Below are 57,671 nucleotides of genomic sequence, written 5' to 3'. Positions count from 1 at the left end.
CAAATTAATTATATATAAAATATAAATAGTTAAATATATTTTTATTAAAACTTTGAATTTAAAAAAGCAGAGAAAATAAAAAATCCCTGCTTTTTTATAATTTATTTTTTATATATTATTTTAATGCTTTTAAAGGTTCAACATATTCTAAACCAAATGCATCTGCTACACCCTTGAAAGTACATTTTCCATCATAAGTGTTTAGTCCTGTAAGTAGTGTATTATTAGTTTTACAAATTCCTTCTAATCCTTTTTCTGCCAACATTATACCATAATGAGTTGTAGAATTAGTAAGAGCTATAGTTGAAGTTCTAGCTACAGCACCAGGCATATTGGCAACACAATAATGTACAATATCATCAATAATAAAAATAGGGTCATCATGGGTGGTAGGATGAGAGGTTTCAAAACATCCTCCTTGATCTATTGCTACATCCACTATAACAGCACCTTTCTTCATAATTTTTAAATGTTCTTTTCTTAAAAGCTTAGGAGCTTTTGCACCGGGTATTAATACACTTCCTATAACAACATCAGCATTTTTAAATAATTCTTCTAATGTAGAAGGAGCACTAAAATATGTATTTATTCTCATATTAAATATTTGATCTATATAAGAAAGCCTTGATATGTTAATATCAGTAATTGAAACATTTGCACCAATTCCCATAGCTATTTGTGCGGCATTAAGCCCAACGACCCCAGCACCAAGTATAACAACATTTGCCTTTTGTACGCCGGGAACTCCTCCTAATAATACGCCTTCACCTCCAAATTTTTTCTCCAAATATTTAGCTGCTTCTTGAATTGATAATCTTCCAGCAATACAACTCATAGGTGCCAAACAAGGTAATTGATTAAATTCATCTTTCATGGTCTCATAAGCAATTGCCTTAATTTTCTTTTTTAATAACATTTCTGTAAGAGGCTTATCTGCTGCCAAATGAAGATAAGTATATAATATTTGATTTTCTCTGAAATAATCATATTCTTCTTCTATAGGCTCTTTTACTTTTATTATCATATCCGCTTCAAATACTCTTTTTTTATCAGCTACCTCCGCTCCAACTTTTTTATATTCCTCATCTGTAAATCCAGAACCAACTCCTGCACCAGATTCTATAATTACTTTGTTTCCATGTAATATATAGTCAGCAGCATTCGATGGTGTTAAACCAACTCTGTATTCTTGATTTTTTATTTCTTTTGGACATCCAATAAGCATAAAAAGCTCCTTTAATAATAATAAAATAATTTGGCTTTAAAAAAGCACATAAATAATATAGTTTTTTTTATATTCGTTGTCAAGGAGTTTAATAAAAAAATATTAAATGCTTATTTGTATGTTTTATTATATGTTTTAATGTTCTTATAAGATAATAAATAATTTTTATTTTGTGATATATTTGTTATTTGTAATTATTTTTTCATTATTTGTTCTTTTTTATACTTATTTTGTACTATTAATTTAGTTTTAACTTGAAAAAATACTTGTTTAAGTATATAATTGTGCAAAAATATATAATTGGAGTGTATATGAATATTAATAATAATGCTGCTCAATTAAAAAAAGATATTTTAGTGAGAATAGCTACGCTTTTTATAGAAGATAGATTGATAGAAGAAATTGATAGGATGCCTATAGAAATAATACCGAGAGATAGCAAATCAATAAGATGCTGTATTCATCACGATAGAGAGATAATAAAAAACAGGATTATGGCAAGATTAGGTATAAGTGTTGAAGGTAAAGAAGATAGCGGCATACCTTTATCAGAATATGCTAAATTGGCATTAGAGAGAGAAAAACCAACTTGGCCTATGCTTACTGTACTTGATGAGGCTTGCAATGCTTGTGTTAGAGCTAACTTTTTGGTTACAGATGCTTGTCAGGCTTGTTTGGCTAGACCTTGTATGGTGAACTGTCCTAAGAATGCTATTACTATATTAGATGAAAAGAGAGCTTATATAGATAGCAGTAAATGTATCAACTGCGGATTATGTTTAAAAAACTGTCCTTATCATGCAATCATATATATACCTGTGCCATGTGAAGAATCTTGCCCTGTTGGTGCTATTAATAAAAATGAGCAGGGAAAAGAGGTAATAGATTATCATAAATGTATATTCTGCGGCAACTGTATGAGAGAATGTCCTTTTAGTGCTATGATGGATAAGGGACAGCTTTTGGATGTACTTAAACATTTAAAAGAAGATAAAAAAGTTAATGTAATGTATGCACCTGCTATAGCTTCACAGTTTAATGCTAAGCCGGGTCAATTAAAAAGTGCTTTATTAAATATAGGATTTAATAAAGTTTGGGAGGTAGCTTTGGGAGCTGATGTTACTTCTGACAGAGAGGCAGCTGAGTTTGAGGAGAGAATGGAGAGGGGAGATAAATTAATGACTACTTCTTGCTGTCCTGCTTATGTTAAGGCTGTTAGAAAACATGTTCCAGAATTAATTCCTTGTGTATCTGAGACAAAAACTCCTATGCATTACACTGCTGAAATGATGCATGCTGAGGATCCTGATGCTATTAATGTATTTATAGGACCTTGCCTTGCTAAAAGAAGAGAGAGTATTGATGATGATTTGGTAGATTATTGTTTATCTATGGAAGAGCTTGATGCTTTATTTATAGCTACGGGTACTGATGTTACCAAAGAGCCTGATTTAGATATAGGGGTTATTCCTACTGCTTCTGGAAGAAAATATGCTATGAGCGGCGGAGTTGCTGAGGCTGTTAAAATAAGATTAAAACATCCTGAAAATTTAAAAGCTGCTGTTATTAATGGGCTTGATAAAGAGGGGATGAAGCAGTTAAGAGCTTACGGTAAAGTACAGTCTGGAGAGACTCCTGTTAGTGATGATACTCCAAATTTGGTTGAGGTTATGGCTTGTAATGGCGGTTGTGTGGGAGGTCCTTGTGTTGTGAAAAATCCTAAGGCTGCTACTGTACAATTACAAAGATATGCTTCCACTGGTAAAGAATTAAATAAAGAATAAATATATAATTAATCATTCAATAATTTAAGCACATATTATTTTTTATAATATGTGCTTTTTTATATATTAAAAAATTAGAATATACTATGCATATATTCTTTTACAGCGTTGCCATTAATATTTAATTGCTCATTGTCAATAGTAATATAGCCATTCAAAACTCCTAAAGATATAGTGCTATCTACTTTGCTAATACTTCCAAATGAATCTTTGTTTTCTTTTCCTGTAAGATTAAATACCAAACTAAAGCCTAATTCTTTAGAATAAAAATCTATGCTGTCTTTATATTGATGAGATATAAAAGTATTATATATATACCATTTGTTTCTGTATAATATTTTTATTATTTTAGAGTTTTGAGATTCTGGTTTACTGTCATATATTAGTATAGGTATTGGTTTTGTGCTATATGAAGAATATACTAATGCCATTATAACATTATGTGTATATCTTGATGGGATACGCCCTACAGTATTAAAAATTAAAATAGAACTTCTTTCATCTATAGTATTATCACTACCTGGTACAGTTAAATATCCTCTAGGAATACCAAAATAAAATGCATTATATAACGCTCTGTTTCCTTTCCAATTTATCATAGAGGCATGAAAGTTTGTAAATTTAAAACTTAATTCACTATTAATTAAATTGTTTATTGAGGTTTCCAAATTAATTTTTGTATTTTCAAAATTAGGTATTTCTAAATTAAAAGAGCCTTCTGTTTTTCTAAATTGGCTTCTTATAAAGTTATCATAAAAATCTAAAAAGTTCTTTTTATCTTCTTTTATTATAAACTCTTGAGAATCTCCGTCCAATATATTAAATGCATTATATAAAAAATATCTTCTTACATCATATTTATATAGTTTCCAAAATATTATATTGTTGTCATGAAATAAACACATATAAAGAGATTCTTTCATGTTGTCATTAATAGTTATAGATTTTGGAATATTAGTAAAAGTTCCAGTATAATATATTCCTTTATTATTCATAATATTATTATTTTCAATAATCGGAATATTATTTCTTGCAAAAGATTTATTAGGAATAGTATGATAATTAATGTATATAAATAAGCATACAGATAATATTATAAAAACTATAATAGAAGCTATTAAAATATACTTTTTTATATAGCTTGCAGAATATTCATAATAATCATCATTTGCTATTAAACGTTTTTTTATACGCATAACTGAGCTTCATTTTCCTTTTCAATATCTGCTTTTACTTCCTCTTCGCTTCTTTCTCCTACAGAATCATCTAATAATTTATTTAAAGCAAATAAAGCAACTTCTAATTCATCATCTTTTGGCCTTTTAGTTGTTATTTTTTGAAGCAGTAAACCGGGAAGTATTGCAAGTCTCATTAACGGAAAATTATAAAATATAAAACCTAATTTTAATAATTCATAAGATATTCCAGACACTATAGGAAGCAAAATTATATTCATAGCCAATACTGTGAGATTTCCTAAAATTTTGGGAGGGATATATGAAGCATAAATATAAGAATATACAAAATAACTTGTAAACATATAAAGAAGTATTGAAACAGTTAATACCAAAAACATAAAAGTAGTACCGCATCTTGGGTGTATAGTTGTATAATCTCTTATATTGTTTAGATCAGGATTAAGCCCATGTTCATAAGCATTAACAACCATATGTTCAGCACCATGATATTCAAACACTCTTCTCACATCACTAAACAAAGAAATAACAAGTAAATACCCCACAAATATAGCTAATTTTATAACACCTCTTGTAAGATTAAATAATATAACATGTTCTTTCTCGTTTATACCTATTAGAGTTGTAATGAAATATGGTAATGCTATAAAAAGTCCAACTGCAAAGAATAAAGAAACTAGCATACTTAAAGTCATAGCAACACTTTCTTTTTTGCTGCTTTCTTCTTTAGATAGTTCCTTTTTTTCTTTTTCTTCTTCAAGTCCTGCAGTATTAGCAGAAAAAACTAAAGTCTTATAACCCAATTTCATCATATCTACAAAGTTTACAATTCCTCTAAAGAAGAACATCTTGCTTAATTTATTTTTATTAGCTTCTATTTTGTGTTTTATAAAATCTATTTTTTTGTTTGGCTTTCTAACGGCTACTACATAATGAGTTTTATTCCTAAGCATGATGCCTTCTATTACAGCCTGCCCGCCAACTCCTTGTTTTATTCTATTTTCATCTAATTTATTGTTCATTAATTATTATCCTAAAGTAAATATTTTCGTATATGATATAACAAATATATTATTTTTCAAGTATATAATATAGTTTTAGCTATATGTAATTTATATTGAAAATATGTATTTTATATATTAAAAAAAGCATGCCAATTTTATAAATTTAAGAATATAATAAACATATATCAAAAATTAAAATTGAATCTTTTTGCTTTTATAAATATAGTCTGTACCTTTGCCATGATAATTCTTACATAAAAATATATAATAATTATCTAAATATTTGATTTCACCATTTAATTTTTTTCTATAAGATTGAAAATTTGTAATATATTCAACATTATCAAAATATTGTGATATTAAATTAGTATCTGATGAAGTAGTTATATGATAAAAGTCATTTCCTATAAAATCATTATCTTTATACCAAAAATCAAATACTGTAGGGTGATATGTATTCCAATTTAAACATACAGCTTCTTTTTCTGTATCTATATAGAAATCAATCATTGAAGGTATTTGATAATTTAAGCCAAACATTCTTATGTTTTTATCCATATTAGAATTATAATAGTCTTTTAAATCATACCTTATTGCATTATATTTATAGTATCTATCTGTAGGGTCTCCATTTATAGGTATAATAGGCATAAAGTATTGAAGTATTACTATAAATATAGCTATGTTACAAAATAAAACATTAGCAAGAAAAAGATTTCTAATATATTTTTTATTCCAGTTTTTAGATATATAGTATGATACTAAAAATAATCCGCCTCCATACATAAATAAAGCCCAATTTGCTTCTAATTTATTTTTAAATGATTTTTGCAATATATAAATAAATGGCAATAATGATATAAAAGCAAAATAAAAATTATTTTCTATTTCTTTTTTCTTTAAAAAATCTATAAATATTTTTATAATTAGATAACAAAATAATATAAAAAATAAAGGGCTGTATAATCCTATTTGTGCTCCCCAAAAATCTAAAGTTCTATTAATACTTCCAGGTTTTTGAAGCTGTCTATCTAATGCGTATTTTATAAATGTAAAATCAGTTTGAAAATTATATATTATAAATGGCATGTATACTAAAGCAGCAATTATAAATGATAAATAAAATTCTTTAGATAAAAATATCTCTTTTCTTTTATTTGAAATTAGTGTGAAAAAACAAATTGAAGCACCTACAAATATAGCACCTTCTTTAGAAAGTAAACTAAAACCAAATAAAAAACCAGCTAAATAGAAATATTTTTTATTTGAATATATTGCTTTATAATATGCCATTATTGAAAAAATTAAAAAATAAAACATAGGGGTATCTATTGTTACAATGAGAGAAAGACCAGCAAAAAAAGGTATGGTATTAAAAAGTATAACAAATATTATAGCAGTGTTTTCATCTTTTTCTTTTTTTAGGAATATATAAATAAAAATAGATACTAATATACTAAATAAAATACTTCCAAATCTAACTCCAAATCCAGTATTTCCAAATATAATCATACTTAATTTCATAAAAAATGCTATTCCAGGACCATGGTCAAAAAAACCAAATGGAAGATGTTTAGTCCATAGGGCATAATGTGCTTCATCATCTATCAATGTAGTAAACGAAATTAAAATAATTTTAGCTATATATGATAATATAATAAATATAAATGAAATTAAAAAAATTTTATTATTAATTATTGTTTTAAAAAATTTATTAATATTATCTTTCATATTAATATCCTTGTTATTCTTTATTAGAAAAAGCAGCAATCTTTATATAAAAAACATTTACAATAAAAATATTATAAAAGAATTTATAAGTGAAAAGTTTGTAAAAAATATTGATAATTTTCAATTAATGTAAGATTATTTATGCTTATATTAAGTTGCTCCTAAAATAAAGTTGTCAAATTATAAAATATATATAAAAAAAATCAATGTTTTTTACAAAAATAATTTACATATTATTCACTATTATAAAAAAATCTATGTTTATTTAAAAGAGATATGAATAATATTAATAAATAAAAAAGGAAGCTCAAAAATTGAACCTCCTTTTTTTATATTATATAAAATATAATATTATTTATTTTTTAATACAATAGTCATTAATGAAGAAAGAGCAATAGCTTTCACACAATCACCAAGAATAAATGGAACACTTCCTTTCATTATAACTTCTGTTAAAGTGTATGGAGTACCAACATTTGCAGACCATATGTATAAACCTATCATACCGCAAATATGCACTATAGCGATTTGTGATACGAATAATATTACAGAAGTTTTTACAAAGTTTACAGCATTATTTTTTTCAGTATATTTACCTAATACCAAAGCACATAAAGCATAACCTACTAAATAACCAGTAGTAGCACCTAAAGCATTTGGAGCTATTGTAGAAGGAAGTCCCATAGAACCAGCTAATATAAATAAAGCAACAGAAACAAAAGCCCAAAAACCGCCAAGTGTTAAAGCACTAGCACATACAGCAAAAGTAGCAAAGTTAATAGGCACAGGTGTGAATGGTAAATATATTTTTATTTGTGAAGCAATAGCTAAAGCAACAGCAAAAACTAAAGCAAGTGATAATTTTTTTACAGCAGAAGCATCATTAATTAAATAAGCTCTAGCACTATTATATCTTTTTAATATTGTAGTCATAATTTTTTTACTCCTTTATATTTTAATTATTTTTATTAACCTAATATAGCAAGCAGTACACCAGCAGCAACAGCAGAACCAATTACTCCTGATACATTAGGACCCATAGCGTGCATTAATAAGAAGTTGTGAGGGTTAGATTCCTGTCCAACTTTGTTAGCAACCCTAGCAGCCATAGGAACAGCAGATACTCCAGCAGCTCCTATTAAAGGATTAATTTTATCTTTACTAACAGCATTCATTAATTTAGCAAGTAAAACACCGCCTGCAGTACCCATAGAGAATGCTACTAAACCTAATACCAATATACCAAGTGTCTCAAAACGTAAGAATTTATCAGCAGCCAATTTACTACCTACAGATAAACCTAACATTATAGTAACAATGTTAATTAATTCATTTTGAGCAGTTTTTGATAATCTTTCAGTAACGCCAGATTCTTTAATTAAATTACCAAACATCAAAGCACCAATTAGAGGGGCAGCATCTGGTAAAAGTAAAGCAACAAGTATGATAACTACAAGAGGGAATATAATTTTCTCTCTTTTACTAACAGGGCGTAACTGTTTCATTTCAATTTTTCTTTCATTTTCAGTAGTAAGCCATTTCATGATAGGAGGCTGAATAATAGGAACTAAAGCCATATAAGAATAAGCAGCAACAGCAATAGCACCCAATAAACTAGGTGAAAGTCTTGAAGCTGTAAATATAGCAGTAGGACCATCAGCACCGCCAATAATACCTATAGAAGCAGCATCTTTAAGTGAGAAATTGATAACAGGTACATAAGTTGATAAAACCATAGCACCAAGTAAAGTACCAAATATACCTATCTGAGCAGCAGCACCAAGTAAAGCAGTTTTAGGGTTAGCAATAAGCGGTCCAAAATCTGTCATAGCACCAACACCAATGAAGATGAATAGAGGGAATAATCCAGATTCAATACCAAAAGTATATATTTGACCCAAAAATCCGCCGCTGCTTAAAGTAACAGGAATCCCATTAATAATCTCTACAACAGGCAAAGCTGCAATATTAGCAACAGGTATATTAGCGAGTATTCCGCCCATACCTATAGGGATAAGTAAAAGCGGCTCAAAACCTTTAGCTATAGCAAGATATACTAAAAGTAAACCTACACAAATCATAATAATGTTCTGCCATAGTGGAGCAGTTTTTACTTTAATATCATTAAGTTTTGTTTGATATTTTTCTTGTTTACTTTTTTCAGCTTTTGCCTGAGCTTCAGCTATTTCTTTTTCACTTCTAGGGAAAAATCCGCCAAAAGCAGTGTTTCTAGCTAAAGATATAAGTGATTCTTTTATATCAATAGGTTTATATTCTTCATTCTCTTGTGCTAAAACCACAGATGCTGTCATCAAGACAAGTGTAAATACTAAAAATATTTTCTTCATTCTTTTCACTCCTTCAAACAAGCATCTATTATCCAACAATAGCTAATTCCTGACCAGCAACTACAGCATCACCCGGTTTAACTTTTACCTCTTTTACAACACCGCTTGCAGAAGATTTAATTTCTACTTCCATTTTCATAGCTTCTACAATCAATATAGTAGTTCCATCTTGAACTTGTGTTCCAACAGGAGCAAGTATTTTTAATACTGTACCAGGTAAACCAGCAGTAACAGGAGTAGCAGAACCGCTTGAAGCAGGAGCAGCAGATTGAGCAGCACCAGCAACTATACCATCTTTAATAGTATAATCATAGCTTACACCATCAACTATAGCCTTACCATTTTCTATTTTTACTCCATAACTAGAACCACCAACTGTAACAGTAACTTCATTGCTTGTAGCTTTAACACCATCAGCAGAAGCACCTCCAGCATTCTTTCTAATACCAAGTTTAGCTTCACCTTTAAGGAATTGTATACCTTTTTCTTTACAAGCAGCAGCTATAAATACGTTTTCATCAGAAAGATCAGTGATACCAGCATCTTTTAATGCTTGTTCAGCTGCTTTTCTTCCTTTCTTAGGGTTTCTATCATCTATATCCATAGCAAGCTCTGTAGTAGGCTCTAAACCTAATTGTTCGCTAGCTATTTTTACTATTTCTGGGTCTGGAGTAGAAGGAGTTCTACCAAAATAACCTAATACCATTTTTCCATAACCATCAGCAATCTTTTTCCAATCGCCTTGCATTACATTGTTAAATGCTTGTTGGAAATAGAATTGTGATACAGGAGTTACAGAAGTACCGAATCCGCCTTTTTTAACTACTTCAGTCATAGCTTTAATAACTTCAGGGAAACGGTTCATTACATTAATATCTCTCATCATTTGAGTATTAGCTGTTAATGCACCGCCAGGCATTGGAGCAAATGGAATCATAGGCTCAACGGTTCTACTTTCAGGCGGAAGGAAGTAATCTTTCATACATTCTTTGAATACTTCTTCAGCTTCTCTAATTTTATCTATATCAATATCAAAATAGAAATCAGTACCTCTCAAAGCATGCCACATAACTATTAAATCTGTAGAACAAGTACCGCCAGATACAGGAGCTAAAGAAACGTCTATACAATCAGCACCAGCATCTAAAGCAGCTCTATATTGTAAAGCACCAATACCAGCAGTTTCATGGCTATGCATTTGTATATGTACATCTTTACCTAAAATCTTTCTAGCTTCTTTAATTGTATCATAAACCACTTGAGGAGTAGTAGTACCGGAAGCATCTTTAAAACATACAGAGTCAAAATCTACATTGTCTTTTATTTGAGTTAATACTTTACCATAGAAAGCAGCATCATGAGCACCTTCACATCCAGGAGGAAGAGCCATCATAGTAACGCATACTTGGTGTTTTAAGCCTGCTTCTTTAATGCATTGTCCGCTATAAATTAGGTTATTTACATCGTTTAATGCATCAAAGTTTCTAATGGTGGTGATACCATGTTTTTTGAAAAGCTGAGCATGAAGTTTAATCATATCTCTAGGCTGAGATTCCAAACCAACAACATTAACTCCTCTTGCCAAAGTTTGTAAATTAACATCTGGTCCAACAGTTTTTCTAAAAGTATCCATTACATCAAAAGCATTTTCATTGTTGTAGAAAAATGCACTTTGGAATGTTGCACCGCCGCCAGATTCAAAATATTTAACACCAGCGTTTACAAATGCTTCTACAGCTGGCATAAAGTCTTTGGATAATACTCTAGCACCGTAAACAGATTGAAATCCGTCCCTGAATGCTGTTACCATAAATTTTACTTCTTTTTTTGCCATATTATTTTCTCCTTATACTTGTCCATTACTTTTTATTACTATGAACATGTGCTAAAGCTATAGCAATAGCAACCATCTTGTCATTACTCACAGATTGAACGGGTAATGCAGTTTGTTCTTCTTCTTTCTGAGGCATAATTTTATCTACTTGTGCTATAATAACACTTACTAGCTTCATTACATAAACTAATATTATCAAGAACAATACTACTACGCCCATACCTATAAGCATTATTTGTAAGGCTTCTATGATACTTCCGTTCATGAAATCCTCCTAACTTTTATTTTGGAACTATTATACAATATTTTACACATATATACAAGTATCTTTATACAAAATAAAAACTACATATCACAATATATTTGACTTTTATAACATAGTATATATAATATTAAAAAGATTATTTGGATTTATGTTAAATGAATACATCTTCTAAACCTATAGCTGTTTTTGATTCTGGATTTGGCGGTATAAGTGTTTTAAAAAAATTATTGAATATGCTTCCCAATGAAAATTATATATATCTTGGAGATAATCATAATATACCTTATGGTGATAAATCTAAAGAAGAAATAACTCAATTATCTATAAAGATATTAGACTTTCTTATAAAACAAGATTGCAAAATGGCAGTTATTGCTTGTAACACTATTACTGCTTCTTCTTATGATATATTAAAAGAAAAATATAATATCCCTATAATAGAGACTATATCTAATGGGGTAGAGGATATAATTGATAATACAAAAAATAATAATATATCTATAATGGCAACAGAGTTTACAGTTCACTCTAATATGTATCATGATAAAATACTTAATTACAATAAAAAAATAAAAGTTACTCAGATAGCTTGTCAGAAATTATGTCCTATGATAGAACATAATTGGAATAGCTATGATGATAGATTTGAAGTTTTAGAAAATTATATAACAAAAATAGATGATAATTCCGATACTTTGCTTCTTGCTTGTACGCATTATCCTCTTATAATAGATGATATAAAGACAGTTGTAAAGAGCAAAAAAACTAATATAAAAAATATAATAGACCCTAGCACAAAAATAGTATTATCTATAAAAAAATATCTTATTGATAATAATTTGGTTAATACTTCTGGAGGAAATTTAAAATTTTTTACAACAGGTGAAAAAAAAGATTTTAATGATTTTATTTCTCAATATATAAAAATTAATTATGAATTAGAAAGAATAGTTTTATAAGAATTATTTATTTTTTTCTAATTTGTTTTTAACAAAACTGCTTAAGATATTTAATTGTTCTGGATTTGCTTTAGAAGCTTCTAAGTTTTGACTTTCTATCTCTTCATAAACCTCTTTTCTAAATATTTTTACATCTCTTGGAGCATTGATGCCTAATTTTATTTGATCGCCTCGTATATCAACAAGCATGATTTCTATGTTATCGCCTATAACAATGCTTTGATTGATTTTTCTAGATAGTACAAGCATATATCAACTTTTCTCCTCTTTTTTATTATTTTCAGCATTGTTCTCTGACAATATTGGGTGTCTTGTATTATATTTATCACCAATAACAGTACATTGTCTTGCTTTATGATTTTTAATATTAAAAACTATTGGAGCTATTAAATTTGCACTCATAGCTTTGAAATTGTCATTCGGTATTGTTACTATTGTTAATAAATGTATATCTTCTTCTTTTTCAATTTCTAATAGTTTTATATCATTATCATGAACATCGGGTTTATAATCTTTAAATACCAGAAATGGATCTATCAATATAAAGCATATATTTTTATCATCTTTAGATTGAAGTATTTTAAAAGTACCTTCTTCGTCCATATTGAGCAAATAAAACTCATCATAGTCCTCAAATGCTAATATGCTTCCGTTAAGGTGATATAAATTGTTATCAGAAACTTCTACTTTTCCTAATATTCTAGATTCTATTTCTGGCATCAAATAATTTCCTTTAAGTTTTTATTGTTAAATTAGTTTATATTATCTCATATAATCTAATAATGTTCTTCCTAATAATCTTCCTGTAGTTTGTAATGTTGCATTATGAGCATATTGCCACATATTGAAATTAACAATCTCTTCAGCATAATCAATATTTTCATTTTTAGCCAAAGCCTCATCTATTGCAAGTTTTTGGTCTTCAAAACTATTGTATCCCATATCGAGTCTTGTTACTTTTGAAGAAGCATTAGCCTGAACAGTTGTAACATTATCTATGGCACTGTCTATATATCCTAAAGCTTCACTGCCTATAGCTCTAACATCATCATTAAGCATAGCATCTCTTAAATATATTAAGCTCTCAAATATAGATTTACCAGAAACAACCGCACTAGGTTCATAATTGTTTTCTGGAATGTTTCCTGCTCCTTGTCTTACTAAACCTATATCTTGTAATACAGTGCCTCCTTTTAAATCTTGTAAAAGTATTTTATGAGGAGTAGATGTTTTTAATTGTATAACTTTAGCACCTCCTCTTAAATCTCCTATAGAAGCACTAACATTTCCATTAGCATCGTTTATTCTCTGAACTATAGCTTCAATATTGTCGCCTTGTTTTATGTTTATAACCATATCATCTATCATAATATCTTGGTTTTCTGAAGCAACATAATTGCCGGCATCAACTGTTGATATTATTTCCATATTTGTACCCCAAAAAGTATAGTTTCCCGGTGTACCAACATTTATATATTGACCATTTTCTATTTCTCTATTTTGAGCATTAGCATCGCCTTCATACATTACTGTTTGAATTATTGAACGTCCTGCCTTTTCATCATGTCCGTATAATGCTCTAAATGGTGCAGTTTTTACACTTGTGCCAGAGAATATAAACTCTCCTTTGCTTTGAGTTTTAGATATGTCATATATTCTTTCTATCATTTCTTCTATTTCCATAGCCATTGTAGCTCTGTCTTCTGCAGAGTATGTGCTGTTTGCACCTTGCACTGCTAAGTCTCTTGCTCTTGCTAAAGCTTGTGTAATAGAACTCATAGAATCATGTGCTACACTTAATCTTTCTTTACCGTCTACTATATTATTTTGATATCTATCTAATGATGATTTTCTTGTTCTGTAGTAAATAGAATTGATTGTGGATGTAACATTTTCATGAGGTCTTTGTACTCTTTGACCTGTAGATAGCCTTGTTTGAGATGCTTCCATTTCACTATAATTTTTCTTAATACTGCTTATAGCTCTATTATATTGGGCTTGCTCTGTAACTCTCATATTTTTAACTCCTAATTAAAAAATATATATCATCCCAGTTTGTTTTATCGTCATAATGAAAAATTGTTTTATTATTTTTTTATCTTATTGAAGAAATTTTTATTATTATATTTTTCTAAATACATAAACAAATATATTTTGTTATATAAGTTTTTGTTTTATTCAACTTTTTCCCGCCGCAAAAAGTTGCAAAAAGTGCAAGTATTTTAGCTTTATATGTTTGAAATATAAATAAAATATAATATCTATATTTTAGACTAAAAAATGCAGTCTTTTTGCTTCTTTGGGTCACCAAAAGAAGTGGGGTGCGGGGCAAAGCCCTGCAAATAATAAAAAAGATAAAAATTTTATTGTTCTTTTTCCCGCCGCAAAAAGAACCAAAAAGTGCAAATATTTCACTCTTATTATATAATAAGATAATGTGGGGATACGGTGGCTAACCCATGCAAATAAAAAACTTAAAATTTTTAGTATGTTTTCAAAAATATACTAAAAATGAGGATAGTACATGCATATAATTGATAAGAAAGCTAAAAAAATATTATTTAATTATTTTTGGAAAAATGGCTGGATTGATGATAATAAAATGATAATAAATGATGATGATTTTTTATATGCAAAAGAAAAAGGACTTATGTTTGATTTTACAGATGAAATTATTAAACATGATGAACTTATAATAAGAATAAATGATTTGGTAAAAGAAATTAATTTTGAAAATACAGTCAGAGCATTTTTGTGCAGTTTATCAACTAGACAATTAAATTTAAGAAGTTTTATATCAAGTTTATATTTAGGCAAAAAAATCAATATTCATAATTTTATAAATAATAAGTCATATCCATCATATTGTAATGAATGCAATGATAATTACTTTATCATTGGCGATGACTTTAATTTACAAGATAGAAATGTATATAATTTTGAAAAATATAAATGGGGCGGAGTGAGGCTTGAACATTTATCATATATTTATTTTGATTTAGAAGAATTTAAAAAAATTAATGATTTTGAATTTTACCCAACTCCAGATGATATAAAAATTTTTAATGATATTCTAAAACAAATAGATTCATACAACAATGAAAAAGACTCAGCAAATAAATTAGAAAAAACTTTAAAAGATATTTTTCCATCTTCAAAAGCTGAAAGGATTATACTTTTAGAAATATTATCCTATTTGGATATTTTGGAAGCTAAAGAAGAAAGAGAATACAGAGATACTGAACTATCCGAGAAATTAATGCATTGGAGAGGCGGAGATTCATACAATAAAATTAATGCTTTGAATATTTTTAATGAATATATATTTACATAAGATATAGAGTAAATACTAGATATAAAAAGGTTAGGACTTAGCATTTTTGAATATATTTGAGTATTAGTTTATAAAAAATGCAGTTCTTCGCAAAGCGTATCCGAAGGATATAAGGTTCTTTTATGCCAATACCTAAGTAAGTACATTCGGTCGCTCTGCGGACTTCGTCAAAGTTTTTACTTCATAAAATAAGATTTTACTGTTCCATATATTGATGAAGTAAATCTCTTATTAATTTCTAAAGGATTTATATATTCTTCTTCATTGCAGCTGCCATTTTCATCTAGTCTGTGGAAAGCAATATTTTTAAATGTTACTTTTTCACCCGCATCCATTCCAAACCACATATATTCAAAATCTATACGGCATGCAATATTTAACATAGAGTCTTTTAATTCATAATAAGTATAACTTCCTCCATCTTCAATATCTCTGCTTCTTTCAAATGACATTTTATTTGCCATTGACATAATCTCGCCTGCTGTTATTTCTCTATCTTCAAATGAAATGATTTTGTTATTTTTTATATGCTCTTCTTTCACTTCTTCAAATAATAAATCAAGCTGATTTATAGGCTGTAATATTTCGTAGTCGCTTAATTGATTTCTCCATTTTGATAATTTTTCTTCGTCTAATTCTATTGGGTGAACTAAAGTAATATTTTTTTTATTTTTTAGACTATCTTCAAATATGTATTCTTCTTCATCAAAAGTATTAAAACTTCCATCTTCCATATATCTAAAGCTTTCTATTAAATTATTTTTTTCATCATAAACGCCCCATATAAGTTTTAAAGCAAATATATTCATTATTGGGTTGTCAACAAAAAGCTCAGTAAAAGTTTTATAAGACCATTTACGTCCGTTTAATAAAACTTTATTTAATCTTGTTATTTGATTAGAAGTTATCATTTTTATGTTTTTCTTTATCAAAGTTAATTCTTTTTTAGAAGCATCTGCTGTTGCATTATTGTCTTTGCTGTTTGGTGCTGGGAGTGATTTTAAAACTTTATCATTTGAATCTGTTACTTCGATAGTGAAATCATTTTTTATTTGAAGTTTAAATACTCTGTTAGCTTCTCCTCCGTAATGAAGCTCTCTCATTCCTTTTTTATCAAAGTCTAAATCTGGAATTATTTTATCTATTAGCTCATCTTCTGAAATCTCTAATGCTTTGGCAGTCTTTTTTAATGCATCTTTAGCAGCATTTTTTACCTGATTATTTTTAACTTTTACAGACATTGTATCAACTAATACCAATGCAAATTTGCTTGCATTTAATGCTATGGCATATACCGCATGTGCTGCTAATGCTCCTCTTGAATTTAATGCCCATTCTTCAATTTGTGCTTTTAATTTTAAGAGTTTATCTTCAGGCTGGAAAATACAATATGGAATAAGTATATTTTTTAATTTTGTATCTGCTTTGTTGTTAAGCCAATTAGAATATATAGCGTCAAGTGCATTTCTAAATGAGTTAATATCAAAAAACTCTGCTATTTTGTTGCAGTCTTTTAATATGGAAGGCTCTTTTAATGCAACGTATTCCATAAACACATACTGAACTATTTTTAAAGGTGCTTTAGTTGTTTTATCTTTTAATAGAATATTAGAAAGTATATTTTCGTCTATATCTTTTATTAGAGTTTCATGTCCTTCATTATAGTATTTATTTAAATGGGCTTCTATCTCTTCAACGTTTTTGAACTTAAAATCATCATTAAACTTCTGTAAATCCCAATATTTAATTATTTCTTTATAAACTGTTCTTGATGCTTCTTTTCCTTCATTTGCTAATTTTTCTACTTCGCTTCTTACAATGCTTTCATTATTACTGATTACTGATACGCAATGCTTTTTTATTTCTTTTGATTTTGCTGTATCAAGAACTTTRAAAACAAAATCAAATTTATTATCTATCAAATCTTTTAACTTATCACTGMAAATATAATCAATAAATGATATAGTGCCTTGAATATTTGATGTTATAGAAGTGATAAATGATTTATCTTCCATAATAGATTTTGTTTCTTCTACATTGTTTTTTATAAGAGTTATAATATCATCTTTTGAGTCTAATAATGATAAATAAATATTTTTTAGTGGTACTTTTTTATCATTAACTAATTTTTCTTTAATTGATAAAATATCTCTGTTATAGAATATTTTCTCAGTAGAAACATAAATAGAAATTTTGCCGTATATTCCGTAACGATTTAATAATTTAGTAGTAATTTCTGATGCTTCATCATTTACTTCGTCAAGCGACATTATAGCCGATAAATAATGACTATGACTATCATAAATTTTTTCTTTTACATATTTAATTACATATTTAGTGCTTTTAGAAGTTATATCATCGAAACTTTTAATAGCTACATTTGTTTCTAATAAATACACGCATATTTCTTTTAACTTTGCTACAATAGAATTAGCATCAATATTATATTTATTATCATTTCTTGCAAGCATAATTGATGAAAGCATAGCATAATCAAGATATAATTGTTCAAATTTTGATTTTTCTATTATCTCATAAAGTTTATAAAAAGTTTCTTTGTCTTCATCATATAATTTTTTTATTTCCAATGTATGCTTAGAAATAAAAAGAGTGTTGTCATTAAGTATTTTGCTTAATAAAATACATTCTTTAGGGAAAGAGCATATTTTTAAATATTCAGGTATAAGTTCTCTCGTATAGTAATAATATAGTTTATCCTCTGAATAGCTTTTAAATAATCTTTTATATAATTGTCCTGTTCTTCCTACCATTTCACGGGATATATTTACAAGAAAATAAATCATATTATTATCTTTATTTAAAATATTAATTAATCTTTTATACACTTCTTCATCTTTATCAGCTATAGTAAAAAGCAGTGCAGTAGTTTCTTCATCATTAATTTTTAGAGAGTCTATATAATTTAATAATTGTTTAATAAGGATTTTATCATCATCTTTATTTATGAGATATACAAAAATAGTTAATAATAAATGAGGTGCTTTTTTTAATAATATTTCATTATCATTTTTTACTTTTTCTAAATATTGATTAAAGTCTTTAGGCATATAATGTTCTAATCCTAAAAAACCCCAAAAATTATTTACTTGTATTTGTATATATTTATATGCTTCATTATGGATTAAACCAGACTTAGCATATTTTGTACCATATTCTCTTTCATATATAATATTATAACTTTCTATTAATACTTTTTCTAAATCTTCACCGACACATAATCTTAAAATTTGATTGGTAGTATTGCCTTTATATATATATTTAATTACAGTTGCCGCGTATCTTGATAGAGCTTTTTTATCTTCTTCTTTAGTATTTTCATCAAAATAAAATTTGAAAATTTCTTCAGCATCATAGCTATAATAATTTTTAAAAATAGGGCAGCTATCTATTCTTCCGTAAAAATAATCAATTAATGCGTCCTTATTGTTTTCATATTGTAATATGCTTTCAAACTTATTTCTTATTTGTTCTTCATTATTATTTTCCATATCCCACCTCGTTGATAGTATTTTTATACAGTATAATTAATTTTCTTTATTCTGTCAAATTTTTATTACTGTTGCTATGTTTGCACAATTTATAATAATACTTGGCTTACTCTAATCATTAAATATTTGATATTATGCTGTTGAGTGTATCTTTATCTATATCTTTTATCTTTATTATATCTTTTGGGCTTTCATCATATTCATTAATTTGTTTTTCGTAGATTATTACATCATGCCATTTGGATAATTTATATCCTGTGTTATAAAGCATGCCGCATTTTTTAAACTCAAAATAATCATGAAACTTTTCACTTGCTATATTTCCAGATGTTACTCTAGAATAAAATGTTTTGAAACCTTGATATTTAAGTATATTAATTAATGCTAGGCAAAGCTTTTTTCCTAGTCCTTTTGATTTATAATTATAATCCATATATATAGAAAGTTCTGCGTCCCATTTATAGGCTTCTCTCTCCATAAAACTATGGGCATATGCATACCCTAATATTTTTTTATCTTCTTCTTCATATACTAAATAGGGATACACTTCTATTATATTTTTTATTCTCTTTTCAAACTCTTCTATACTAGGCAATGAATATTCAAATGTGATGTTTGTGTCAATATAATTTGAGTATATTTCTAGTATTTGTTTTGTATCTTCACAAGTTGCAAGTCTTATTGGCATTTATTATCCTTAAAAGTGATTAAACAAAATTATAAATTATGTTAACTTTTTTGCAATCAAAAAATATTTATTTCTATTTAGATTATTTATATAAAAAAATTATCTAATTTGTTTTTTAGGTGTTGACAATAATTTTTAAACGAATATAATAGTCTAATATCGGACTATATATTTATATTTTTAAGGAGCTTCAATGATAAACAAAGTAGAAGAGATGGAAAAATCTTTCTTTAAATACGTACTTCCTTCTATAGTATCAACTATGCTTGGAGGGCTTTATATAGTAGTTGATGGTTTTTTTGTTGGTCATTCTATGGGCGACAATGGGCTTACTGCAATCAATTTAGTTTATCCTATAGGAACGGTGTTATTTGCTACAGCTGCTATGCTTGGAATGGGCGGATCTGTTATAATGTCTACATATCTTGGAGCTGGAGATTTAGAGAAGTTTAACAAGGCTAAAATTAATACATTTATTACTTTAATAGTTGCAAGCATCATATTAACTCTACTACTTCTTTTAATAAAAGACAAATTAATTTATCAGCTTGGTGCGAGAGATATAATATTTGAACAGGCTAACAGCTACATTACAACTATTATATTAGGCGGTACATTTCAGATTATATCTGCAGGAAGCATGCCTATAATAAGGAATTCTGGTAAAACTATACATGCCATGAGTTTTATGGGTATAGGTCTTATAACTAATATTGTATTAGACTATATGTTTTTAATGGTTTTAAGATTAGGAACTTTTGGGGCTGCATTAGCTACAATTATAGCACAGGCAATAGTTTCTGCTATTTCTATATATTATTTATTTATTAGAAAGAAATATAGAACAAAAATAAGATTATCAGATTTTGATTTATCTATGAGTAAAAGAGCTATTCAAATAGGGCTTTCTCCGTTTGGTCTTGTAATGGCTCCTTCTTTAATAGTAATATTTAATAATTTGCAATGCATAAAATATGGAGGATATATTGGTACTAGTGCATATTCTGTAATTAATTATATTTATGGTTCTATAATATATTTATTTGAAGGTATTGCAGAAGGTTGTCAGCCTATGATTAGTTTTTTCAAGGGTGCTAAGAGAGAAGAGCTTATGAGAAAGGTTTTAAAGAAAGGAATATTATTTTCTTCAGTGTTAGGATTTATATTAATAATAGTAGTTCTTTTGTTTAAAAATAGATTAGGAATTATATTTGGTGCTTCAATAGAGACAAACAACATTGTAAGTATTGCTATGCCTATAATAGCTATATCGTTTATACTTCAGCCTATGGTAAGAATTGGTACTGCTTATTTTTATTCTTCTGGCGAGAGTAAATATGCGAGTCTTTTAACATACATAGACCCTTTGTTTGTAAGTCCATTATGCATAATGATTCTTCCTATATTTTTTAAGCTTAATGGTGTGTGGTTGGCAATGCCTGTAGCTCAGATTATATTAATGAGTTTACTTTCTGTAATATATTATAACACAAATATAAAGAAAACAGATTTTTATAATAATAAAGAGGTCTATGATACCAATAATTGATTTTTAAAAAAGCAGAGCAATAGTTTGCTTCTTTGATGAAGTCCACACCGTGTAAGGGGAAAATAAGATATTTGCAGGGCTTTGCCGCCTGTTTTTTTACCTAGTAGGTACCTTTCGGGATTTGTATAAAAGAACCAAAAGAACTGCATTTTTATGAAGTATAGACATAAACATATAGTGTCATTATATATATTTTTTAGATATAAAATTTGAATACTTGCACTTTCGCGAAATGTATACGAATAAGCGAAATAATTTGTACTTTTTGCAACTTTTTGCTACGGGAAAAAGTTGAATAAAAATAAGAACATAAATTAAAACAACATAAATATTTATTAATTTACTTTTGCAACAATTATCATTTATATATAAAAAAAGGAGACGAGTTTTGCCCGCCTCCAATATAAAAAACACAATCTATATACAAATTACCACTTTTTGTAAGTAACTAAAGTAGGGTCATCTACTTGTTTAGGGAAATAGTCTTCGCAAGAACCCTCTCTGTAAACATCAGCAGTAGCACAATGTAAACCTCCACCAAACGGATAAGCATCTCTAAATGGTACAGGGATAACATTCATTCCTAATTTATCCATTTGCTCCATTTGATAAACTTCACTTGCTTCAACTAATACTGTTTTATGGTCTAATACCAAACAGTTCATAGAAAGCCAAACACTAGAATAACAAAGAGGCGGAGGAGTTTTATGTGCAGGCTGAGCAGCATCAACGATCTCCCATCCATTAGCTTCAAATATTTTTCTTTGTTCCACTGGAAGTCTTCTTGTAGGGTTGTTAATTATTAAACCGGGTCTTAAAGGTACAAAAGTAGCATCAATATGTATTGGATAAGGGTCTCCAGGGAAGTTTACAGCATGCACCCTAAAGTCTGGATACTGTCTTCTTAACCATTCCATAGCTTTTCTGTTTGTAGTTAAACCATGCTGACAGAATAAATCTTTACCAACCCTCATAACATCAGCAGCATCAAAAAGTATTTCATGTTCTGTTGTAACCATATGAAGCTTAGCAGTTCTTTCAAGTAAAACTTCTTCAGTAACATCTCCATCAAAATAATGCATATCATAGCTTGCATCTCCAAGTTCTGGACGAGGAGCAGATATCCATTTAAAATCAGGGTCTTCATCAAAATATTTTCTAAGTATAGGTGAATAAGCCAAATACTCAAAATATCTTGATCTAAAAGACATAGGAGCAGCAATTATTTCATTACCAATAGTTAAAAGTACATCTCTAGGAGGCATACATCCAAACATACTTCCAGTCATAAAATGAGGTGTTACAACAGCCTGATTCCATTGTAGAGGAGTAGGTCTATCAACTTTAACACCGTGCTGCTCTAAGATTTTACAAAGATTGTCTAGTTGAGCATTTGCTTTTTCTACAGTATCTAATGGTCTTGGTCCTGTCATACCTCTCATTGGGCTGTCTAATGGTACTTTAGCTTTTGATGCTGGTTCTGATGGTGCTATACAGCAGTTATCAGCTCTACCTACTATAACATGTTTTAATGGGTCGAAATCATTCCAAGAATTTACGATTTTCATAACGAAATCTCCTTAAATAGTTAATAAATGTATAAAATAATGCATAATAGAAAAAACTATCATACTATATTTGCAGTTTTTGTTTTTTGATTATTTAGATTAAAATAGAAAATTAAGAGTCACCTCAAAAAGAGGCTAGAAGAAATAGAAGAATAAGAAAAAAGATTGATTAATTTATTTTTCATTTTGAAATCCTAATTTAGAAATAAATATTTTTATTTCTTTAACAAAAATTATAATTTATTTTTATCTTTTGTCAATATAAAAAATATTTAATTTTATTTACTTTTTATTAAAACAAATATTATAATAAAAACTATGAGGATTATATAAATTATTATTATAATTTTTTTATACAATACTCATAGTTTTATTTTTTATAATTTAAGATAATACTTCTTTCATGTTGTAAAGTTTAGGTGCTTTACCAACAATAAATTTAGCTGATTTAATAGCACCATGAGCAAATATCTTTTTTGACATAGCCTTATGAGTAATCTCTATAGCCTCATCATCTCCATAAAATATAACACTATGTTCTCCAACCACACTTCCACCTCTCAATGAATGCATGCCTATCTCTTTCTTTTCTCTTTTGTGTGTACCGCTTCTTCCATTAACTAAATGCATTTCATTATTTAATGTATTGTTAATAGTGTTATATAAAGTTTTAGCCGTACCGCTTGGAGAATCTATCTTTTTATTATGATGAGTTTCTACTATCTCTATATCAAAATCATTTAACACACTTGCAACTTTTGATACTATCTCATTCATTAATGTAACACCTATAGAAGTATTTGAAGATAGTACTATAGGGATCTTTTTTGATGCTTCATTTATCTTTTCTAATATTTTATCATCATAACCTGTAGTACATATCACAATAGGTATATTATTTTTTACTCCATAATCAAGCATATCTTCAATTAATGAAAAATGAGAAAAATCTACTATTACATCACCTTTTTCATTAGTGAGATTGTCAGCAAAACCAGCTAACTCTAAACTGTCATCTTTTTCAACTATATCTTTTAATATAGTTGCCATTGTTCCAATACCATGTATTATTATTTTAGTTGTTTTCATTTTTTAATCCCATATTTGTTTATTATTTGAGCTACATGTTCTCTATTTTTTTCGCTTAAAGGTCCAAGAGGAGAACGGCAAGGTCCAACATCAAAGCCCATTATATTCATAGCTTCTTTTATAGGCACAGGATTAACCTCTATAAACATAGCCCTTACTAAATCTATATAATGTATTTGTGCTTTTATGGCTTCTTCTACTTTACCATTAAGGAAGTTCATTACCATATCATGATTTTCTTTAGGTATAATATTGCTTGTAACAGATATTACTCCTTTACCTCCTAAAGCAAGTATAGGTGTAACCATATCATCATTTCCAGAATATAAGTCTAAGTTTGGAGCAATATTGGCAATATCAGCGGTATAGCTCATATCTCCGCTAGCTTCTTTAATTGCAACTATATTAGATACTTCAGATAATTTTTTAATAACATTAAGCGGAAGTTTTACGCCTGTTCTTGAAGGCACATTATACATTATAACAGGCACTTTTGATGCATTGGCTATTTGTGTGTAGTAGTCTATAAGTCCGCTTTCATTACCTTTGTTGTAGTATGGAGTTACTGCCATTATAGCATCAGCACCATATTCGCATGATTTTTGTGTGAGTTCTACTGCTGTTTTGGTGACATTGGTTCCTGTACCTGCTATAAGCATTGTTCTTTTATTTGTAACTTCTATACAGAATTTTATTACTTCTATCCTCTCTTCCCTTGTAAGTGTAGCACTTTCTGCTGTTGTTCCTGCTGCTATTATAGCGTCTGTTTTATTTGCTATTTGATATTCTATAAGTTCAGCAAGTTTTTTATAATTGATTTCTCCATCTTTTGTAAATGGTGTTATTAAAGCTACACCAGCTCCTTCGAATAATGACATAATTTTTCTCCTTTTTTATTTATTATTAGTTGTTTTTATTTTTTTAAATAAATCTTTTTTTAAATAACTTTCATAAACGTTAGCTATCTGCATTTTCACGCCTATATTAATAGCCCTTTCATCTATATCAAACATACTATTATGAATAGGGTAGTTTATTTTTTTGTTTGCAACTCCCAAGCTAAAAAAAGCCCCGCTTATGTTTTGAAGATAATAGCTAAAATCTTCTGTTGTCATATTGGCATTTTCTTCTACAATATTTAATTTTATATTGTTAGCAGATTCTCTTACTATATCTACAGCATTGCTATGATTAATCAAAGCAGGATATGAAGGCATATTTATAAACTCTGCTTTAGCATTAAAACTATATGCTGTGTTTTTAACAATTTTTTCTATTGCAGTTAATCTTTCTTTTCTTTTTTTATCATCGCAAAGCATTCTTATAATGCCTTCCATTTTTGTAAAATCAGCAACGATATTTCTTGCACTTCCTCCATTCATCAAACCAACATGAAGCCTCATACTTCCGTCTGTAAATGATGAAGTGTAGCTATGCATTTGAGTTAATATATGACTAGCTATTAATATGCTGTCTATTCCATTATATGATTTTGCTCCGTGGGCAGATTTACCATACACTTTTACATCAAACATATTTGAACTAGCATACATTGCACCATATTTTACTCCAATGCTTCCTACTTTTAATTCAGGATTAACATGAAGCCCATATATTACATCAACATTTTTTAATGCATTTTTTTTAATCATTGGCAAAGCACCGCCTGTAGTCTCTTCTGCAGGCTGATATATTAGCCTTATATTGCATGGAGGTTTTATTTCAGAAAAATATTTTGCTATGCCTGTTAATATAGCAGTGTGAACATCATGTCCGCAAGAATGACATTTACCTTTATTTATTGAAGAGTATTCACATTTTTTTAAGTCTTCCATAGGCAAAGCGTCCATATCAGCCCTAAATGCCACTGTAAAACTTTTGTCTTCTCCCTCTATATCTGCTACTATTCCAGTTTCTGCTACTTTTACTTTATGTTTGATATTTAAACTTTTTAATATAGAAGAAATCTTTTTTGATGTGTAAAACTCCTCAAAACCTAATTCTGGGTGTTTGTGCAAGTCTCGCCTTAAATCTATTAAATATTTTTCAATAGAATTAAGTTTATCATCCAATATTAAATATTTACTATCTTTTTGCATACAGCCATAACCTTTAACTACAATACTACAAATTAATAATAATATAATATGTTAATTTTTAAATATAGTACTAAGTTAATTTTTTTATAAAATTTTTATAATTTTTTTATTATCTTTAATTAAGAAATGTTTAGAATTACTTACGTTTGAAAGATTTATAGAATTTAGAAAGTTGGAAATGAATATTTGAAGTTAAATTAGTTTGACAGGTGTTATACGATAAACACATTTTTTACTCCTTTTAATATTTCTATATATAGTTATTATATTCAAAAAATTATAAATGTCAAACAAAATAATAAACTTTTTTACATATTTTTTTATTTTTTATGATATTTAATTTTCTTTCACTATAAGCACTATTATTTCCGATATAAACATAGTAATGATTAAAGATGTATTTTATTTTTTGTTTATAATAGTTTCAAAGACTTTAGTAGATTTAATTAGATTATTCGGCAATGTTATAATATTTGGATTTTTGCTTTATTTTATTTCCTATATAACAAGAAGACTATTTGCTAAAACTTTAGGAAGCAAGGCAGAATTATATATAACAGGGTGGATAGGAACCCCAATACATGAAATTTCTCATGCTTTATTTTGTATTATATTTAGGCATAGAATTGATGATATAAAACTCTTTAATACAAAATCTGACACAATAGGATATGTTCTTCATAGCTATGATTCACGCAGTTGGTATCAGCAGCTTGGAAATTTTTTTATAGGCATAGCACCAATTATAGTTGGAAGTTTTATTGTTTATTTGCTTTTTATAGTTTTACAGCCAGAGCTTAAAGAAAATATTTTTAATATACCAAAAATTAGCTACAACAATAAATATGGAGTTTTTTCTTTTTTTATTAATGAGTTTTTTAATGTATTTAATTCAGTTTATTATATATCAAAAAACATTATAAATAATATTATAGTTAATTCATCATTAAAACAATTAAGTTTTTGGATATTTCTTTATCTTTCAATATCAATAGCTTCTCATATGGAATTAAGCCCTGCAGATATATCTCATGCTTGGAAAGGAGTTATTGTGTTATTTGCCTGCATTCTTATATTAAACACTTTTTTAATACTTATTAAAATGTTATTTAATATAGGTATTCCAAAAAATATTTTAATATTTATAAATAATTGTATTGATGCTTATACTCTTTTGTTAATATTTTCTTTTATAATATCTATGTTTAATATGCTAATTTCTTATATAATATTAACACCTATTAATTATATTAGAAACGGCTATTTACTTAATCCTTTTAGTATTAGATAATTAGTATTATATAATTTGTTGAAAAAAATCATAATATTAATATAATAAAACAAAAAACAAATTTAGAGAGGATGCATGTATTTAGAAAACATTAACTCTATAGATGATTTAAAAAAACTTAGTATAGAAGAGCTTCCAATTTTAGCTTCAGAGATAAGAGAGTTTTTAATAAAAAGTGTTGCAGAAACTGGCGGGCATTTAGGAAGCAATTTGGGGGTGGTTGATTTAACTATAGTTTTGCATTATTTGTTTAATTCTCCAAGAGATGCTTTTATTTTTGATGTTGGGCATCAGGCTTATACGCATAAGATTCTCACAGGAAGAAAAGATAGATTCAGCACTTTAAGAAAATATAAAGGCTTATCAGGCTTTCCAAAAAGAGAAGAGTCAGAGCATGATATAGAAGAGACAGGGCATTCTTCAACTTCGCTTTCATTTTCTTATGGAGTAGCAAGTGCCAAAAATATTTTAGGCTATAGCGGGGAAGTGATAGCTATTATAGGTGATGGTGCTATGACAGGAGGGATGGCTTTAGAAGCTATGAATAATATAGCACATACCGACAAAGACATGATAATAATATTAAACAACAATGAAATGTCTATTGGTAAAAATATTGGTGCCATTTCAAAGTTTCTAAATACCACTTTAAACGACAGCCTTGTTCAAGATGCATCATACAAATTAAAAAATTTAGTTTCCACGCTTCCATTTGGAGACATTGCAAACGAGTTTATAGATAGAGGTAAAGGTGCTATAAGAAGTTTTGTTGCTCCGGGTATAGCATTTAGCGGACTTGGATTTAAATATTTTGGTCCTGTAGATGGTCATAATTATGAAGAGCTTATTGAAACATTTGAAAAAGTAAAATCTATGCGAGGTCTTAGATTTGTGCAGGTAAATACAATAAAAGGCAAGGGATATAGTAAAGCAGAAGAAAACCCTACAAAGTTTCATGGAATTGCTCCTTTCAATGTAGAAACGGGAGAGTTAAAAAAGAAATCATCAAAAACTTTTTCTAATCTTGCAGGTGAGTGCATAGTAGATATTGCAAAAGAAGATAAAAGAATAATTGCAATAACTGCAGCAATGGAATCTGGAACAGGGCTTACTGAATATGCTAAACTTTTTAAAGATAGGTATTTTGACGTTGGAATAGCAGAGCAGCATGCTGTTACATTTGCTGTTGGTCTTGCAGAGAGCGGGCTTATACCTTATGTTTATTTATATTCAACATTCTTGCAAAGGGCTTATGACCAAGTTATACATGATGTTGGTATAATGAATGCTAATGTTAAGTTTATGATTGATAGGGCTGGTTTGGTGCCAGAAGATGGGGATACTCATCAGGGCGTATATGATATTTCTTTTTTAAGCATTGTTCCAAATATTGTTATAATGGCTCCTGTGGCAGAAAAAGATTTTAGGGATATGTTTATAACTTCTTATAATTATAATGGTCCTACAGTGATAAGATATAATAAGTCTTCTGTAAGAGAATGCGATAAAAATATAATACCTGATAATTTTGAGATTGGTAAGGCTCATATTATTAGAGAAGGCAAAACAAATTGCATTATAAGTTATGGACAAACTTTGATTGATATTGTTGATGCAGTAAATGAAATTAATCTAGATACTACTATTATTAACTTATGCACATTAAATCCTTTAGACGAAAAAACTATAATTGATGTTGCAAAAAAATCAGACAATATTCTAATAATTGAAGAGAGTGTAAAAAGGGGAGGAGTTGGTGCTGCAATATTAAACATTCTCTCAGACAATGAAATATATAATAAAAAAATAAAAATACATGCTCTTCCAAATAAGTTTTTTGAAGTTGCTTCTAGAGATGAGTTACTTAATATTTATAAATTAGATAAAGAAGGCTTAAAAGAGACAATAAATAATTTTTTTGATTAATTTATAAATATTTCATCACTAAAAAAAATACTTCATTATTTAGTATAAAAAACTGTATATAGTAACTTGATTTTTTTTATATAGTCTTGTATACTCAAAAATTAACTAATACATTTCTTAAAGTGAGATTATTATATGAGTGAAAGTAAAGAAATAAAAATAGCTATAGCTGGATATGGTAATGTTGGAAAGGCTACTTTAAAAACTATTATAACTAATAATAAAAATATAGAGAGAAGAAGCGGATTTAAATTAATAGTAAAAACAATATTCAGCAGAAATATTAAAGAAAAGCATGATGAATATCTTGATACTGTAGAAAATAAAACAGAAAATTTAAATGATATATTAAATGATAATGATATAGATATTATTGTAGAAGTTCTTGGCGGAATGACTACAGCAAAAGAGTTAATACTAAAATCTAATAAACCTGTTGTTACTGCAAATAAAGCATTATTAGCAAATAGTTTTGAAGAGTTAATAAAAAATAGAAAAGCAGATATTGAGTTTGAAGCTTCTGTTGCAGGTGCTATTCCTATAATAAGAGCTATGAAAGAAAGTTTAACCGCTGATAATATAGAATCTATTACTGGCATATTAAATGGTACTTGTAACTATATACTTACTAATATGACCAAACAAAAGATAGATTTTAATGTTGTTCTTAAAGAGGCACAAGATAGGGGATATGCTGAAGCTGACCCTACATTTGATATAGATGGTATAGACACTGCTCATAAGATATGTATTTTAGCATCTATTGCTTTTTGTAATATTATTAATATGAAAGATATTTATATTAGAGGAATAAGAAATATTTTATTAGATGATATTATATTTGCTATGGGATTGGGATACACTGTTAAGCTTGTTGCTGATGCTAGTATAGATAAAGATAATAATGTATATGTTTATGTTATACCTAGTTTTATAAAAGATAGGAATTTTTTAGCTAGGACAAGTTATAGTTTTAATGCTATTAAAGTTACTAGCGATATTGCTGGAGATAATGTATTTTATGGGGCAGGTGCTGGAGGAGTTACTACTAGCAGTGCTATAGTTTCAGATATTATATCTATTGCAAGAAATAAGGCTATTAGCAATGAACTTCTATCTCCAATTTTGGGCTTTACCCATTATAATAATGATTTAATAATAAAAGATTTTAGAGATAAAGAAGAAGATTTTTATGTAAGATTTAAATCTTTGAAAAACAAAATAGATTCTTTTGTTAATGCTTTTAATAACGCTTCAATTAATGTAGATAAAACTCTTAATAAAGATAATAATATGATGTTTGTATTAAGAAAAACTACTATTAATAATATAGTTAATTCTATAAAAACTATTGAGGATATAGAAAATATATTTATAGCAAAAATAAGACATTAATTATTTACTAGATAAAATTTTTAAACTATTTAAAAATTCTTTATTGTATTTTATTTCTATATCTATATTTTTTTTGGTTATTGGGTGTATAAAATGTATTTCTTTAGCTATTAATGCAAAGCTTTTGATATTATAAAGTTTTGCATTTTTAGAATATATTTTATCACCTATTATAGGGTTTCCTAAATATGATAAATGCACTCTTATTTGATGAGTTCTTCCTGTAATTGGTTTAAGCTCTAATAGAGAATGCAATTTGAATTTTTTTAATACTTTATAATGTGTTATGGCTTTCTCTCCGCCTTTTTTTACCACTATTCTCCTATTTGGATTATTTGTATCTTTTGCTATTTGTATATCTATAGTTCCTTTAATATTTTTTGGTATCCCTTCAACTATGGCATGATACACTTTATTAATTTCCTTGTTTTTGAATGCATTTTCAAAATATGTTTTTGTGTTATTATCTTTAGCAAGTATGAGTATACCAGAAGTATATTTATCTAATCTATGCACCAAAAAAAGCTCTTTTATATTTGGATAATCTTTTTTTATTATATCTATTATTGAATCATCTACTTCTATGCCGGCTTCTTTATTAATTATCAAAAAATATTCATCTTCATAAACAATATTAATCATTTTTTTATTATAAAATATATAATACATATTACAAGATATTTCTGTAAGTACTTATTACAAATAAAAATATTTTTTAATATTATGTTTATTTTCCGATAATTATAACAGTATATAATGGATAAGTGTATTATGAAAAAACTAATTGTATTGATTTTAATTAATGTTTCAATTCTATTTTCACAGAGCAGTAATGATTTAATGCAAAGTATAAATGATAACAATATAGAAGAAGTAAAAAATATAATAAGGGACGGGTATAATTTAGATATATTTGACTCTAAATATAATATGACGCCTTTGATGTATGCTGCTAAAAATGGCAATATTGATATTGTAAGAGAGCTTATCAATTTTGGTGCGAAAGATATTGATATGGCTTTTTATATTTCATGCATGGAGGGTTATTGGGATATAGCTAAAGAGTTAAATAATGCTGGTGCTAGTAATTATAATATTGCTATTAGTTATGCTGCTTTTGGGGGTAAATTGGATATTGTTCAAGAGCTTATTAATATTGGGGCAAAAGACATTAATAGTGCTTTGGTTAGTGCTTGCGAGGGCGGAGATATTAACACTATAAATTATTTAATAGATATGGGAGCTAATGTTAATGCTGAAACTCTATTAGTTGTATATAGGAATTATGAAGGCGCTATAAGAAAATCTCCTTTATCAGCATCAAAAGATTTAGATATTACAAAAAGGTTAATAGAAGCGGGAGCAACTAATTTAAATGATGCTTTAATTTATAATGCAAAAAACAATAATACTAATATGGTATTTGATTTAATAGAACTAGGAGCTGATGTAAACTCTTATGAAACTAATAGCGGAAAGAGCGTTTTAATGTATTCAATAGAGAGAGAAGATGCTAATTTAGACAGTATCAAAAAATTAATAGAATTAGGGGCAGATGTTCAAGCGAGAGACAGAAATGGAAACAGTGTTTTAATACGTTCTGTAATGTATCAATATGATAAAAAGGTAGAAGAGTATAATAAAACAATTTACAAAACATTCGGCACAGATATTAACATTATAGAAGAGCTATTAAAAGCAGGAGCAAATCCTACAGATAGAAATAATTATGACAATACAGCATACAGACTAGCTGCAAGAAAAAATAGAAAAGATGTAATAGAATTATTTGACTCTTACATTGAAAAGAAATAGTAAGCAATTTTGAAAATAGGAAATACTTAATGATAAAGACTATAGCTGAGAATTATAATATATTAGAGATAACAACAAGAATATTAGCAGCTTATGTGGTTGGTGCTTTGATAGGGTGGGAAAGGGCTCAACATAAAAAGCCTATAGGAAGCAGAACTACAAGCATTGTATGTATGGGGGCTGCTATATTATCTTGCTATGAAGAAGTATTTGCAAAAACTATACTAATTCAAAATAGTCAATTAATGGAGATAGGAAGCAAGTTATTATATACTATGCCTGATTACAGCAGAATTACAGCACAAATTGTTTCTGGCATTGGTTTCTTAGGTGCTGGTATGATTATACAAAACAGAGGTAAATTGCATGGAATAACTACTGCTGCTATTGTTTGGGTTACTGCTTGTTTGGGTATAGTTATAGGTTCTGGAGAATGGATACTTTCTGCTATTGGTTGTTTTTGTATATTTTTAAGTACATCAATTTATAGAGTACCTTATTTTTTGGCTCATAAAAATCATTCTATTATATATTTGATAGAATATAATAATAAAATTGATATTGAAAGTGAAATAGATAAATTTGGCATAAAAATTATGAGGTTTAAAATTGTAGGCTGGAAAGAAAATAAATGCAAAGAAAATGAAAATGAACTTCCAAACATAATAAGCAAAATACATATATTTGTGCCTAGTTTAGATGATGAAAATATAGAAAGAATTTTTATTAATTCAAATATAAAGATTATAAAAAAATTAAACTATATGAATGAAAAAGTAAATTTGAATAGTTTATAATATATATTTCTTATATCTTTATTTGTTACAACATTAATTAAACTAAATGTATAGTTCTTATTTATATAACTTAATCATTATTAATCTTTAGGAAGTAGTTTTACAGGGTCTAGAGCTCTTCCTCTATATGATATCTTGAAATATAATTCACTCTTATCAACCAACCCAGTATCTCCTATATCACCTATATAATCGCCTTTATTTACTATATCACCTAATTTTACTGCTATTTTAGATAAATGAGCATAAGAAGTTGTAAAACCATTTTTATGCTTTATTATAACTACTTTGCCAAAACCTCTAATATCATTAGCGTATTCTACAATACCATAATCTGCAGCTAATACTTTATCTCCAATATCTCCTAATATATTTATTCCTCTATTGGCAAGCTTATATGTGTCAACGCCATATCTAGCAACTATTATTCCCCTATAAGGCCATTGAAATGAAGAATCTGGTATAGTTTCATCGGCGTATTCGCTTTTTATAGTTTCTATTTTTAAGTTAGCTCCTATTTGTAAAGTATATTTATTAGCATCTTCTATATTGTTTATCTCTAATAATTTTTTTAATTCCATTTTATTGTTTCTAGCTATAGAATATAAAGTGTCCCCCTTTTTTACTTTATAATTAGAAATAACAATTTTATTTATTTTCTCTCTTTCACCATGTACTTTTAATACATCGCCTGCTTTTAATACATAATTATTATCTAATCCATTTAATGAATAAAGCTCTACTAAGTCCATTTTTTTAGCAACTGCTATTTCACTTAAAGTATCCCCGCTTTTAACTTTATAACTTTCTATTTTTATGTAGTCAGCTTTCTCTATAGAATTACTATCAAGTTTAACAGATATTTTATCGTATACTTTTATGTTATCACCAATTTTTAATACATAATCTCTTTTAAGTGAATTTAATTTTAATAATTCATCTAAAGACATAGAATTATTTATAGCTATAGCACCAAGAGTATCACCTCTTTTTACTTTATATATTCTAGTTGTTCTTGAAGTATCTACTTTATTCTGTATTTTTGAATTAATTTTTAATATTTCACCTACTTTAAGTTTGTATGTTAGAGGGTTTGATATATTATTTAATTTTAAAAACTCACTAACAGACATATCATTTTCAAAAGCAATGCCGTATAGAGTATCCCCATTTCTTACTTTATAGTCTATGTAATTTATATTCTCTTTTATATCTTCTATTTCTTCAACATCTTTGTTTTCTACTCTTTCTATATCATTTCTTTCTGCAACACTATTATTTTTTACTTTTAGAGTTTCTCCAATTTTAAGATTATATTTATTTGCATCATCTATTTTATTAAGTTTCAAAAACTCATTAGCACTCATACCATGAGAGAATGCTATGCCGTAGAGGGTGTCTCCATTTTTCACTTTATATTCACCATAATTATTTATTGGTTCTTTAATTTCTTCTATTATTTTTTCTGTATTATTATTATTATTATTATTATTATTATTTAAATTCTCTTCTCTTGATATTTTTGATGCTTTGGCAACCTTTAATATTTCACCTTTCTTCAATTGATACTTATTAAAATCTTCTATATTGTTTATGGCACAAAACTCACTGGCACTCATTCCATGCGAAAATGCTATACCAAGAATCGTATCTCCATCTTTCACTTGATAATCTATATATTTATTTTGCTCTATTTCTTTTTTTATATTTTCTATATTATTACGATTTACTTTTTCTTCTTCTTTTATTTCTTCTATATTTGAAACATTAGCAACTTTTAATATTTCGCCTTTCTTTAATTGATATTTATTAAAATCTTCTATATTGTTTATAGCACAAAACTCACTAGCACTCATTCCATGTGAAAATGCTATTCCAAGTATAGTATCCCCATCTTTTACTTTATAATCTGTGTAAGACTTTTTTTTCTCTGGCTTAAGTCCGTATGATTTAGCCTTAACATCATACACTAAATCATATTCTTTCTCTTTTACCTTTAGTGTTTCTCCAACTTTTAATTTATATGAATCTGGATCTTTTATTTTATTGAGTTTTAAAAACTCGCTTGCAGTCATATCATGAGCAAAAGCGATACCATATAGTGTATCACCATTTTCTACTTTATAATCTACATAATTTACAGCAAAGGAAAAATTATAAAACAATGATGCAAAAAAACATATAAAAAACAATTTTTTCATAACACCGCCTAATATTCATATAATTTAATTATCTACTTCAAAACTTTCTTCTACAGGAGGATCGCAAGCTAATACAACAACATTAGATTCCTTAACACTAGACATAGGAGATCCTTTTTTCATTTTTGAAACAAACTCTTCTATATCATTTTTTGTTTTTATATATGCTTCTATTTCAACTGAACCATCATAATTATTCCAGACTTTTCCTACTATATTCATAGCATCCGCTGTTTTTTTGGCATAGTATCTGAAACCTACGCCTTGAACTCTGCCTTTTAATAAAATATTAACTCTAAACATAAATATTTTATCGGATATTATACAATTATTTTTATTTTTTATTTTTACTAAAATTTTAATTAAATATTTTAATTATTTATATTTATGTTATTATATTTTACTATGAAGCTTAATGATAAACAACAAGAAATAATAGATTTATTTTTAAATAAAGGAATCTGTTTTGTTAGTGCATCTGCAGGTACTGGTAAAACAACAACTATCACAGAAGCATATTTAAAACTATTAGAAAATAAAAAACAAAAAGGTTCTAATATAGTTGTTATTACATTTACTAAAGCAGCTGCTAATGAAATGCTAATTAGAATAAGAAGAAAAATTAGAGAAAAAATTAATGAAGGTAAAGATATTGAGTATTGGAAGGATATTTATAAAGAAATATTAACTAATGCAAAAATATCTACTATACATTCATTTGCTAATTCTATTGTTAAAGAATATTCTATTTATCTTAATATGCCGCCTAAAATAACAATACTTGAAGAGAATAATGATTTTTATGAAGTAATTTATAATGAATTTTTAGAATTATTAAATGATAGTGAGTTTTCAGAAGAGATTAGAAAAAATTATAGAATATTTACAGATGAATCAAAAGATAAATTCATAAACGATATATTTAATTTTCTAATAAAAATAAAACCAAGATTAGAAACTATAGAAGCATTTGAAGAAGAAGCTAATAATATTTTAGAGATAGAACTTTATAATAATGCTTATAATACAATGTTTGAAAATATAAATTATTTAATAGATAATAAACCTGAAAAAAATGAAGGTGTTACTATAAAAAACATATTAGATTCTATTAATGATTCTATAGATATTATAAAAAAATCAAAAGAAATTAAAAATATAGAAAATGATGATTTATATGATAATATATTAAAATCATTAAGTATAGTAAAAAATAATAGAAAACTTGGAAAGACAAAGCACACAGATTTTAAAACTGCTTTTGATGAATTAAAAGATATTCTTATACCAAATTTTGAAAAGTATATAAAAATACAAAAAAATAAAAATATCTATATATCCCTCATTAATTTTATAAAAGAAGCCTATAACAGATTAGAAAACATTAAAAGACAAATGGGTGTATATTCTCATGAAGATATGATATCAAAGGCGATAGAAGCATTAGAAAATGAAACAATAAGCAAAGAAATAAGAGACAATATTAATACAGTAATATTAGATGAAGCTCAAGATACTAGCAAACTTCAATTTTCTTTTATTAATTTAATAGTATTTGGAAATAGAGAAATTAAAAAAGAAACTACCATAAAAGATAAAAAAATACTAATAGTTGGAGATAGAAAACAATCCATATATAGATTTAGAAATGCTGATTTAAATGTATTTACAAATGCTCAAGATATTTTTAAAGATTATGTAAGATATTTGCAGGATAATTACAGAAGCAAAGGAATGCTCATAAACTTCTTTAATGATATTTTTGAAAATACAATATTTAAAGATGATAATATAAAATATAAAAAAGATGATAATTTAATTTCAGGACAAAATGATAATGCAAAAAATAAATTAGTTTCTTTATTAGTTTTTAATAACAATATTGATGATGATATAAAGTTAAATAGTGATTCTAAAACCATATTAGAAGCATATGCTATAGCTAAGTTTATAAAAACAAATTTAAAAAATGATTATAAAAATACAGCAATGCTTCTACAAACATTTAGCAGATTAAATATTTATTTATCAGTATTTGCAGAAGAGAAAATACCTTATTATGTTGATGGCGGAAATGGTTTTTATGAGAGAGTTGAAATATCTAATTTAATAATATGCCTTAGATATTTAGTTTTAAAAGATTATTCCCTATTGCAAAATTTATTAATGTCTGAATTATTTGATATAAAGATTGCCAATTTATATGATTTTTCAATAGAATTAAAATTGAACGAAGATGAAAATTATAATTTATATGATTATTTTTCACTAAATGATTGCAAAGAAAAGACTATAGAAATAGCTAAGAAGAAAAAATATTATGATGAACTAAAAAAGGCAAAAGAGTTATTAAATAATATAGAATTAAAAATCAGCACGATGTCTTCTTATGATGCAATAGAGACAATATGCACTGAAACAAATTATTATAATTATTTGATGCTTAAAGAAGATGCAGAGATTTCTTATGCAAATATAGAAAAATTAAAAAAACTAGCTTATGATTTTGAAAATAGGGCGGGGGTTAATATTTATGATTTTGTCATTAGTTTGGATATGAATGCTAAAGATATATCATATGCCACAATACCAAAATTATCAGTTGATGCTATTAGAATAATGACTATACATAAATCTAAGGGGTTAGAGTTTAATAATGTCTTTTTAGCGGGAGCTGGACATTATAGAACTCTTCAAAACAATATGTTTGATTTTGTTGAAAACTATCCATATATAGAGATTCCTATACATGGAGAAATAGAAGAAAAATTAAAATTCTTTTCTAAAGATAATAATTACAATTCTTTAGCAGATAAATCTGAAAAGAAAAGGCTATTATATGTTGCTTTAACAAGAGCAAAAGAAAGATTAATAGTATCTGGTGAGAGTAGATATAAAAACTTAGAAGACCCTAAATCATATAGAAATTATATAGATTCTTATCATAATTTTAATATAGAAGATTGTGTAAATAATACAACAGATGATTTAGTTCATATAGATGATAATACTAATGAGTTTATGGACTATTATTCTTATGGTATATTAAAAAATGCTAATTATGATTTAAATGAATTATATATTAATAATTTAGAAAAAATAAATAAAAAAATAGATTCTATAAATATAAATAATATTATAGAAGAGAAAATACAAAAAATAAAGTATGTCAATCCTTCAGAATCATCTGATGCTGATTTTGATAAAAGTGTTATTAGCAGATTATTAAATAAAAATATTTCTATATCATTAGATGATAATAAAAGTTTTGACATAGAGAATCATGAAACAATAGAAGCAATAGATATGGGTATTTTAATGCATGACTTGCTTGAACATTTTGATTTTAATAAATATAAAACAAATAAAGAAAATTATATAGAAAAAATAAAAAATGATACTATAAAACAAAATAAACATTATGATGAAAAAGATTTAAAAAACAAGTTAGATAAATATTTTACAAACTTCATAAACAATAAACATATAACAAATATTATAAATGAAGAAGAATTAATAGTTTCAAGGGAGCATAAGTTTCAAGAGAGAAAATTAATTAAAAATAGAACTGAAGTTATTAATGCTAAAATAGATTTAATTACAAAAAACACAAACGAAGAATATTTTGTTTTGGATTATAAAGCTACAAAATATTCTAAAGAAAAAGAAGAGAAATATACAAAACAGCTTGAAATGTATAGAAATATTGTAAAAAAAGCATTTAATATTAATAGTGAAGTATATATAGATTTAATATTTTTAGGATAATTTTTATTAAGGAATGAATAATGTTTAAATTTAATATTAAAGACAAAAATAATTATTTTGAATCTCAAGATAAAGCATATATTAACCCTCCTAAAAGAATACCTTTTTTTTTAAGATTTCCAATATGGATAGCAAGCAAAAAGTTAAAAAAAGATTTACTTCTTGCAAAGGTTTTAGCTTGGAATCCAAAAACAGCTATTAGTTCTGGTATATTAGAATCTTTAATAACGCATGATGATAAAGAAGTGCCTAAAAGACTATTAAAGCTTATAAGAATACAAATATCTATAGATGTATCTTGTCCTTTTTGTATAGATATGAACAGTTTTGAGTATGATAAAGAAAATGTGACAGATGAAGAGATTAAAGCATTACAAAATAAAGATATAGACAATTGTCTTTCTTTATCAAAAAAAGAGAAAATAGCATTAAAATATATATCTGCCATAACAAAAACTCCAGTTATAATATCAGAAGAATTAATAAATGATGTAAAAAGAGAATATTCTGAAAGGGCTATATTGATATTAGTTGCAACAGCTGCACAGGTTAATTATTGGGCTAGGCTTATAAGAGGACTCGGAGTTCCTGTTGCTGGGTTTAGTAATATTTGTAAATTAGAATAATTATTAATATTGACAATATTATTTTTTCAAATATATTATTACAATGCTTAGAGATATATTTATAGATATAAGAAACAATAAAAAAGAGTGGCTCAAGAGTAAAAAGGGAATTGAGTTTGAAGATAGATTTGAGACTGCTTTAAAAAAGGTTGGTTTCAATAGAAGAAATGATATAGAAATAAAAAAAGTACTTTCTCTTTTGAAAACTGATATTTTAGATAAAAAGTCTGATAAGATTATTGATAATATTTATGCTTCAGAAGATAAGAGTTTTGAAAATTGTTTTGTATCGCAGCCTTATGGAAGTCAGAATTTCCCTGATTTTCTTGTATTTACAAGCAAAAAAATTATATCTATAGAGATAAAATATAGCAGCAATGTATCTTCAAAGCCAATGTGGAACAGCAATCTTCCTAAAGCGAATTCTATTTATATATTTGGCTCCTATGGGAGAGGAGATGTTACTTTTTTTATGGGTAATGATGTGCTTCCTATGAATGAGAGAGATGAGCTAATAGATTTTTTTGAAGAGATAAAAAAACTTGAAGATAGTTTTAAAAAGAAAATTAAAAAGAATAATAAAAATAATTTATTTGCATATAAGTTTGATAGAGGCTTTAATGTTTATGTGAGGCGTGCTTATGAACAAAATAAAACAATAAATGACAATGCTAAGATAGATTATTTTTTACATGAAGATAGAGAAAAATGCGAAGATAATGTTATAGAGTTTTGTAATAGTTTGTAAGAGAGAGATGATGATAAAAGAGTACACAAAAGAAAGTATAGATTATTTAAAAAATACGAATATAGAAAAAAGAAAAAAACTCGGCCAGTACTTTACTCCAAAAAGTATAAGAGATTTACTTTTAAAAGAATTAGTAAATATTGCAGAAAAAAAAGATAATGTAAAAATATTAGACCCAGCATGCGGAAGCGGAGAGTTTCTTTTATCTTGTAATGAGTATTTTAATAATGCTGAGATTTATGGATTTGATATTGATGAGAGTTTGGTATCTATATCAAAAAAACTAATAAATAATGCAGATATTAAATGCTTGGATACTTTAAAAATTGACACTGAGAAATCTATTAAATATGATTACATAATAGGAAATCCGCCATATTTTGAGTTTAAATTAGATAAAGAGCAAAAATTAAGATTTAAAGATATTATAAGCGGAAGGGTTAATATATTTTCTTTATTCATAAAAATAGGTTTAGAGCTTCTTAACGAGGGAGGATATTTAGCCTATGTAGTGCCTCCTTCAATGAATAACGGAGCATTCTTTTCTAAATTGAGAGAATATATAATAAATAATAGCAGTATTGAGTATATGCATATAGTAGAAGGCTCTGATAACTTTTATATGGCAAATCAAAAAGTAATGCTTTTAATACTAAAAAAAACTAATGCTAAAAAAAATAAAAAATACATATTCTCAAAAAATGATATTACAATATTTACAGAAGATAAAGTATTTTTAAATAGAGCATATAAAGATACTATTAGCTTGAAAGAAATAGGATATGCTGTAAAAACAGGAAGTGTCGCTTGGAATAAATTTAAAGAAAATCTTACAGAAAATAAAAATAATGCAATCCCTTTAATATATTCATCTAATATAGTAAAGGGAAAAATTGTTATACCAAATAAAAGAAAACTTCAGTATATAAAAAATATTTCAGAAGATTTAATAATAAGAGAAGAGGTGATAGCAGTTAATAGAATAACAGGCTCTCATGAAAATATTAATATAAAGTCAGCAATAGTCAAAGAGAGAGAGTTTGTATGTGAAAATCATGTTAATATAATATATCCATTAAGCAATTATAAGAAAAATTATAGTCTAGAATATATTTATAATGCATTAAATGATGAAACAAATATAAAAGTGCTAAGTTTAATAACAGGCAACACTCAAGTATCTAAAACAGAATTAGAAAGATTGCTTCCAATAAAAATTAAAAAATAATTATATTTTATTAAATACTTCTAAATTGTAAGCATCATTCCAAAATCTATATTCCCAAATAAAAGCGGTATCAAAAGATTTAATCATTTTTTCTTTATTTGTTTTGGAAGCTTTTGAGTACATATTGTCAATAATGCAAATCATATTGTCAGTTGCCTTAGAAAACTCTTCATCTGCATAAGTATCTATCCATTTTTTATATGGGTTATTTTTTGTAACAGCATTTTCTTTTATGTATTTGCCTATTTCATTGTATATCCAAAAACAAGGAAGTATGGCTGCTGCTGCAACTTCTACAGATTCAGTATGTGCTGTATTTATTAAAAAACTAGTATAGCCTAAATAGGCAGTTGTTATATTATTTGTATTTTTAAAATTAAATAACTCTCTAAAATATTTATGCACTACTTCTTCTTCAACTATATATGAATTAATAGAAGATTTTAAAAATGTAATTGCAGTATCTGCACTATCTATTTTTGAAGATATTATTGCTAAAACTTTTGAATAATATTTTAAGTAGTAAGCATCTTGTTCTATATAGTAGGCAAATTTATTTTTATCTAAAGTGCCTAACATTAATTCTTTGTTAAATGGCATATCTTTTATTTTTTGATAGTTTTTTATATTTTTGTTCCATACTTTTTTAGAAAAATCCATTGTTAATTCCTTTAATTAGTTTTATTAATTAATACTCTTCTATAAAATTAAAATGTGCTGCTATTTGAACACCTAAATCTATTGCTGCTAATTTTTGAACATCTGGAGAGACTCCTTTTACTTTAACATTAGGAAAATCATAGTTAAAATAAAAACTCAAACTGCTGCTTGAATAATATTTATAGAATTTATAACCAACTACAAATTTTATATACGGTATATATAAATCATCAAATCTATCTTTTAGCCTACTATAATTAAGAAGCTCTATTATATTATCATATCTATAGTTTCCACCTAAAGCTATTTTTACTCCTCCACCAACTCCAAGCATAAAACCATATATAGTAGATTCTAAATATCCTCCTACAAGTATGCTATCAAATAAATTAGCATATTTTCTCTTGATATTATAATCTATAAAACTAAAAGCATCTCTATGATATCCAAAATCAATTCCAAGTGTTATAGCAGATGGTACTCTTGAACTAAGTATAAAATTATAGGCTGTTTGTAATATTATACCGCCTTCAAAATATGATTGACTTTGATAGTCATTTTTATTTAAACTTCCTCCATTATTTTCTATTTTATATTCAGGTAAACTTCCAGCTAGGGTTATAACATATCCTAAACTAAAAAAACCCGGGGCTGCAAACAAATTACTCACTGAAAACAAAAATAAGAAAATTATAGTTTTTTTCATAAATTCTCCTAAATATTTATTATATTAATAATATATAGCTATTAATTTTTTAAGTCAATTAATTAGTATATATATTAATAATATTTTCCGATATTATAATAGAGATTTTTTATATTTTTAGGAGAATTTTATATGCCTGTTTTAACAATAGATCATGAAGAATATCCTTCAGTAATTGTTATTGAATATAATAGTTTATATAAAAATGAGTTAATTAATTTTATAAAAAATATTAAGATAAAAGATAATAAAGAAGTTGTATATACTGATAATTTTTTCTATAAAATAATTAATAATAACAATCAAAATGTTGGACTTCTAACAATAGATGGAAGAATAGAAGGTTATTATTATGTAGATAAAGATAATATGCTTAAATATATATATATAAGCTTTCCATATAGAAGGGGAGGATTTGGTAAGCTTCTTCTTTTGCATGCAATAAAACTTCACCCAGATATCACATTTGATAAAGGAACAAATCAAGGTTATAATAGACTTATAAGTTCACCATTATTTGAAGATGCTCTTAAAGGTAATTTATCTTCATTGGATGCTGCTAACAGTATGGATTCATTTGATGATTCTGGTTCAAGCAAAGAAGGAGAGCTTACATTATTTTAAAAAATATTATAATAATATTATTTTCTATAATTTTTATTTCTTGCAAACATAGTATGGTTTTTGTGCAGGAAGATTCTAAAGAAGTTGAAAAGATAAAAGTATATAAACTTGTCAATATGTATAGTTATATGAATATTACTATAAGTATTTATAAAAATAAAATATACGGTCAGTCTTCTGTTAATGAATATTGGGCAGATTGCCAAATAGAAAATGATAAAATTTCAATATCCATGATAAATACCACAAGAAAAACTGCTGATGCCAAAAGGAGAAATGCAGAGGGGGAATATTTGTCTATTCTCCAAACAGCATATTCTTTTAATATAACAGACAATATATTAACAATATACACAACATTTAGAGATGAGCCTTTAATATATGAAGAGATAAAATATTAAGTTTTTGTAATTTTAAGGTATATATTTTATTTTGTAATAAATATTAAACTATCGCTAAAGTTTTTTATATCAATTGAGTTATATTATATATATATTATGTAGTATTTTATCTATTTTAAACATCTAAAAATTTGTTCTGTATCACTAATAATATGTTGACATTTATATATTATATGTTAGAATATACTAACAAAAAATATTAGTAACAAAACAATGGAGATTCTAAAATGAAAAATAAAATAATTAAAAATCTGCTTTCTAGCATATTATTATTAATGCTTTTTGTAAACTGTTCTGGAAGTTCAGAGACTGCAGAAAGCAACAGAAAACTTAACAATGAAGAGTTAATATTTGTAAATTACAGAGATATAAGAGATTTAAATCCGCATTTATATGCTGGGGAGATGTATGCACAAGAGATGCTTTATGAAACATTAGTTAATATAGGAGAGAATGGATACGAACCTTGTCTTGCTGAAAGCTGGGATATAAGCAAAGATGGAAAACTATATACATTTAATATTAGAAAGAATGTTTATTTTTCTGATGGTGAGATATGTGATGCTAATGCTATAAAGGCTAATTTTGATGCTATTATAGAAAATAAAGAAAGACATACATGGCTTGAAATGATGCATATATTAGATAAAGTTGAGGCTGTTGATGATTATACTTTAAGAATAACTTTAACTTCTCCATATTATCCTATGCTTACAGAATTAGGAGTGACAAGACCATTTGCTATGATATCTCCAAAAGCTATGAAAAATGGTTCTACAAAGAATGGAGTTAATGAATATATAGGCACAGGTCCTTATGTATTAAAAGAATATGAAACTGATAAATATGCTGTTTTTGAAGCTAATACTAATTATTGGGGTGAAGAGCCTAAAATTAAAAGAATAAGAGTAAAAGTTATACCTGATAATCAAACTAGACTGCTCGCTTTAGAAAAGGGAGAGATAGATTTAATATTTGGAAAAAATATGATAGATTCTGATGCTATCAATAAATATAAAAATGATTCTAAATTTGTGTCATCTCTGTCAGCACCTACTTCAACAAGACAAATAGTATTAAATACAACTCATTCTATATTATCTAATAGTAATGTTAGAAAAGCATTACAGCATGCCACCGATAAAAAGGCCATATCAGATGGAATATTTTATGGTTTAGAGCCTCCTGCTGATACACTTTTCTCAAGAACTGTAGCATATTGCGATATAGAACTTACTCCTTATGAGTATAATATGGATAAGGCAAATCAATTATTAGAAGAAGCTGGTTGGGTTGTTGGTGATGATGGAATAAGAGAAAAAGATGGTCAAAGATTAAGTTTAAATCTTTTATATAATAGTGATAGTGTAACAGAAAAAACAATATCAGAATATTTACAGTCTGAGTATGCTAAAATAGGAGTTGAAGTTAATATTACAGGCGAAGAAGAGCAATCTTATAGAGATAATATGAAGGCTGGTAATTTTGATATGGTATTTAATATTTGCTGGGGCTCTCCTTATGACCCGCAATCATCATTAGCAGCTATGCGTCAGAGGGTATATGGTGATTATGCAGCTCAGCAGGGTTTGCATGATAAAAAAGAAATTGATGAAGCTATAACAAAAATTCTTTTAAGTGTAGATGAAAATGAAAGAAAAGAGCTTTATAATTTTGTTCTCACTAGACTTCATGAAGATGCTGTTTATATACCGCTTACTTATGAATGTAATAAGGCTGTTTATACATCAGATTTAAAAAATGTTAAGTTTGCTCAAACTCAATATGAAGTTCCTTTTTGGCTAATGTATTTTAATTAATAGATTTCATCGCTGCAAATTATAAAATTATAATTAGTAATTTGCAGCATACAGTTTCTTAATTATTATAAAAAAAGAGGTTTTCATTATGAAAGCATATATTATAAAAAGGGTATTAGTTACAATACCGCTTTTATTTGGAATTACTTTACTTAGTTTTTTCTTTATCAATCTAATACCATCAGATCCAGCTGAGGTTGTTTTAAGAGTTCAACAAATTCCTATTATATCTGATGAAGCAATAGAACAAATGCGTGAAGAATTGGGGTTAAACGATCCTTTTTTTGTTAGATATTTTAGATGGATATTAGATTTTTTAAGATTAGATTTGGGTGTAAGCTATACTAATCCTTCAAGAACAGTAGTTGGAGAAATAGCAAGGTCATTACCTGCAACATTACAATTAGCGTTTCTTTCTCTGATATTTGTAGTAGTTTTGAGTTTGCCTATTGGTTTTTTTAGTGCCGTGTATAAAGACAGCATTTTTGATAGAGTTATTAGATTTATAGTATTTGCAACAACAGCTATGCCTGCTTATTGGGTGGGGCTTTTATTAATATGGCTTGTTAGTATAAAACTTGATTTGCTCCCTACAAGCGGAAGCGGAACTTGGAGTCATGCAATACTCCCAGCAATAACAATATCAATAACATACATATCCACATATATAAGGATTATAAGAAATAATATGCTTGAAAATATGAAAGAAGATTATGTGTTATATGCAAATGCTAGAGGACTAAATCAAAGAATAATATTAGTAAAACATATATTAAAAAACTCTCTTCAATCATGCATTACAGCGATAGGAATGAGTATACCTCAATTAATATCTGGTACTATAGTTGTTGAAAATGTATTTGCATGGCCCGGTGTTGGAAGATTATGCATAGCTTCTATATTTAATAGAGATTATCCTGTTATACAAGCTTATATATTAATGACGGGTATTTTATTTGTATTTTTCAATTTGATTTTTGATATTATACAAAGAGTAGCTGATCCTAGACTTAGAATAGGGGAGTAATAAAATGTTAAAAAGATTTTTAGAAAATAAAATGGCATTAGGCTGTACGGTATTTATATTAATTATTGCATTAATAGGAATATTCGCTCCATTAATTGCTCCAAATGATCCTTATGCAAATAATATATTAAATAAGTTTGCAGGCATATCAAAAGAATATCCATTAGGAACAGATCAGCTTGGCAGATGTATATTATCAAGAATGATATATGGAATAAGATATACTTTATTTTTATCTTTACTCACTATGCTTGGAACTATAGCACTTGGCACTTTAATGGGAATACTTGCTGGATATTTTAAGGGTGCTGTTGATGAGATAATAATGAGAATAGTAGATGTTATGCTTTCTTTTCCAAGTCAGATAATGATACTTGCAGTTGTTGCTTTATTAGGAGTTGATATTGCCAATGTGATTATAGCGAATGTATTTATAAAATGGGCATGGTATTCAAGAATGATAAGAACGAATGTGCTTAAATATAGAGAAAAGAACTTTGTTTTATTTTCAAAAACTATAGGCTCCTCTTCAAGATTTATATTATTTAATCATATGATTCCTTCAATATCATCAGAAATGATAGTGCTTGCAACTTTAGATACAGGATGGGCCATATTAAACATTTCAACATTATCTTTTTTGGGACTAGGTGTGCAGGCTCCTATACCTGAATGGGGTGCTATGCTTAATGAAGCAAAAAATGTAATGACTACAAATCCTAAGCAGATGATAGTGCCAGGAGTTGCAATAGTATTTTTAGTAGCTTCATTCAATCTTCTTGGAGATGCTTTAAGAGATGTTCTTGACCCTAAAGAAAGCAGAGCATAATTTTATTATTTATTAAATAGGATTAAATATGAATGAAAATATTTTAGAAGTAAAAAATCTTAATGTTTATTTTAGAGAAAAAAATAATAATATAAAAATAATAGATGATGTTTCTTTTTCTATTAAAGAAGGAGAATGTTTAGGCATATTAGGAGAAAGCGGAAGCGGCAAAAGTATGACCATAAAATCAATACTTCGTTTGCTTGACAATAATTTTCGTGTAGAGGGAGAGGCTCTTTTTAATAATATTGATTTAATAAAAGAGAGTTCTGGAAACATAAGAAAATTAAGGGGAAATAAAATATGTATGATACTTCAAAATCCTATGACATGTTTTGACCCTTTGTATAGAATATACAATCAAATGCAGGAAACTTTTTTAGAGCATACAGATTTAAATAAAAAACAAATATATCAAAAACGTATAGACACTCTAAATATAATGAAAATAAGAAATCCGGAAGATACAATAAAAAAATATCCTCATCAGCTTAGCGGAGGAATGCTTCAAAGAATAATGATAGGATTAGCATTATCATTAAACCCTAGACTTATAATAGCTGATGAACCTACTACGGCAATAGATTCTATTAGTCAAAATACTATTATGAATGAATTTTTGAGAATAAAAAAAGAAAATAAAGTTTCTATGCTTTTTATATCGCATGATTTAGGAATATTATCCAAAATATCAAACAAAATGATAGTGATGAAAAAGGGAAGAATATTAGAAAATGCTTCTGTAGGAGATATTATATTTAACAGCAAAGATGAATATACAACTTCTCTAGTATCAAAAAGAATGTCTGTTATGAAAAAGTTTAATGAAATAGTTTATGGAGATGCAATATAATGACAAATGATAAAATAATATTAGAAGCAAAAAATATCAAAGTGAGTTTTAGAAAAGAAAATCAAAAAAAAGTTTTTGGTAAAGAAAGACAGACTGTATTAAATAATGTTTCTTTTTATTTAAAAAAGGGAGAATGTCTTGGTATTATAGGAGAGAGCGGAAGCGGTAAAAGCACATTAGGAAAGGTTATATTAGGACTTCAAAGACCTGAGAATGGGAAAGTTATTATAGATAATATAGACCTTTATAAATATAAAAACAAAATGAATAAAAAATTAAGATATGATATAAGTGTTGTGTTTCAAGATTATGTATCTTCTGTTAATCCTAGATTTACGGTTATGAGAACTTTAGATGAAGCTATTAATGTTCACACTATCAATACAGGAGAGCAGCTTGATAAGATAAATAGAAGAAATATGGCTATAGAGCTTTTAAATAATGTAGGGTTAGATGAAAGTTTTTTGCAAAGATATCCTCATGAATTAAGCGGAGGGCAATTGCAAAGAATTTGTATAGCTAGAGCAGTTGCAGTTCACCCAAAAATAATTTTATTAGATGAAGCGGTAAGTTCATTAGATGTTTCCACACAAACTCAGCTTATGGATTATTTAATAAAGTTAAGAAATATATATGGTTTTTCTTATATATTTATTACACATGATTTATCTACTATAACATATTTATGTGATAGGGTTTTGTTTTTTAATAGCGGAAATATTGTAGAAGAAATAGATGATATAAAAAATCTTAATAATGTAAAAACAGAATATGCCATAGAGCTTCTTAATAGTGTAAAAACATTTGATATAGTAAATATAGCAAGAGAACTAAGAGAAGAAAAATATATTGCAATATAATTTTTGCGATTATAAAAATTATAAAATGAATAATAATAATACAAAACAATTAATAAAAGATTCAGACTATATAAAAATATTAATACCTTTTGTAATATCCACAATGACGCAGCCTCTTTTAGGGGCAGTAGACACAGCTGTTGCTGGAAGGCTAGGGGACCCTATATATATAGCTGGTGTATCGGTGGGAAGTGTTGTTTTTAATACTATATATTGGGTGTTTGGTTTTCTTAGAGTAAATACTACTTCATTTAGTGCTATTGCATTAGGTACAGGAAAAAAAGAAGATAGAGCTTTTGCTTTTTTTCAGCCTTTATATATTGCATTATCAATATCATTTATAATACTAATATTTCAAAGAGTTATTAGCTTTTATGCAAAAAATACTTTTGATTTGGAAATAGGGGCATTAGAGGCTTTTAATATATATTATAATGTGCTTATATGGGGGGCTCCATTTTTATTATCTAATTATGTGATGTTGGGCTGGCTTATGGGGCAGAGAAAAGTTAAGGCTTCTTTAATAATGCAGATAAGCGGAAATTTATTAAATATGATATTGGATGTAATATTTGCTTTATCATTATCTATGGGTGTATTTGGTATAGCAATTGCAACTTTAATATCTCAGTTAACTTCTTTTTTTATTGGTGTGTTTTTTATTGTAAGATATGGAAATTTTGGAAAAGTTAATTTAAAAGATTTCACTGATTTATCTAAAATGAAAACTTCTTTAATTTCAAATTTATATCTTATGCTTAGAACAATATGTTTACTAATTCAAATAAATATTTTTACATCAAAAAGTGCCTCATTAGGAACTATATTAATTTCATCAAACTCTATACTTCTTCAAATACAATCAATAATATCATATATGTTTGATGGAATTGCTAATACTTCAAGTGTTTATAGTGGAAGAGCTTTTGGATTAAAAAACTCTGCTTTATTAAAATCTGCAATAATAAAAAATATTAAATATGGATTTATATTTGTAATATTATTAACAACTTTATATTTAATTTTTAATAAAACTTTTATTAATTTATTTACAGATAATATTGAAGTTTTAAATTATACTTATAAATATTATTTTTGGGTGGCATTATATCCTACTATTTCTGCTTTGGGGCTTACTCTTTATGGAATATTTACAGGGGCTTCTTTTAATAGGGCAGTGTTCATATCTACTTTTTTGAGTTTAATATTATTTTTAGCTGTGCTTTTTATAAGTTTTGATTATTTAAACAATAATGGGCTTTGGATTGCACTGCTTTCTTTTTATTTTGGCAGAAGTATTTTTATATTACCTTTTATAAAAAGTTTATTTAAAAAAATTGATAATGGAGTAAAAAATGAATAAAGTAAAAAAAGAAATTAAAAAGTTTATATGTAAGGCTACAGGAGAAGAAATAATTTTTCCTGTTGCATATGTAGAAGGAGACACTAGTAACAATGATAAAACTTTAGCTATTATAGGCGGAATGCATGGAAGTGAATTTGCAGGAATAGAGGCTGCTATAAGATTGTTAAATGATATAGAATCAAATAAATTGCAAGTTAAAGGAAGACTAATAATAACTACAATATTTAATATACCTGCTTTTAGAGAAAATAGAGCTTTTATTGTGCCTAATGATAATAAAAATCCATTAAGACTTTTTCCGGGTGAAGAGAATGGAAGTTATACTGAAGCTATGGATTATTATTTTTGGAATGAAGTATTAAAAGATGCTCAATATTGTATAGAACTTCATGGTGGAGATATACCTGAATCAATAGCTAATTGCATTTATGTTCCTATAGTTGGCATAGAAGAAACAGATAATATATCAAGAAAAATGGCTGAAGTATATAATATAAAATATATAGAAGTATATAATATAAAATATATAATACACACTAAAATGAACAAAGACAATAAATATGGGGGAGCTTATAGCAGATTAGCTTTTAGAGGCGTTCCTTCTATACTCACTGAAGCAGGAGGAAATGGGATATTAGATGAAGAGAATGTTCAAGTTCATTATGATGGAATAAAAAATGTTATGATTTATTTGAATATGTTATGCGATGAAAAAATAAAAGATACAGAAGAGAGAGTTATATTAAATTATACTGCTTCTATAAAGGCTGATTGTTATGGAATGTGGTATCCTACTGTAAAAACAGAAGATATTATTAAAAAAGGAGATAAGGTTGGAGAGATAAAAGATTATTTTGGAAAAAAAATTAAAGATGTAATATCAGATTATGACGGTGTTGTTTGTATTTTAAAGACAAATCCATCTTTGCAAATAGGGGATTCTTTAATAGAGATAAATGAAATAGAAGAAATAAAAAAATAAGTTTGATATTAACTTTTATAAAAATTTTTTAATATAAATTAGCCTTGCATATATTATTATACAAGGCTTTTTTAATGATAATAAAAATTTATATGAAGGATGAATCTGCAGATTATTTATATAACACTATAGACTCATAAGGTTTTAATTTTATAATATTATCAAGTGCTGCTGTATCATAATTTGAAAGAAGACACTTTGAAGTTTTTATATCAAAATCAATACTGCTTAAATCTATAGTGCACTCATTGGCATAAAAATTATTTATTACTAAAAGTTTTTCACTCTCGTATTCTCTTATAAAAGCAAATACATTTTTATCGTCTTCTAATATAGGTATAGTTTTACCTTCTGAAATAACTTTATAATCTTTTCTTAATTTTATTAATTTTTTATAATGATTAAATATAGAGTTTTCATCTTTAAGACTCTTTTCTACGTTTATCTCTTTATAATTATAAATAACTTCTATCCAAGGTTTAGCATTTGAAAAACCTGCATTTTCTTTATCATTCCATTGCATAGGAGTTCTTGAATTGTCTCTTGACCTTGCTTGAAGTATTTTATATATTTCTTTTTCTTCTATACCATTATTTTTAAGTATATTGAAATAGTTTATTGATTCAACATCTTTATAACTATTGATATTATCAAAATAAGCATTTGTCATGCCTATCTCTTCGCCTTGATAAATATAAGGAGTACCCCTCAAACAATGAATAACTGTAGCAAGCATTTTAGAGGATTCTTTATGATATTTTTTATCACCACCAAATCTTGACACAATTCTTGGCTGATCATGATTGCACCAAAACAAAGCTGACCATGCATCATTGTTTTGCATTCCCTTCTGCCAAGTAAATAAAAGTTTTTTTAGTTCTTGAAAATTAAAATCCATGAGCTGCCATTTATCATTATTTTTATAGTCAACTTTAAGATGATGAAAACTAAATATCATGCTAAGTTCATTTTCTTTTTCACCAGAATATTTAATGCAGTTTTCTATACTTGTTGATGACATCTCTCCTACAGTGATTGCATTATCATATTTTCCAAATGTGTTTTTATTTAACTCTTTTAAATATTTATGTATATTTATTCCGTCAGTATAAAATCTCCTTCCGTCTCCTTGAAAATCATCTTCAAAAATTTTTGGCTTTGATATAAGGTTTATTACATCAAATCTAAATCCGTAAACTCCTTTTTTTATCCAGAAATTAACTATATCAAAAATCTCTTTTCTTACCTCTTCATTGTCCCAATTTAAATCAGCCTGACTCACATCAAATAAATGCAAATAATACTCATCAAATTTTTCTACATACTGCCAAGCATTGCCACCAAATTTAGATGCCCAATTAGTAGGAGGTTCTTTTTTGCCATCAACTACTCTTCCTTTTTTGAATATATAATAATTTTTGTATTTCTCTTCTCCATTCATAGCCCTCTTAAACCATTCATGCTCTGTAGAAGTGTGATTGAATACCATATCAAACATTATATCTATATTTCTTTTTTTAGCTTCTTTTATAAGTTCTTCAACATCTTCCATAGTGCCATAAGAAGGATCAACATTATAATAATCAGTAACATCATAACCATTATCTTTTTGAGGAGAAACAAAGAAAGGAGTGCTCCAAATAATATCTACACCTAAGTTTTGTAAATAGTCTAATTTTGATATTATTCCTTTTATATCTCCAAACCCGTCATTGTTGCTATCCATAAAAGATTTAGGATATATTTGATAAACAACTTTATTTTTAAAATTCATAAATGAGTCCTATTCAATTAGATTTATAATAAATTCTTGAGTATATACTAAAAATTTTTAAGTTTGTCAAAATTAGTTTTTATATTTTTTATTATTTTCGGGGACTAGCCCCCGAACCCCCAGTTCTTTTATTGGTATAAAAGAACCAAAAGAACTGCATTTTTTACATAAGATCATGGTATTATTTATATTTAACACATATTCTTAAAATATTAAGCTGTAGTATATGCGTTTTTTGCAACTTTTTGACGAAGTCCGCACAGCGAGAGCGACAAAAAAGTTGATAATACATTTATAAAATATAAAAATTGACAAAATGTAATTATTTAGCTGTATAACAGCAGGTAAGTAATATATATTTAATTGCCGTCATATCTTTTTTATTATTTTATCTCTATAATTTTTCCTTCTCCATTTTTTATGATAATACTTTCTTTTAATAAATTAATCTTAGTGCCGTCTGTAAATACAACAGGAGATACTAAAGACTTTCCCTTACTTTTTATATACTCTAAATCAACTTTAGCTAACTTATCTCCTTTTTTTACTTTATCTCCCAGTTTTACAAAAGATTCAAAACCCTCTCCATTAAGTTCAACTGTATCCATACCTATATGAATAAGTATTTCTTTTCCGTCTGCAGTTTCTATGCCGTATGCATGTTTTGTAGGAAATGCTGCTATAATTTCACCGTCGCAAGGAGATATAACTAAACTGTCAGCTAACTCTATTGCAAAACCATCTCCCATGGCACCAGAAGAAAATGCTTCGTCTGCTATATCTGATAATTTATAAACTTTTCCATTCATAGGAGAAACAAAATTATCATCATCTAAAGTTATTGTAATAGATGTGTTAGTTTCTAAATTTTCTGCATCATCAACTAAATCTTCTGCTTTTAATTTTTTCTTTCCAACTATTAGAGTTAATACTAATGGTATAGCTATAGCAAAAACCATAGCAACAGCAAACATCAACATATGCTGAGGCTGTATTGAAAGTATTCCCGGTATACCGCCAATACCAATAGATGTAGCCATAACCTTAGAACCAACAGATATAATTGCCGCCACACAAGAACCTATTAAAGCACATATAAATGGAAAACCATATTTTAAGTTTACACCAAACAATGCAGGCTCTGTTACTCCTAAATAACATGATATAAATGCAGGTATATTTATCTGTTTAGCTTTGTTATTTCTTTTCTGAAGTATAGACATAGCAACTACTGCAGAACCTTGTGCTATATTTGATAAAGCTATCATAGGCCATAACATAGTGCCTCCAAATTGACTCATAAGCTGCAAGTCAATAGCATTAGACATGTGATGAAGACCTGTGATAACTAAAGGAGCATAGAAGAAACCAAATACACCAGCAAATAAAACTCCAAACTTTGATGTTAGTCCAGTGTATACAACATAAGAAACCGCTTCACCTATTTTCCATCCTATAGGACCAACAATTGCATGTGCTATAATAACTGTAGGTATGAGTGAAGCAAATGGTATTACAACCATAGATATATATTCAGGAACCACCTTTCTCCAAAATTTTTCAAGATAAACTAATATAAATCCTGCCATTATAGCTGGTATAACCTGTGCTTGATAACCAACCATAGGCATTTGAAATATTCCAAAATCATAAAACTTAGGATCAACACTTCCAACCAAATAAGCATTAACAAGCTGAGGCGAAACTAATGTTATACCTAAAACAATACCCAATATTTGAGTAGTACCCATTTTTCTAGTGATAGACCATGTTATACCTACAGGGAGGAAATGGAAAATTGCTTCACCTATTAACCATAAAAAATCATTTGTTCCAGCCCAGAACTGTGATATTTGAGTTAAACTTTTTGTACCTTCTTCAAAAAATTTAATGTCAGATATTATGCTTCTAAAACCTAATATAAAACCTCCGCATATAATTGCAGGAATAAGCGGTGAAAATATTTCTGCTATATTAGACATTAAACGCTGTAAGAATGTTTGATTGCCTTTTGCTGATTCTTTTACAGCATCTTTACTAACTCCCTCTATACCAGAAATCTTAACAAATTCATTATAATATTCTGAAACCTCATTTCCTATTATTACTTGAAATTGTCCTGATTGAGTGAAAGTGCCTTTAGTAGATTTTAAATTCTCTATTGCTTTAATATCTGCTTTTTTAGGGTCTGCTAAAACAAAACGCATTCTTGTAACACAATGAGTTATTGCTTTAATATTCTCTTTTCCACCCACATATTTTAATAGAAGTGCAGCATCTTCGGTGAACTTTCCCATAAATATATACCTCCATATATTTATTGTATTTTTATTATCATTAACTTGTACGTACATATTAACATATACGTACAAGTTTGTCAATTATATAATTTCATTTTTTTATAATTTTTTGGTATTGATAAATACTTACATAATATTATAATAATTTCATATTTGTATAATAAGGTTATAATAATCATGGGTTTATTAAATTATTTTACCAAAAAACTTATTCCTAATTTTTTATATACTGATTCACTTAAAGGACAAGTTGGAGAATTTGAAGTTAATTCCGCTTTAAATCCATTATTTTTTGGTAAAGCAGAGCATAGACAGATAAATAATTTAGTAATAATTGATAGTAATGGAAAGAGCCATCAGATAGATCATATAGAAATAAGAACAAATGGAATATTTTGCATAGAAACAAAAAATTATAGCGGGCTTATATTTGGTAGTGAAAAAGATAAAAAATGGACTCAATATTTAAGATATGGAAAAAGGAATTATTTTTATAATCCAATAAAACAAAATAAATCTCATATATTTCATTTAAAAAAGATATTGGATAATAAATATAATATTTATTCATTAATTGTATTTACTCAAAATAATGCGGATAAAATAAATATAAATAATGTAATTAATTTGTATGATTTAAAAAATTATTTAAATAATTTTAATGAAGGAAATAATTATACTACTGACGAAATGAATTATATTTATGATAAACTAATATCAAATCATAATAACATTTTAAATTCAGAACATATAAAAAATATAAATTATACAAAACAAGAAATAAGTAATAATATATGTCCAAGATGTAAGGGGCAATTAATTTTAAGAGAAGGAAAATATGGAGAATTTTACGGATGTAGTAATTATACAAATTGTAGATTTACAATAAAGAAATAATAGTAGTGTGTCAATTATCTTCTTGCAAAATCTCTGAATTTAAACTTATCTGGTCTATGCCTTGCTGAAGTTATTTGAAACACTCTAGTATCTGATAAAAATGTTTTTGAAGCTACATTTATTATCATATCATAATCTTTTAAATCCAAAAGTTGTTTATCATTTGAGGTTATTTTTTCACAGGATATTTCTCTTTCGGCATAAGATATTTTTAATTGCAAATTATTTTCTATATGTTCATATAAAGAATCTTTTAAAATATTTTCATCTATGAATGGTATAATTGTAGCATTGATAAAATCTATATCAAGTATAATATTTTCACCGTCTATATTTCTTATTCTCTCTATAGACCATACTTTATCATTATCATTTAGTTTTAATGCTTTTTTTATTAATGCATCGGGCTTTATACATTCACATTTATTAACTATAGTTTTTACTTTTTTACCATACATCTTTGAAGCAACTTCTTTAAAACTAAATATTCCTCCAAATTCAAAATTATATATATTAGAATTAATAACTATAGAGCCCTTGCCTTTATGTTTTTGAATACATCCATTATTAGATAAAAGCTGAAGAGATTTTCTTA

General features: G+C 27.1%; 48 protein-coding genes (1 of these 48 only partly in view). 23 read left to right on the top strand and 25 right to left on the bottom strand.

Annotated elements, in window-relative coordinates; genetic code table 11:
* Positions 1–115: 115 nt before the first annotated feature.
* A complete protein-coding gene (gene ald, locus GQX97_RS03240) occupies positions 116–1,225 on the bottom strand; it encodes an alanine dehydrogenase (RefSeq protein WP_157150513.1) in 1,110 nt (369 codons plus the stop codon).
* 311 nt (positions 1,226–1,536) lie between these two features.
* On the opposite strand from ald, the gene GQX97_RS03235 reads away from it, so the two are divergent.
* The gene (locus GQX97_RS03235) at positions 1,537–3,009 is read left to right on the top strand and encodes a 4Fe-4S dicluster domain-containing protein (RefSeq protein WP_157150512.1); all 1,473 of its coding nucleotides are present in this window, start codon (positions 1,537–1,539) and stop codon (positions 3,007–3,009) included.
* A gap of 74 nt (positions 3,010–3,083) precedes the next feature.
* Here the strand turns inward: GQX97_RS03235 and GQX97_RS03230 are convergent, their stop codons facing one another.
* The 7 genes from GQX97_RS03230 to GQX97_RS03200 form a co-directional block, all read right to left on the bottom strand.
* Entirely contained in the window at positions 3,084–4,205 is a 1,122-nt protein-coding gene (locus tag GQX97_RS03230; protein ID WP_157150511.1) for a hypothetical protein, read from the bottom strand.
* Positions 4,196–5,227: a DUF1385 domain-containing protein gene (locus tag GQX97_RS03225; protein WP_157150510.1), complete on the bottom strand. Its 1,032-nt coding sequence runs from the start codon at positions 5,225–5,227 to the stop codon at positions 4,196–4,198. The genes GQX97_RS03230 and GQX97_RS03225 overlap by 10 nt, the downstream gene beginning before the upstream one ends.
* A gap of 174 nt (positions 5,228–5,401) precedes the next feature.
* The gene (locus tag GQX97_RS03220; protein ID WP_157150509.1) at positions 5,402–6,940 is read right to left on the bottom strand and encodes a glycosyltransferase family 39 protein; all 1,539 of its coding nucleotides are present in this window, start codon (positions 6,938–6,940) and stop codon (positions 5,402–5,404) included.
* 351 nt (positions 6,941–7,291) lie between these two features.
* Positions 7,292–7,873 (bottom strand): biotin transporter BioY, encoded by a 582-nt coding sequence (locus tag GQX97_RS03215; RefSeq protein WP_157150508.1) that lies wholly within the window; start codon positions 7,871–7,873, stop codon positions 7,292–7,294.
* 35 nt (positions 7,874–7,908) lie between these two features.
* The gene (locus GQX97_RS03210; protein ID WP_157150507.1) at positions 7,909–9,288 is read right to left on the bottom strand and encodes a sodium ion-translocating decarboxylase subunit beta; all 1,380 of its coding nucleotides are present in this window, start codon (positions 9,286–9,288) and stop codon (positions 7,909–7,911) included.
* Positions 9,289–9,316: 28 nt separating this feature from the next.
* Positions 9,317–11,122 carry a biotin/lipoyl-containing protein gene (locus tag GQX97_RS03205; RefSeq protein WP_157150506.1) on the bottom strand — a complete coding sequence of 602 codons (1,806 nt, stop codon included), beginning with the start codon at positions 11,120–11,122 and terminating at the stop codon, positions 9,317–9,319.
* Between the two features lie 25 nt (positions 11,123–11,147).
* Complete coding sequence (locus GQX97_RS03200) at positions 11,148–11,387, bottom strand: OadG family protein (RefSeq protein ID WP_157150505.1); 240 nt, start codon at positions 11,385–11,387, stop codon at positions 11,148–11,150.
* A 155-nt stretch (positions 11,388–11,542) separates the two neighbouring features.
* Between GQX97_RS03200 and murI the strand changes: the two genes are divergently transcribed.
* A complete protein-coding gene (gene murI, locus GQX97_RS03195; protein WP_157150504.1) occupies positions 11,543–12,346 on the top strand; it encodes a glutamate racemase in 804 nt (267 codons plus the stop codon).
* Between the two features lie 3 nt (positions 12,347–12,349).
* Here murI and csrA read toward each other — a convergent pair whose 3' ends face one another.
* From csrA to GQX97_RS03180, 3 genes are read right to left on the bottom strand one after another with little or no spacing between them, the layout of a single operon-like run.
* Positions 12,350–12,595: a carbon storage regulator CsrA gene (csrA, locus tag GQX97_RS03190; RefSeq protein ID WP_157150503.1), complete on the bottom strand. Its 246-nt coding sequence runs from the start codon at positions 12,593–12,595 to the stop codon at positions 12,350–12,352.
* A gap of 3 nt (positions 12,596–12,598) precedes the next feature.
* Positions 12,599–13,066, bottom strand: a complete 468-nt coding sequence (gene fliW, locus GQX97_RS03185) for a flagellar assembly protein FliW (RefSeq protein WP_157150502.1) — start codon at positions 13,064–13,066, stop codon at positions 12,599–12,601.
* Positions 13,067–13,108: 42 nt separating this feature from the next.
* Positions 13,109–14,362 carry a flagellar hook-associated protein 3 gene (locus GQX97_RS03180; RefSeq protein WP_157150501.1) on the bottom strand — a complete coding sequence of 418 codons (1,254 nt, stop codon included), beginning with the start codon at positions 14,360–14,362 and terminating at the stop codon, positions 13,109–13,111.
* Positions 14,363–14,870: 508 nt separating this feature from the next.
* Between GQX97_RS03180 and GQX97_RS03175 the strand changes: the two genes are divergently transcribed.
* On the top strand, positions 14,871–15,680 hold the full coding sequence (locus GQX97_RS03175; RefSeq protein WP_157150500.1) for a hypothetical protein: 810 nt from the start codon (positions 14,871–14,873) through the stop codon (positions 15,678–15,680).
* A gap of 176 nt (positions 15,681–15,856) precedes the next feature.
* Here GQX97_RS03175 and GQX97_RS03170 read toward each other — a convergent pair whose 3' ends face one another.
* Both GQX97_RS03170 and GQX97_RS03165 read right to left on the bottom strand, forming a co-directional pair.
* Positions 15,857–19,189 carry a DUF4132 domain-containing protein gene (locus tag GQX97_RS03170; protein WP_157150499.1) on the bottom strand — a complete coding sequence of 1,111 codons (3,333 nt, stop codon included), beginning with the start codon at positions 19,187–19,189 and terminating at the stop codon, positions 15,857–15,859.
* 118 nt (positions 19,190–19,307) lie between these two features.
* A complete protein-coding gene (locus GQX97_RS03165) occupies positions 19,308–19,877 on the bottom strand; it encodes a GNAT family N-acetyltransferase (protein WP_157150498.1) in 570 nt (189 codons plus the stop codon).
* A 193-nt stretch (positions 19,878–20,070) separates the two neighbouring features.
* Here GQX97_RS03165 and GQX97_RS03160 point away from each other — a divergent pair, with 193 nt between their 5' ends.
* Positions 20,071–21,426 (top strand): MATE family efflux transporter, encoded by a 1,356-nt coding sequence (locus GQX97_RS03160; protein WP_157150497.1) that lies wholly within the window; start codon positions 20,071–20,073, stop codon positions 21,424–21,426.
* Positions 21,427–21,854: 428 nt separating this feature from the next.
* Here the strand turns inward: GQX97_RS03160 and GQX97_RS03155 are convergent, their stop codons facing one another.
* The 4 genes from GQX97_RS03155 to GQX97_RS03140 all read right to left on the bottom strand — a co-directional run bounded on the left by GQX97_RS03155 (position 21,855) and on the right by GQX97_RS03140 (position 26,182).
* Complete coding sequence (locus GQX97_RS03155) at positions 21,855–22,994, bottom strand: serine/threonine protein kinase (RefSeq protein ID WP_157150496.1); 1,140 nt, start codon at positions 22,992–22,994, stop codon at positions 21,855–21,857.
* Between the two features lie 384 nt (positions 22,995–23,378).
* Positions 23,379–24,083: a 4-hydroxy-tetrahydrodipicolinate reductase gene (gene dapB / locus GQX97_RS03150; RefSeq protein WP_157150495.1), complete on the bottom strand. Its 705-nt coding sequence runs from the start codon at positions 24,081–24,083 to the stop codon at positions 23,379–23,381.
* Positions 24,080–24,961 (bottom strand): 4-hydroxy-tetrahydrodipicolinate synthase, encoded by an 882-nt coding sequence (gene dapA / locus GQX97_RS03145; protein ID WP_157150494.1) that lies wholly within the window; start codon positions 24,959–24,961, stop codon positions 24,080–24,082. Before dapA ends, dapB begins: the two co-directional genes overlap by 4 nt.
* Before the next feature lie 15 nt (positions 24,962–24,976).
* Positions 24,977–26,182 (bottom strand): M20 family metallopeptidase, encoded by a 1,206-nt coding sequence (locus GQX97_RS03140; RefSeq protein WP_157150493.1) that lies wholly within the window; start codon positions 26,180–26,182, stop codon positions 24,977–24,979.
* Positions 26,183–26,567: 385 nt separating this feature from the next.
* On the opposite strand from GQX97_RS03140, the gene GQX97_RS03135 reads away from it, so the two are divergent.
* From GQX97_RS03135 to GQX97_RS03125, 3 genes are all read left to right on the top strand, one after another.
* Positions 26,568–27,473 (top strand): hypothetical protein, encoded by a 906-nt coding sequence (locus GQX97_RS03135; RefSeq protein ID WP_157150492.1) that lies wholly within the window; start codon positions 26,568–26,570, stop codon positions 27,471–27,473.
* Positions 27,474–27,548: 75 nt separating this feature from the next.
* Complete coding sequence (dxs, locus tag GQX97_RS03130) at positions 27,549–29,399, top strand: 1-deoxy-D-xylulose-5-phosphate synthase (RefSeq protein WP_157150491.1); 1,851 nt, start codon at positions 27,549–27,551, stop codon at positions 29,397–29,399.
* A 135-nt stretch (positions 29,400–29,534) separates the two neighbouring features.
* Positions 29,535–30,794 carry a homoserine dehydrogenase gene (locus tag GQX97_RS03125; protein ID WP_157150490.1) on the top strand — a complete coding sequence of 420 codons (1,260 nt, stop codon included), beginning with the start codon at positions 29,535–29,537 and terminating at the stop codon, positions 30,792–30,794.
* Here GQX97_RS03125 and GQX97_RS03120 read toward each other — a convergent pair whose 3' ends face one another.
* A complete protein-coding gene (locus GQX97_RS03120) occupies positions 30,795–31,463 on the bottom strand; it encodes an RluA family pseudouridine synthase (RefSeq protein WP_157150489.1) in 669 nt (222 codons plus the stop codon).
* A gap of 102 nt (positions 31,464–31,565) precedes the next feature.
* Here GQX97_RS03120 and GQX97_RS03115 point away from each other — a divergent pair, with 102 nt between their 5' ends.
* Both GQX97_RS03115 and GQX97_RS03110 read left to right on the top strand, forming a co-directional pair.
* Positions 31,566–32,609, top strand: coding sequence for an ankyrin repeat domain-containing protein (locus tag GQX97_RS03115; protein WP_157150488.1), 1,044 nt, complete (start codon positions 31,566–31,568; stop codon positions 32,607–32,609).
* Positions 32,610–32,638: 29 nt separating this feature from the next.
* The gene (locus GQX97_RS03110) at positions 32,639–33,406 is read left to right on the top strand and encodes an MgtC/SapB family protein (protein WP_157150487.1); all 768 of its coding nucleotides are present in this window, start codon (positions 32,639–32,641) and stop codon (positions 33,404–33,406) included.
* Positions 33,407–33,486: 80 nt separating this feature from the next.
* Here GQX97_RS03110 and GQX97_RS03105 read toward each other — a convergent pair whose 3' ends face one another.
* Together GQX97_RS03105 and GQX97_RS03100 are read right to left on the bottom strand one after the other, a co-directional pair.
* Entirely contained in the window at positions 33,487–35,607 is a 2,121-nt protein-coding gene (locus tag GQX97_RS03105; RefSeq protein ID WP_157150486.1) for a LysM peptidoglycan-binding domain-containing protein, read from the bottom strand.
* 24 nt (positions 35,608–35,631) lie between these two features.
* The gene (locus tag GQX97_RS03100) at positions 35,632–35,910 is read right to left on the bottom strand and encodes an acylphosphatase (RefSeq protein WP_157150485.1); all 279 of its coding nucleotides are present in this window, start codon (positions 35,908–35,910) and stop codon (positions 35,632–35,634) included.
* Between the two features lie 102 nt (positions 35,911–36,012).
* Here GQX97_RS03100 and GQX97_RS03095 point away from each other — a divergent pair, with 102 nt between their 5' ends.
* From GQX97_RS03095 to GQX97_RS03080, 4 genes are read left to right on the top strand one after another with little or no spacing between them, the layout of a single operon-like run.
* The gene (locus tag GQX97_RS03095) at positions 36,013–39,375 is read left to right on the top strand and encodes an exodeoxyribonuclease V subunit beta (protein WP_157150484.1); all 3,363 of its coding nucleotides are present in this window, start codon (positions 36,013–36,015) and stop codon (positions 39,373–39,375) included.
* 20 nt (positions 39,376–39,395) lie between these two features.
* Entirely contained in the window at positions 39,396–40,001 is a 606-nt protein-coding gene (locus tag GQX97_RS03090) for a carboxymuconolactone decarboxylase family protein (RefSeq protein ID WP_157150483.1), read from the top strand.
* Between the two features lie 43 nt (positions 40,002–40,044).
* Positions 40,045–40,749, top strand: a complete 705-nt coding sequence (locus tag GQX97_RS03085; protein ID WP_157150482.1) for a type II restriction endonuclease — start codon at positions 40,045–40,047, stop codon at positions 40,747–40,749.
* Positions 40,750–40,759: 10 nt separating this feature from the next.
* A complete protein-coding gene (locus GQX97_RS03080) occupies positions 40,760–41,977 on the top strand; it encodes a class I SAM-dependent DNA methyltransferase (RefSeq protein WP_157150892.1) in 1,218 nt (405 codons plus the stop codon).
* Here the strand turns inward: GQX97_RS03080 and GQX97_RS03075 are convergent, their stop codons facing one another.
* Both GQX97_RS03075 and GQX97_RS03070 read right to left on the bottom strand, forming a co-directional pair.
* A complete protein-coding gene (locus GQX97_RS03075) occupies positions 41,978–42,637 on the bottom strand; it encodes a TenA family protein (RefSeq protein ID WP_157150481.1) in 660 nt (219 codons plus the stop codon).
* Positions 42,638–42,665: 28 nt separating this feature from the next.
* Positions 42,666–43,343, bottom strand: coding sequence for a hypothetical protein (locus tag GQX97_RS03070; protein WP_157150480.1), 678 nt, complete (start codon positions 43,341–43,343; stop codon positions 42,666–42,668).
* Between the two features lie 132 nt (positions 43,344–43,475).
* Here GQX97_RS03070 and GQX97_RS03065 point away from each other — a divergent pair, with 132 nt between their 5' ends.
* From GQX97_RS03065 to GQX97_RS03025, 9 genes are all read left to right on the top strand, one after another.
* Complete coding sequence (locus tag GQX97_RS03065) at positions 43,476–43,967, top strand: hypothetical protein (protein WP_157150479.1); 492 nt, start codon at positions 43,476–43,478, stop codon at positions 43,965–43,967.
* A gap of 53 nt (positions 43,968–44,020) precedes the next feature.
* On the top strand, positions 44,021–44,368 hold the full coding sequence (locus tag GQX97_RS03060; RefSeq protein WP_232473248.1) for an META domain-containing protein: 348 nt from the start codon (positions 44,021–44,023) through the stop codon (positions 44,366–44,368).
* 227 nt (positions 44,369–44,595) lie between these two features.
* Entirely contained in the window at positions 44,596–46,188 is a 1,593-nt protein-coding gene (gene nikA, locus GQX97_RS03055; RefSeq protein ID WP_157150478.1) for a nickel ABC transporter substrate-binding protein, read from the top strand.
* 88 nt (positions 46,189–46,276) lie between these two features.
* Complete coding sequence (opp1B, locus tag GQX97_RS03050; RefSeq protein ID WP_157150477.1) at positions 46,277–47,215, top strand: nickel/cobalt ABC transporter permease; 939 nt, start codon at positions 46,277–46,279, stop codon at positions 47,213–47,215.
* Between the two features lie 4 nt (positions 47,216–47,219).
* Positions 47,220–48,044 carry a nickel/cobalt ABC transporter permease gene (gene opp1C, locus GQX97_RS03045; RefSeq protein WP_157148479.1) on the top strand — a complete coding sequence of 275 codons (825 nt, stop codon included), beginning with the start codon at positions 47,220–47,222 and terminating at the stop codon, positions 48,042–48,044.
* Between the two features lie 28 nt (positions 48,045–48,072).
* Positions 48,073–48,897: an ABC transporter ATP-binding protein gene (locus GQX97_RS03040; RefSeq protein ID WP_157150476.1), complete on the top strand. Its 825-nt coding sequence runs from the start codon at positions 48,073–48,075 to the stop codon at positions 48,895–48,897.
* On the top strand, positions 48,897–49,757 hold the full coding sequence (locus tag GQX97_RS03035; RefSeq protein ID WP_157150475.1) for an ABC transporter ATP-binding protein: 861 nt from the start codon (positions 48,897–48,899) through the stop codon (positions 49,755–49,757). Before GQX97_RS03040 ends, GQX97_RS03035 begins: the two co-directional genes overlap by 1 nt.
* Before the next feature lie 25 nt (positions 49,758–49,782).
* Complete coding sequence (locus GQX97_RS03030) at positions 49,783–51,120, top strand: MATE family efflux transporter (RefSeq protein WP_157150474.1); 1,338 nt, start codon at positions 49,783–49,785, stop codon at positions 51,118–51,120.
* Complete coding sequence (locus GQX97_RS03025) at positions 51,113–52,105, top strand: M14 family metallopeptidase (protein ID WP_157150473.1); 993 nt, start codon at positions 51,113–51,115, stop codon at positions 52,103–52,105. The genes GQX97_RS03030 and GQX97_RS03025 overlap by 8 nt, the downstream gene beginning before the upstream one ends.
* Before the next feature lie 112 nt (positions 52,106–52,217).
* On the opposite strand, the gene treC is transcribed toward GQX97_RS03025, so the two are convergent.
* Both treC and treP read right to left on the bottom strand, forming a co-directional pair.
* Positions 52,218–53,879: an alpha,alpha-phosphotrehalase gene (treC, locus tag GQX97_RS03020; RefSeq protein ID WP_157150472.1), complete on the bottom strand. Its 1,662-nt coding sequence runs from the start codon at positions 53,877–53,879 to the stop codon at positions 52,218–52,220.
* Positions 53,880–54,262: 383 nt separating this feature from the next.
* Positions 54,263–56,176 (bottom strand): PTS system trehalose-specific EIIBC component, encoded by a 1,914-nt coding sequence (treP, locus tag GQX97_RS03015; RefSeq protein ID WP_157150471.1) that lies wholly within the window; start codon positions 56,174–56,176, stop codon positions 54,263–54,265.
* A 180-nt stretch (positions 56,177–56,356) separates the two neighbouring features.
* On the opposite strand from treP, the gene GQX97_RS03010 reads away from it, so the two are divergent.
* Positions 56,357–57,076: an NERD domain-containing protein gene (locus GQX97_RS03010; protein WP_157150890.1), complete on the top strand. Its 720-nt coding sequence runs from the start codon at positions 56,357–56,359 to the stop codon at positions 57,074–57,076.
* Positions 57,077–57,090: 14 nt separating this feature from the next.
* Here GQX97_RS03010 and treR read toward each other — a convergent pair whose 3' ends face one another.
* A protein-coding gene (treR, locus tag GQX97_RS03005) for a trehalose operon repressor (RefSeq protein ID WP_157150470.1) crosses the window boundary here: on the bottom strand, positions 57,091–57,671 show its 3' portion. The gene runs 130 nt beyond the window's last position; 581 of the gene's 711 nt are visible here — the last part of the coding sequence; the start codon falls outside the window, past its right edge; its stop codon occupies positions 57,091–57,093.

The organism is Brachyspira sp. SAP_772, from assembly GCF_009755885.1.
GTDB lineage: Bacteria > Spirochaetota > Brachyspiria > Brachyspirales > Brachyspiraceae > Brachyspira.
Note: the sequence above shows the minus strand (reverse complement) of the source record. Positions and strands in the feature narration are given on the sequence as shown.

Excerpts from the sequence above, each read along its gene's own strand:
- ald (WP_157150513.1), bottom strand. The coding sequence starts at position 1,225 with ATGCTTATTGGATGTCCAAAAGAAATAAAAAATCAAGAATACAGAGTT.
- GQX97_RS03235 (WP_157150512.1), top strand. The coding sequence starts at position 1,537 with ATGAATATTAATAATAATGCTGCTCAATTAAAAAAAGATATTTTAGTG.
- GQX97_RS03230 (WP_157150511.1), bottom strand. The coding sequence starts at position 4,205 with ATGCGTATAAAAAAACGTTTAATAGCAAATGATGATTATTATGAATAT.
- GQX97_RS03225 (WP_157150510.1), bottom strand. The coding sequence starts at position 5,227 with ATGAACAATAAATTAGATGAAAATAGAATAAAACAAGGAGTTGGCGGG.
- GQX97_RS03220 (WP_157150509.1), bottom strand. The coding sequence starts at position 6,940 with ATGAAAGATAATATTAATAAATTTTTTAAAACAATAATTAATAATAAA.
- GQX97_RS03215 (WP_157150508.1), bottom strand. The coding sequence starts at position 7,873 with ATGACTACAATATTAAAAAGATATAATAGTGCTAGAGCTTATTTAATT.
- GQX97_RS03210 (WP_157150507.1), bottom strand. The coding sequence starts at position 9,288 with ATGAAGAAAATATTTTTAGTATTTACACTTGTCTTGATGACAGCATCT.
- GQX97_RS03205 (WP_157150506.1), bottom strand. The coding sequence starts at position 11,122 with ATGGCAAAAAAAGAAGTAAAATTTATGGTAACAGCATTCAGGGACGGA.
- GQX97_RS03200 (WP_157150505.1), bottom strand. The coding sequence starts at position 11,387 with ATGAACGGAAGTATCATAGAAGCCTTACAAATAATGCTTATAGGTATG.
- murI (WP_157150504.1), top strand. The coding sequence starts at position 11,543 with ATGAATACATCTTCTAAACCTATAGCTGTTTTTGATTCTGGATTTGGC.
- csrA (WP_157150503.1), bottom strand. The coding sequence starts at position 12,595 with ATGCTTGTACTATCTAGAAAAATCAATCAAAGCATTGTTATAGGCGAT.
- fliW (WP_157150502.1), bottom strand. The coding sequence starts at position 13,066 with ATGCCAGAAATAGAATCTAGAATATTAGGAAAAGTAGAAGTTTCTGAT.
- GQX97_RS03180 (WP_157150501.1), bottom strand. The coding sequence starts at position 14,362 with ATGAGAGTTACAGAGCAAGCCCAATATAATAGAGCTATAAGCAGTATT.
- GQX97_RS03175 (WP_157150500.1), top strand. The coding sequence starts at position 14,871 with ATGCATATAATTGATAAGAAAGCTAAAAAAATATTATTTAATTATTTT.
- GQX97_RS03165 (WP_157150498.1), bottom strand. The coding sequence starts at position 19,877 with ATGCCAATAAGACTTGCAACTTGTGAAGATACAAAACAAATACTAGAA.
- GQX97_RS03160 (WP_157150497.1), top strand. The coding sequence starts at position 20,071 with ATGATAAACAAAGTAGAAGAGATGGAAAAATCTTTCTTTAAATACGTA.
- GQX97_RS03155 (WP_157150496.1), bottom strand. The coding sequence starts at position 22,994 with ATGAAAATCGTAAATTCTTGGAATGATTTCGACCCATTAAAACATGTT.
- dapB (WP_157150495.1), bottom strand. The coding sequence starts at position 24,083 with ATGAAAACAACTAAAATAATAATACATGGTATTGGAACAATGGCAACT.
- dapA (WP_157150494.1), bottom strand. The coding sequence starts at position 24,961 with ATGTCATTATTCGAAGGAGCTGGTGTAGCTTTAATAACACCATTTACA.
- GQX97_RS03140 (WP_157150493.1), bottom strand. The coding sequence starts at position 26,182 with ATGCAAAAAGATAGTAAATATTTAATATTGGATGATAAACTTAATTCT.
- GQX97_RS03135 (WP_157150492.1), top strand. The coding sequence starts at position 26,568 with ATGATTAAAGATGTATTTTATTTTTTGTTTATAATAGTTTCAAAGACT.
- dxs (WP_157150491.1), top strand. The coding sequence starts at position 27,549 with ATGTATTTAGAAAACATTAACTCTATAGATGATTTAAAAAAACTTAGT.
- GQX97_RS03125 (WP_157150490.1), top strand. The coding sequence starts at position 29,535 with ATGAGTGAAAGTAAAGAAATAAAAATAGCTATAGCTGGATATGGTAAT.
- GQX97_RS03120 (WP_157150489.1), bottom strand. The coding sequence starts at position 31,463 with ATGTATTATATATTTTATAATAAAAAAATGATTAATATTGTTTATGAA.
- GQX97_RS03115 (WP_157150488.1), top strand. The coding sequence starts at position 31,566 with ATGAAAAAACTAATTGTATTGATTTTAATTAATGTTTCAATTCTATTT.
- GQX97_RS03110 (WP_157150487.1), top strand. The coding sequence starts at position 32,639 with ATGATAAAGACTATAGCTGAGAATTATAATATATTAGAGATAACAACA.
- GQX97_RS03105 (WP_157150486.1), bottom strand. The coding sequence starts at position 35,607 with ATGAAAAAATTGTTTTTTATATGTTTTTTTGCATCATTGTTTTATAAT.
- GQX97_RS03100 (WP_157150485.1), bottom strand. The coding sequence starts at position 35,910 with ATGTTTAGAGTTAATATTTTATTAAAAGGCAGAGTTCAAGGCGTAGGT.
- GQX97_RS03095 (WP_157150484.1), top strand. The coding sequence starts at position 36,013 with ATGAAGCTTAATGATAAACAACAAGAAATAATAGATTTATTTTTAAAT.
- GQX97_RS03090 (WP_157150483.1), top strand. The coding sequence starts at position 39,396 with ATGTTTAAATTTAATATTAAAGACAAAAATAATTATTTTGAATCTCAA.
- GQX97_RS03085 (WP_157150482.1), top strand. The coding sequence starts at position 40,045 with ATGCTTAGAGATATATTTATAGATATAAGAAACAATAAAAAAGAGTGG.
- GQX97_RS03080 (WP_157150892.1), top strand. The coding sequence starts at position 40,760 with ATGATAAAAGAGTACACAAAAGAAAGTATAGATTATTTAAAAAATACG.
- GQX97_RS03075 (WP_157150481.1), bottom strand. The coding sequence starts at position 42,637 with ATGGATTTTTCTAAAAAAGTATGGAACAAAAATATAAAAAACTATCAA.
- GQX97_RS03070 (WP_157150480.1), bottom strand. The coding sequence starts at position 43,343 with ATGAAAAAAACTATAATTTTCTTATTTTTGTTTTCAGTGAGTAATTTG.
- GQX97_RS03065 (WP_157150479.1), top strand. The coding sequence starts at position 43,476 with ATGCCTGTTTTAACAATAGATCATGAAGAATATCCTTCAGTAATTGTT.
- GQX97_RS03060 (WP_232473248.1), top strand. The coding sequence starts at position 44,021 with ATGGTTTTTGTGCAGGAAGATTCTAAAGAAGTTGAAAAGATAAAAGTA.
- nikA (WP_157150478.1), top strand. The coding sequence starts at position 44,596 with ATGAAAAATAAAATAATTAAAAATCTGCTTTCTAGCATATTATTATTA.
- opp1B (WP_157150477.1), top strand. The coding sequence starts at position 46,277 with ATGAAAGCATATATTATAAAAAGGGTATTAGTTACAATACCGCTTTTA.
- opp1C (WP_157148479.1), top strand. The coding sequence starts at position 47,220 with ATGTTAAAAAGATTTTTAGAAAATAAAATGGCATTAGGCTGTACGGTA.
- GQX97_RS03040 (WP_157150476.1), top strand. The coding sequence starts at position 48,073 with ATGAATGAAAATATTTTAGAAGTAAAAAATCTTAATGTTTATTTTAGA.
- GQX97_RS03035 (WP_157150475.1), top strand. The coding sequence starts at position 48,897 with ATGACAAATGATAAAATAATATTAGAAGCAAAAAATATCAAAGTGAGT.
- GQX97_RS03030 (WP_157150474.1), top strand. The coding sequence starts at position 49,783 with ATGAATAATAATAATACAAAACAATTAATAAAAGATTCAGACTATATA.
- GQX97_RS03025 (WP_157150473.1), top strand. The coding sequence starts at position 51,113 with ATGAATAAAGTAAAAAAAGAAATTAAAAAGTTTATATGTAAGGCTACA.
- treC (WP_157150472.1), bottom strand. The coding sequence starts at position 53,879 with ATGAATTTTAAAAATAAAGTTGTTTATCAAATATATCCTAAATCTTTT.
- treP (WP_157150471.1), bottom strand. The coding sequence starts at position 56,176 with ATGGGAAAGTTCACCGAAGATGCTGCACTTCTATTAAAATATGTGGGT.
- GQX97_RS03010 (WP_157150890.1), top strand. The coding sequence starts at position 56,357 with ATGGGTTTATTAAATTATTTTACCAAAAAACTTATTCCTAATTTTTTA.